The 52612-nt window shown below is 59.1% G+C and carries 46 protein-coding genes, 2 tRNA genes and 1 pseudogene; 35 read left to right on the top strand and 14 right to left on the bottom strand.

The annotated features are described in order from the left end of the window. The 6 genes and pseudogenes from L9059_RS25420 to L9059_RS25395 all read left to right on the top strand — a co-directional run. Positions 1-265 (top strand): annotated as a pseudogene (locus tag L9059_RS25420) (type VI secretion system tip protein VgrG); the annotation flags it as partial. A 164-nt stretch (positions 266-429) separates the two neighbouring features. After that, positions 430-996 carry a DUF4123 domain-containing protein gene (locus L9059_RS25415; protein WP_247293609.1) on the top strand — a complete coding sequence of 189 codons (567 nt, stop codon included), beginning with the start codon at positions 430-432 and terminating at the stop codon, positions 994-996. After that, positions 993-2267, top strand: a complete 1275-nt coding sequence (locus L9059_RS25410; protein WP_247293608.1) for a toxin VasX — start codon at positions 993-995, stop codon at positions 2265-2267. The genes L9059_RS25415 and L9059_RS25410 overlap by 4 nt, the downstream gene beginning before the upstream one ends. Then, positions 2149-3675, top strand: a complete 1527-nt coding sequence (locus tag L9059_RS25405) for a hypothetical protein (RefSeq protein ID WP_247293607.1) — start codon at positions 2149-2151, stop codon at positions 3673-3675. Before L9059_RS25410 ends, L9059_RS25405 begins: the two co-directional genes overlap by 119 nt. After that, the gene (locus L9059_RS25400; protein ID WP_247293606.1) at positions 3672-4610 is read left to right on the top strand and encodes a hypothetical protein; all 939 of its coding nucleotides are present in this window, start codon (positions 3672-3674) and stop codon (positions 4608-4610) included. The genes L9059_RS25405 and L9059_RS25400 overlap by 4 nt, the downstream gene beginning before the upstream one ends. 86 nt (positions 4611-4696) lie before the next feature. Next, a complete protein-coding gene (locus L9059_RS25395) occupies positions 4697-5140 on the top strand; it encodes a hypothetical protein (RefSeq protein WP_247293605.1) in 444 nt (147 codons plus the stop codon). Between the two features lie 128 nt (positions 5141-5268). Here L9059_RS25395 and L9059_RS25390 read toward each other — a convergent pair whose 3' ends face one another. The 3 genes from L9059_RS25390 to L9059_RS25380 are packed head-to-tail and all read right to left on the bottom strand — an operon-like array spanning position 5269 to position 7130. Then, the gene (locus L9059_RS25390) at positions 5269-5760 is read right to left on the bottom strand and encodes a toll/interleukin-1 receptor domain-containing protein (protein ID WP_247293604.1); all 492 of its coding nucleotides are present in this window, start codon (positions 5758-5760) and stop codon (positions 5269-5271) included. Further along, positions 5760-6719: a caspase family protein gene (locus tag L9059_RS25385; protein WP_247293603.1), complete on the bottom strand. Its 960-nt coding sequence runs from the start codon at positions 6717-6719 to the stop codon at positions 5760-5762. The genes L9059_RS25390 and L9059_RS25385 overlap by 1 nt, the downstream gene beginning before the upstream one ends. Before the next feature lie 3 nt (positions 6720-6722). Beyond that, positions 6723-7130: a TIR domain-containing protein gene (locus L9059_RS25380; RefSeq protein ID WP_247293602.1), complete on the bottom strand. Its 408-nt coding sequence runs from the start codon at positions 7128-7130 to the stop codon at positions 6723-6725. 267 nt (positions 7131-7397) lie between these two features. On the opposite strand from L9059_RS25380, the gene L9059_RS25375 reads away from it, so the two are divergent. Together L9059_RS25375 and L9059_RS25370 are read left to right on the top strand one after the other, a co-directional pair. Then, complete coding sequence (locus tag L9059_RS25375) at positions 7398-7682, top strand: hypothetical protein (RefSeq protein WP_247293601.1); 285 nt, start codon at positions 7398-7400, stop codon at positions 7680-7682. 77 nt (positions 7683-7759) lie between these two features. Next, positions 7760-8566, top strand: a complete 807-nt coding sequence (locus tag L9059_RS25370; protein ID WP_247293599.1) for a sterol desaturase family protein — start codon at positions 7760-7762, stop codon at positions 8564-8566. 167 nt (positions 8567-8733) lie between these two features. Here L9059_RS25370 and rsgA read toward each other — a convergent pair whose 3' ends face one another. Next, positions 8734-9765, bottom strand: a complete 1032-nt coding sequence (gene rsgA / locus L9059_RS25365; RefSeq protein WP_045061846.1) for a small ribosomal subunit biogenesis GTPase RsgA — start codon at positions 9763-9765, stop codon at positions 8734-8736. A gap of 107 nt (positions 9766-9872) precedes the next feature. Here rsgA and orn point away from each other — a divergent pair, with 107 nt between their 5' ends. Together orn and L9059_RS25355 are read left to right on the top strand one after the other, a co-directional pair. Beyond that, entirely contained in the window at positions 9873-10415 is a 543-nt protein-coding gene (gene orn / locus L9059_RS25360; protein WP_045061845.1) for an oligoribonuclease, read from the top strand. Between the two features lie 179 nt (positions 10416-10594). Next, positions 10595-11206 (top strand): trimeric intracellular cation channel family protein, encoded by a 612-nt coding sequence (locus L9059_RS25355; RefSeq protein ID WP_045061844.1) that lies wholly within the window; start codon positions 10595-10597, stop codon positions 11204-11206. A 143-nt stretch (positions 11207-11349) separates the two neighbouring features. On the opposite strand, the gene queG is transcribed toward L9059_RS25355, so the two are convergent. Further along, a complete protein-coding gene (gene queG, locus L9059_RS25350; RefSeq protein ID WP_247293597.1) occupies positions 11350-12414 on the bottom strand; it encodes a tRNA epoxyqueuosine(34) reductase QueG in 1065 nt (354 codons plus the stop codon). 63 nt (positions 12415-12477) lie between these two features. Here queG and L9059_RS25345 point away from each other — a divergent pair, with 63 nt between their 5' ends. From L9059_RS25345 to L9059_RS25290, 12 genes are all read left to right on the top strand, one after another. Further along, the gene (locus tag L9059_RS25345; RefSeq protein WP_247293595.1) at positions 12478-13977 is read left to right on the top strand and encodes an NAD(P)H-hydrate dehydratase; all 1500 of its coding nucleotides are present in this window, start codon (positions 12478-12480) and stop codon (positions 13975-13977) included. Beyond that, positions 13965-14435, top strand: coding sequence for a tRNA (adenosine(37)-N6)-threonylcarbamoyltransferase complex ATPase subunit type 1 TsaE (tsaE, locus tag L9059_RS25340; protein ID WP_247293593.1), 471 nt, complete (start codon positions 13965-13967; stop codon positions 14433-14435). The genes L9059_RS25345 and tsaE overlap by 13 nt, the downstream gene beginning before the upstream one ends. Beyond that, complete coding sequence (locus L9059_RS25335) at positions 14436-15863, top strand: N-acetylmuramoyl-L-alanine amidase (RefSeq protein ID WP_282615604.1); 1428 nt, start codon at positions 14436-14438, stop codon at positions 15861-15863. It abuts the gene before it with no gap. After that, the gene (gene mutL / locus L9059_RS25330; RefSeq protein ID WP_247293591.1) at positions 15860-17767 is read left to right on the top strand and encodes a DNA mismatch repair endonuclease MutL; all 1908 of its coding nucleotides are present in this window, start codon (positions 15860-15862) and stop codon (positions 17765-17767) included. Before L9059_RS25335 ends, mutL begins: the two co-directional genes overlap by 4 nt. Beyond that, positions 17767-18738: a tRNA (adenosine(37)-N6)-dimethylallyltransferase MiaA gene (gene miaA / locus L9059_RS25325; RefSeq protein WP_247293589.1), complete on the top strand. Its 972-nt coding sequence runs from the start codon at positions 17767-17769 to the stop codon at positions 18736-18738. Before mutL ends, miaA begins: the two co-directional genes overlap by 1 nt. A 94-nt stretch (positions 18739-18832) precedes the next feature. Continuing rightward, a complete protein-coding gene (gene hfq, locus L9059_RS25320; RefSeq protein WP_007902656.1) occupies positions 18833-19093 on the top strand; it encodes an RNA chaperone Hfq in 261 nt (86 codons plus the stop codon). Positions 19094-19105: 12 nt separating this feature from the next. Beyond that, positions 19106-20407, top strand: a complete 1302-nt coding sequence (gene hflX, locus L9059_RS25315; protein WP_247293587.1) for a ribosome rescue GTPase HflX — start codon at positions 19106-19108, stop codon at positions 20405-20407. Positions 20408-20503: 96 nt separating this feature from the next. After that, complete coding sequence (gene hflK / locus L9059_RS25310; RefSeq protein ID WP_247293585.1) at positions 20504-21676, top strand: FtsH protease activity modulator HflK; 1173 nt, start codon at positions 20504-20506, stop codon at positions 21674-21676. Then, positions 21676-22545, top strand: a complete 870-nt coding sequence (gene hflC / locus L9059_RS25305) for a protease modulator HflC (protein WP_247293583.1) — start codon at positions 21676-21678, stop codon at positions 22543-22545. The genes hflK and hflC overlap by 1 nt, the downstream gene beginning before the upstream one ends. Positions 22546-22858: 313 nt before the next feature. Continuing rightward, a complete protein-coding gene (locus L9059_RS25300; RefSeq protein ID WP_247293581.1) occupies positions 22859-24046 on the top strand; it encodes an ATP phosphoribosyltransferase regulatory subunit in 1188 nt (395 codons plus the stop codon). Positions 24047-24100: 54 nt separating this feature from the next. Beyond that, positions 24101-25390, top strand: coding sequence for an adenylosuccinate synthase (locus L9059_RS25295; RefSeq protein ID WP_045061833.1), 1290 nt, complete (start codon positions 24101-24103; stop codon positions 25388-25390). Positions 25391-25539: 149 nt separating this feature from the next. Beyond that, a complete protein-coding gene (locus L9059_RS25290) occupies positions 25540-27474 on the top strand; it encodes a methyl-accepting chemotaxis protein (protein WP_247293579.1) in 1935 nt (644 codons plus the stop codon). Between the two features lie 123 nt (positions 27475-27597). Here the strand turns inward: L9059_RS25290 and L9059_RS25285 are convergent, their stop codons facing one another. The 5 genes from L9059_RS25285 to L9059_RS25265 form a co-directional block, all read right to left on the bottom strand. After that, positions 27598-29163 carry an ABC transporter permease gene (locus tag L9059_RS25285; RefSeq protein WP_247293577.1) on the bottom strand — a complete coding sequence of 522 codons (1566 nt, stop codon included), beginning with the start codon at positions 29161-29163 and terminating at the stop codon, positions 27598-27600. Beyond that, positions 29163-30173 carry an iron ABC transporter substrate-binding protein gene (locus L9059_RS25280; RefSeq protein WP_247293576.1) on the bottom strand — a complete coding sequence of 337 codons (1011 nt, stop codon included), beginning with the start codon at positions 30171-30173 and terminating at the stop codon, positions 29163-29165. Before L9059_RS25280 ends, L9059_RS25285 begins: the two co-directional genes overlap by 1 nt. Then, positions 30170-30529, bottom strand: a complete 360-nt coding sequence (locus L9059_RS25275) for a hypothetical protein (protein WP_247293574.1) — start codon at positions 30527-30529, stop codon at positions 30170-30172. Before L9059_RS25275 ends, L9059_RS25280 begins: the two co-directional genes overlap by 4 nt. After that, a tRNA-Leu gene (locus L9059_RS25270) sits at positions 30500-30586 on the bottom strand. The genes L9059_RS25275 and L9059_RS25270 overlap by 30 nt, the downstream gene beginning before the upstream one ends. Before the next feature lie 166 nt (positions 30587-30752). Then, a tRNA-Leu gene (locus L9059_RS25265) sits at positions 30753-30839 on the bottom strand. Positions 30840-31063: 224 nt separating this feature from the next. Between L9059_RS25265 and rnr the strand changes: the two genes are divergently transcribed. From rnr to L9059_RS25210, 11 genes are all read left to right on the top strand, one after another. Then, entirely contained in the window at positions 31064-33694 is a 2631-nt protein-coding gene (gene rnr / locus L9059_RS25260; protein ID WP_247293572.1) for a ribonuclease R, read from the top strand. Continuing rightward, positions 33691-34458: a 23S rRNA (guanosine(2251)-2'-O)-methyltransferase RlmB gene (rlmB, locus tag L9059_RS25255; protein ID WP_247293570.1), complete on the top strand. Its 768-nt coding sequence runs from the start codon at positions 33691-33693 to the stop codon at positions 34456-34458. Before rnr ends, rlmB begins: the two co-directional genes overlap by 4 nt. Before the next feature lie 314 nt (positions 34459-34772). Beyond that, positions 34773-35195 (top strand): 30S ribosomal protein S6, encoded by a 423-nt coding sequence (rpsF, locus tag L9059_RS25250; RefSeq protein WP_003217491.1) that lies wholly within the window; start codon positions 34773-34775, stop codon positions 35193-35195. 28 nt (positions 35196-35223) lie between these two features. Next, a complete protein-coding gene (gene rpsR, locus L9059_RS25245) occupies positions 35224-35454 on the top strand; it encodes a 30S ribosomal protein S18 (protein ID WP_002551829.1) in 231 nt (76 codons plus the stop codon). Positions 35455-35490: 36 nt separating this feature from the next. Then, positions 35491-36384, top strand: coding sequence for a YybS family protein (locus tag L9059_RS25240; protein WP_247293568.1), 894 nt, complete (start codon positions 35491-35493; stop codon positions 36382-36384). Positions 36385-36403: 19 nt separating this feature from the next. Further along, positions 36404-36850 (top strand): 50S ribosomal protein L9, encoded by a 447-nt coding sequence (gene rplI / locus L9059_RS25235; protein WP_008035347.1) that lies wholly within the window; start codon positions 36404-36406, stop codon positions 36848-36850. A 133-nt stretch (positions 36851-36983) separates the two neighbouring features. Beyond that, positions 36984-38378 (top strand): replicative DNA helicase, encoded by a 1395-nt coding sequence (dnaB, locus tag L9059_RS25230; RefSeq protein ID WP_123599736.1) that lies wholly within the window; start codon positions 36984-36986, stop codon positions 38376-38378. 285 nt (positions 38379-38663) lie between these two features. Continuing rightward, the gene (locus tag L9059_RS25225) at positions 38664-40967 is read left to right on the top strand and encodes a YgiQ family radical SAM protein (RefSeq protein ID WP_247293565.1); all 2304 of its coding nucleotides are present in this window, start codon (positions 38664-38666) and stop codon (positions 40965-40967) included. 361 nt (positions 40968-41328) lie between these two features. Then, a complete protein-coding gene (locus L9059_RS25220) occupies positions 41329-44604 on the top strand; it encodes a transglutaminase family protein (RefSeq protein WP_247293563.1) in 3276 nt (1091 codons plus the stop codon). An 88-nt stretch (positions 44605-44692) separates the two neighbouring features. Next, on the top strand, positions 44693-47179 hold the full coding sequence (locus L9059_RS25215; protein ID WP_247293561.1) for a circularly permuted type 2 ATP-grasp protein: 2487 nt from the start codon (positions 44693-44695) through the stop codon (positions 47177-47179). Beyond that, entirely contained in the window at positions 47179-48069 is an 891-nt protein-coding gene (locus L9059_RS25210; protein WP_247293559.1) for a transglutaminase family protein, read from the top strand. The genes L9059_RS25215 and L9059_RS25210 overlap by 1 nt, the downstream gene beginning before the upstream one ends. Before the next feature lie 90 nt (positions 48070-48159). On the opposite strand, the gene L9059_RS25205 is transcribed toward L9059_RS25210, so the two are convergent. Both L9059_RS25205 and L9059_RS25200 read right to left on the bottom strand, forming a co-directional pair. Continuing rightward, positions 48160-48348 (bottom strand): hypothetical protein, encoded by a 189-nt coding sequence (locus tag L9059_RS25205; protein ID WP_045061821.1) that lies wholly within the window; start codon positions 48346-48348, stop codon positions 48160-48162. A 68-nt stretch (positions 48349-48416) separates the two neighbouring features. Continuing rightward, the gene (locus tag L9059_RS25200) at positions 48417-49004 is read right to left on the bottom strand and encodes a cytokinin riboside 5'-monophosphate phosphoribohydrolase (protein WP_247293557.1); all 588 of its coding nucleotides are present in this window, start codon (positions 49002-49004) and stop codon (positions 48417-48419) included. Between the two features lie 343 nt (positions 49005-49347). Between L9059_RS25200 and azu the strand changes: the two genes are divergently transcribed. Continuing rightward, complete coding sequence (azu, locus tag L9059_RS25195) at positions 49348-49794, top strand: azurin (protein ID WP_247293555.1); 447 nt, start codon at positions 49348-49350, stop codon at positions 49792-49794. Between the two features lie 125 nt (positions 49795-49919). On the opposite strand, the gene nadE is transcribed toward azu, so the two are convergent. Then, a complete protein-coding gene (nadE, locus tag L9059_RS25190; RefSeq protein ID WP_247293553.1) occupies positions 49920-50747 on the bottom strand; it encodes an ammonia-dependent NAD(+) synthetase in 828 nt (275 codons plus the stop codon). A 4-nt stretch (positions 50748-50751) separates the two neighbouring features. Continuing rightward, entirely contained in the window at positions 50752-51978 is a 1227-nt protein-coding gene (gene pncB, locus L9059_RS25185) for a nicotinate phosphoribosyltransferase (RefSeq protein WP_247293552.1), read from the bottom strand. A gap of 366 nt (positions 51979-52344) precedes the next feature. On the opposite strand from pncB, the gene L9059_RS25180 reads away from it, so the two are divergent. Continuing rightward, positions 52345-52612, top strand: a 268-nt coding sequence (locus L9059_RS25180; protein WP_247288250.1) for a transposase, incomplete at its 3' end; no start/stop codon positions are given.

Raw genomic sequence — 52612 nt, 5'->3', positions numbered from 1 at the left:
CACCACCCAAGGCGTGCGCAACACCGTGGTCGGCGGCAACGAGCTGATGTCCATTGCTGGTAACAGCAGCACGACGGCAGGCGGCACGTTGGTGATTCAGGCCGGTTCGCAGGCCCACGTCACCGCCCCCAACGTGGTGATCGGTGGGGGGATGAGCTTGACGCTCAAGGCGGGTGGTCACCACATCGTGATCAACGCAGGTGGGGTTTTCAGCAGCGTGGCCATCGTGGAGGGCGGCTCACCGCTAGCGGGCCTGCCCGGGTAGGCGGCACTGTCAGTAGTTACCCAAGCAGCCGAGGCAGTGGTTATCGACACCCTTCCCATGGAAGCCCTGCTCAAACAGAACATCGTTTTTCGTGAGGCCGATTCCGGCATTTGTCCGATATGCGATGCCGGCCAGGAACATCAGTTAACAGAGGGGGCTGAAGCATGATCCCTATCACCCCGAACAAAGGCCTGCTTCTGCTTGACGGTGCTCAGTATGAGGACGCTATCGATTGGCTTCACCAGCACTACAGCGCAGACGCCCCTCAATCGCTTTTCAAGGGGACCGCCTACGAGCCGATTGGCGCTGCGGGGCCATTTCTACTCAATGCCTCACTGGGTAGCACAGCCTACGCCGCATGGTGGGGGGGCTCTGACTTGCAACACGGTGTTTGGCTGGCGTCTCCACTGAGTGCCCAACAATGGCTACCGATCCTGCAACGTCGGTTGCGCATATTTGATGAATGCGAGCGAGAGCTGTGGTTGCGCCTGGCGGATGGCTCGGTTCTGCGACGTGCCTGGTTGGCCGAAGCGCAATGGCCAGCAGGCTTTTGGTTTGGTGTGGAAAGCGTCTGGCTACGGCATGGCAACGCGCCAGTGCGCGCTTGGGAAAACGAAGCGCCGGAATTCGACTCAGCACCGGCCAATAAAGGTCTGGCCGCGCAAATCACCCTGCCTGAGCCGCTTCTGCATGCACTGAGCCTTCCAGCCAACCCGGAGAAGAAACCATGAGTATCCAGAATAAAATCCGCGTTGGAACCTGCCCGCTGTTCGCCGCCGTTTTGCCCCTGCGATACGCCCTCGGCCCAACCGCGGCTGTCGATACAGAGGCCCACGACTTGCCGACGTTGAGCGGCTCGTTTACCGAGTTGGGGCCTCGTCATCCTGACTTGACCGAGCATGCGCTCAATTACACCTCGCGTTTGTTGCGCGACGGTTGGCTTTACGTCTGGGAGAGCAGCCCACCCAAGCTGGTGGAGTATCAGGTCGAAAAAGCTCAGCTCACCCAAACCCCGCGTGCGGGCAGGGTAATCGACACTCGGGGTAAACCCCATCTGGTGTTAAGAGCTGGCGCCCCGGCCGGATTGGTCTGGTCGCCCGTTCGCTGGAGTGAGGCGCAATACCAGTCCGCCAGAAAAGACCCCGCCGTGCGTCAGCGCATCATGCGCAGTTTTGTTCCGGGTGTTGCGCCGTTCAGCGGCAAGGTCGACACCGTCGCCAGGCAGATTGGCGAATACACCGAGGCAACGAACTATGGCTGGAGCACGGAACCCGAGACGGAGCACGCACCCGACTGGTTGAAATTGCAGCGTCAGATGAAGGCCTGCGAGCAACAAACCTTCGCGGTCATTGATGACCCATGGGGCGTGCTGCTTGACCTTGCCGCGCTGATGCGTGTGCGTAAAGAAGCGTTCGACAGTTACCAGGAACATCACGCTGAAGAGTGGGCGATGGCCAGCGTCATCAAGTCACTGAGCGAAGGCGACCGCCAACTCAGTGCACAACTTCCGTCCATTACCCGCTATGACGAACTCCAGCGGGCGTGGAAAGATCAAGAGATGCAGAATGAGCGTTATACCGCTGACACGCGGCATCTGGCCCAGCTCTGGGTAGCGTGGTTCAACACCCTGCAAGTGCCTGGCCCGTCGAGCATGGACACCGCTTGCGGCCATTTCGATATCACTCAGTCGATGACGCGTCAGGCGCTGGAATTGCATTTCGCCGAAGCCTGCCTGGGGCCGGCCAGCACCAGTGTCGGGGCCGAGGCCATTACCCTCAGTCTGGAGGGCGATAAGGCCGGTAAGCCATGGTTGCTTTGGGTATTGCTTGGCTTGCCGTCACGGTTGAGTGTTGGCGAAATAAAATACCTTGTGGACTTCAGTGATGTGGCCCGAGATAACCAGGCTGGGCGCCAGCAAACTCGCCAGAGCCTTTGGTTATGCCGATGCGTTGAACAAAACCGCCGACAAACTGAAGCAACACAAGCCGGCCTCAAGCATTGAGGCCCTATTTCTGTCCATTTCCCCGGTGGCCGGGTTGCAATTGCATCAGGGTGAAAAGGGCGCTGGAGCGGCGGGGCGTTTGTACATGGCGGCAGCGCTGGCCCGCAGCGACCAGCGCATCCAGACCTCGGGCGTCACATCGCGTCAGCTGGGTGAGTGGTACAGCGATTTGATGGGGACTCGGCAGTCAGTGCCCGCGCATTTGAGTGTTACACCGCTGGCCAGCGGAGTGGCTGACGGTATCCCGTTTATGCATTTGGTGCCGGCCAGCACACAGCTGCCACCGTTGCCGGTGAATCTGGCGGCGAGTGTTGAATTGAGCAGTGTATTTGATCTGAAAAGTGCGCTGAGCAAGGCGCCGATCAAGTCGATTGTGACGTTGGTGGCGGGGGTGAATTTTGTTTGGGCTATGGATCAATTGGTAGAAAGCAAAACGACTAAAAAATGGATTGGTGGTTTTGGGGCGTTGATTGGTGTTGGGGCAGCAGGTGCGGCCGTAGTTCAGCGAGTAGCTGAGATTGATTGGGTTTCGGCTGTTCGCCGGAGCGGAAGCGCGTCCATTTCTTCAGGTCTGCTTTTAGCCAGAGCGTTAGGCCGAGCAGCCAATGCAGCACTGGCGCAAAGTGCTTTCCTTGCCTTCGACGTCGTACTTTATGGGATAGACGCCTTCGAGGCGTACCAAGCGGGTGACTTCGACACTATGTCTGCCAACTTGGCAGTAGTGGCTGCTTCGCTGGCCAGTATCAAAATCCAGGTCGAGGCTTTTCGCGCATTGCGAATCGCTCGGGCTGCAGTATTAGCTGGAGATGCAGCGACGATTGCCCAGGGGCTAAATGCAGTGCCGCACCTTGGAGTAAAGCTGCTGGGGCTGACGGTCGTGATTGTCGGCGGGGTCATTGCCCGCCTCTACACGGCCGACTCCCGGCTGGAAAAGTGGGTGAAAAAAAGCCACTTTGGTATCCGTCCGGACGAGACTTGGTCCAACAGCTATGCCATGTCCATGGATAACCTATACCCCATCTTGTTCCCCATCAGTTTTGATGCCCGCCGGCTGGCGGAAATGCACCCTTACCAAGGCCAAGTCACCTCCACCTATCTGATGCTGAATCTTCCCGGAGAAAATATGCCGTTGACAGATGCCATGATTCACTTCAAAGGGCAGGAGGTCTGGGGCGATACACTCGGCTACCATCCTGAGCAGACAGAAAAAGTCGAGTGGACGGGCAAAGACTTTGCGCCACATAGCGGCACTCGTATTCCTCTACGAGGCGGCATCACCCCTTACCGTCGTGTTTACCATGAGAATGGTGTGCGGGACCTGCAGCGTATCGAAGGCGAATTAATCTATTCCCCACAAGAAGGACTGACGCTGCCGGCGGTCAACATCATGGAGCGAGCTTGGATATGAATACGCCAGAGCAATCGCACTTCAGTGTTGCATCCGCGGCAATTCTTGAAGCGAACAAATCCACCGGTGAACAGCCGATGGAGTTGTTCATTACCGATGAACACACCGAACATTACTTGGCGTTGCAAGCAGGTGGGGACTCGGATCGGGGGCAATTTACAGGTCTCGGCGGGTGGATTGGATTGGGTGGGCTAGGCATGGCTTTTTTGTTAATGATTAATGAGAAGTGGGAAAGCGTTTCTACGGGTCTGATCATGTCGGCAGCTTTTTTTCTTGTTCCTTTTCTATGGGAAACCCTTCGTCCTTTACCTCTGCCTATTCTGTTTAACCGCCGCACTCGCGAAGTGTACTTCGATCATGATGGCGATCTTTACCATGCCCCGTGGGATGGTATTTCAGCTGTAGCCAGTGAGTTCCAGCTAGTTGGCACCCAAATCGGTGGCATGCAAAACGCTTCACTGGAAATTCGTATGTGGAAATTTGAAGAGCCGGAAACGGCGCTGATGGTCAGCCTCGGTCCGCCCTTTGGCAAATCACTGGCGATGCAAAAAGGCTTTTGGGAGTACATCCGTTCTTATATGAACAATGGTCCTTATTTCGACGAGCACGGTAGTCACAGTGAGTCGGATTCATTCGTAAAGAGCCAACTGGCGGTACGCCCCAAAATGAGCGACAGCTTCAAGCACACTCTGGCGCAGTTAAAACAGGCGAAAAAGGAAGCGGGTGGCAAGAATTACCTAGGCGCTAGCGATGTCGCAAAACTGATATTCGAACCCATGCTGTACCCGCAGGATCGGATCCAGGAGCTCACCTACAGCCTCGCCAAACGCCGCTCCCGCAACCTGTGGCCAAAAGTCGTGACTGAACGCCTGAAAGCCAGCGGTCCCACGACAAGGCTTGTTGATCTCGAATGCATGCGCAAAGCCAGTGTTTGAGTACCGATGGCTGGTGCGTGTACTAGGGCCGCACAATATTTTCTAAACTAAAATCGCTTTAACCTAATGGGGCGCAAGGAGTAGTAATGAAAGCTGTATGGAATGCAAAAGTTGGATTTGGGCTTATGTCTTGGGCTGTTGCAAGTTACGCCGTGACTACGGCGATGTTTATGCTTATATTTTTTCCAATTCTTCCGTTAGTAAGCTATCTAGCCGGTTGGCCATTTGGTTTGTCAATTTTAATCAGCGTAATGTTTTTCGTTATCTGCAATTTCGCAAAACGCGACCACAAAGTTAGCATTTCAATCGTCCCGGAAGGACTTGGTTTTTGTGATGAGGCTGCTGGCTATGAACGTCAAGACCTCATTCGATACGAAGATATCCAGTCAATTCGAGTTCGGCGAAATCCGTTTTTCAGGTCGCTTGTGATAAACCTGAAAGAAAGAAACCAACGGTTCTCTTTGAGTAACGTGCTTTTGCCTGACAATTTTCTTGCCGGTATACACGCTCACATTGATGTTAAGAGCTGAGGATGGAACCTGCTCCTACTTCAGCGTTGACCTGTGACGCCCTGGAGGCGCTGGGCTGAGAGCTGGAAAAAGCATTTCCCTGAAGACCAAAAAGCCGCGATTATCGCGGCCTTTTTGTAACGCAGGGCTCAGGTCCCGCGGCGGATCCTGCTTTTGAGATCAGCGTGGAAGCGGTCGGCGTTAATTTTTCTGTAGTTGCTGATGGAGGCGTTGCCCGTAATCGACTCCAGCGAAGCGGAGCGTTTGAGCATCACTTCGGTTTTGTAAGCCTCGATGAAAAAGTCGACGTCTTTGGCGCTGGTCAGTTTCGGCCACTTGTCCAGGTACAGCGGCAACTCCGTGGGCCCAGTCTTGAAAGAGCAGATACGCCGATTGCTGATCGTCGCTTCGCCGATTTCGAACGGCACCCACCAGGATTGTGCCGTTCTCTCGGAAACAATCGCCATGAGGTGCGTGGATTCGCTGATATTGCGCGTAATGACCTCGGTGATGTCCTCGGTGGTCTGGGATTCGGGGTCGAGCACATCCAGATAGGTTTTGATGCCTGCCTGGATCAAGCGGGTGTTGATGGTCATCGCATGGACGCGATCCACGTGGCGGTAGCTGATAAATACGGGCATCAGAAGTGTCCCTTGAGGGCGAGTTCGCGGTAATAGGCACCGAGCGCTGTCAGGCGGCAGCCGCTGGAGTGGAGGGCGGCGTAGTACATGTGTTCGGCGTCAACCGGCTCGACCAGGCTGTGGCGATTGCACTTCTGCAGTTGGGCGAAGACTTCGCCATGGGCCGGATTAAAATTGGATTCGGTAGGTTCGTAGCTCGGGTCCAGGGCAAAGACGGACTCGGCCTCGGCGAACCAGTCGGGCAGCTTGCGCAGGATTTCCTTGGGGATCAGCGGCGAGACTTCGCGCAGTGAAATGAACTGCGAAACATTGGTCTTGAACACCGGGCGCTGCTCCCAGGCGTCGAGCGCATTGTCGACGAAAGAATACAGGCTGCCGGGGGTGATTTTCCCCAGGATGTTGGCCGCGCCGCCGTGCAAGGCCTGGAGCAGCAAGCCAGTGAACACGCCATGATTGGCGCCCTCCATGGCCGGCTCTTCTTTCTTGCAGGCAGTGAGAATGGTCATGCCCTCGCCAACCATGCTGGTTTCGCTGCGCAAGGCGCGCACTTCCCCGGCGGAGCCTGCCTGACAGCAGTCGAGGATCAGCACCTTGTTCTTGATCTTGGTGGCTTTGGATGCCCAGTTGAGGATATCGCTGATGCGGATCCCGTCCTTGCCGGTCTTGTAGTCCTGGGGCAGTAGCATGCCTTCATCGGCATCCTGGTCGTAGGCACCGTGGCCAGCGAAGTACAGCAGGGCTACATTGCAATCGCCTGAAAACAATTCGCGAATCTGATTTTCGATCTTCTCGCGGCTCAGACAGTCCTCGGCAGAGGTCAGGACGACGTTCTTGAAGTTCGGATCGCCATTGGCATTGGTCTTGAGCACCGATGCCATGGCCATTGCATCGTTGTTGCAGCCGTTCAACGAGGACACATAGTGGTAATTGTTGATGCCGATAAACAGGCCTTTGCGCATGATTCAGTCCGCCGTGTGAGTGCGGATGGCACTGATGATACTGAGCGTGTTCCACGCGCACTCCGCATGCGCCGCCTGGCGGACCACTGTGGAAATGCGCTCGGCGCCGAACGGCTTGATCGCAATGATGACCTTGCCCATGCGCTTGGCGATGGCGATCTCCTTGTTGATCCACTTGCTATAAGTGGAATACATGCCAGCCATGATCAGCACGGCCGAGCAGGGCCGGATTTTGTTTTCGATGGCCGCTTCCAGCTGCTGGTCGTTCAGGGCGCCGATGATCGGGTTGTGCGGTGGCACCGAGAAATTCTTGAAGGTGAAAGTCGGGTGCGCGGAGAGCATTTCCACCAGGCGATCGTGTTTGTCGGCGTAGTTCCACGAGTGGCTGATGAACAGGTGGTAGGTTTGCATGAAGTATCCCTCAGAGTGCAGAGGGCTTGAATGTAGGCAACAGCTGCGCGGTAACAAGGTCTGTGCGGATAAAGAGAAATGTCCTACAAGAGGCGTGCAGAAGACCTACAGAAATGCCTGACTTTTGAAGGAAGAATTTCTCCTTCGTGTAAGAAATATCCTTTTAATCCTGCCAGTCTTGTTACGCGCAACTAAATGCATACAGTTGAGCCCTCTAAGCGCCGACGGCCGCGCTCAACCAGTTTCTCAATCCATCAAAGGTACACAATGGAAAAAATCAAAGATTACATCCGGCGACATGGTCATGCGCCGTTCAAGCTGGGAGAGGGGCGGGTGAGTGGTTACATATGTGCGGCGCTCGGACTTCTTAGTCTCATGGCAGTATTTTGCTTTCTGTTTCCTGAGTGGTTGACCACAGCCCATCTGCGCAATGTCTATAACGAAAAATTTGCCCGCACAACGCTGCTGTTGGGTTTAGTGCTGTCATTCGCTCTCGGTACCCTTAATATTCTGCTCAACAAGCGCAAGCGACTTGGGGTTTCGGAGTATTAGCGTCAGGTCTCGCTGTATCATTAGGCGGCACTAACGTACACATCAATCCGATTGGTGAAACACCTTACTCCCTGGGTTTGGACTGGTTCATCCTGGCTTTGTTGATTTCCGCCCTGATTTTTATTCCTCTGGAGAAGCTGTATTCAAAAGATCCGCAGCAAAATATCCTTCGTCCTCATTGGCGGACGGACCTGTCTTACTTTTTTGTCAGCCATATGCTCGTGCAGTTCATCCTTATTTTTATCACCGCTTCCTCAAGCTTTTTGATCGGCTGGGCGGCATCGACGGATCTTCAAAGCAGCATACAAACACTGCCTGTTGCCATACAGTTCCTATTGGCAGTATTCGTGGCAGATCTCGGTCAATATTGGCTACACCGCTTTTACCATGTGGTGCCTTGGCTTTGGCGCTTTCACGCGGTCCACCATTCAAGCACCCACATGGATTGGCTCGCCGGATCACGAATTCACTTTGTCGAGATTCTGCTCACCCGCACTGCAGTGCTGGTGCCTCTGATACTCTTGGGCTTTTCACCTCATGCGTTGAATGCTTATGTGATCCTGGTAGGCATTCAAGCCGTATTGGCTCACGCAAATATACGCATCAACGGTGGCTGGCTAAATTATTTAGTCGTTCTCCCTCGTTATCACCATTGGCATCACGCTCGACACAAAGATTACATGTATAAGAATTACGCCATTCATCTGCCGATTGTAGACATGCTATTTGGCACCTTCAAACTCCCGCCCAAGGAGTGGCCAACTCGTTACGGCATATTCGGCAAAGAACTCCCGTCGGGAATCCTGAGTCAGCACTTATATCCATTTAAAAAGAACGATGTGAACCATCAGGCGACGACTAAGAGCGGCCCGCTGGATAAATAGTGTGGCGCTCGAGAACCACAAAGACGGCATATCCTCCTGTCGCGTCGCGGAGCAGAACCGTCGAGCCGATCATTTTCGTGACGTCACGAAAATGATCGGGAACGGCGAAACTTAACCAAAAAAAACCGCGGGATAAGCGCGGTTTTTTTGTTTCCGGGTAAAGCGGCTTAGTAGGTGCTTTCCGGCAGGCTGGCGATGATCGAGCGGTAGCTGTTCATCCGTTGCTGCTGCACGCGGCCATCTTCCAGGGCCTTGAGCAGGGCACAACCCGGTTCGCGGTCGTGTTTGCAGTCGCGGAAGCGGCAGGTGCCGATCAGGTCGTTGAACTCGATGAAGCCCGCTTCGACATCGGCACGGCTGACGTGGCCCAGGCCGAACTCACGGATGCCCGGGGAGTCGATCAGCTCACCGCCACCGGGGAAGTGGAACAGGCGCGCGGTGGTGGTGGTGTGGGTGCCCTGGCCGGAGAGCTCGGACAGCGGGCCGACACGGGTGTCGACTTCCGGTAGCAAGCTGTTGACCAGCGAGGACTTGCCAACGCCAGACTGGCCGACGAACACGCTGATGCGCCCGTCCAGTTGTTGCTGGAGCTGCTCCATGCCATTGCCGTGGTGCGCCGAGACTTCCAGCACCGGATAACCCAGGGTGCGGTAGACCGCCAGCAGGGCATTCAGCGCCGGGGCGTTCTGCTCGTCGATAAGGTCGAATTTGTTGAGCAGCAGCAGCGGACGGATGCCCGCATGCTCGGCGGCGACCAGGTAACGATCGATCAGGTTGGCGTGGGGCTCGGGCAGCGGGGCGAAGACAATCACGATCATGTCGACGTTGGCCGCCACCGGCTTGAGCTGGCCACGGCTGTCGGGGCGACAGAGCTCAGTGTTGCGCGGCAGCTGCGCGACGATCACGCCGATGCCCTGGTTGCCGGCACGCCAGACCACCCGGTCGCCGGTTACCAGCGCAGGCAGGTTGGCTCGCAAGTGGCAGCGGAAGACCTGGCCGGCCAAATCGCCATCGAGCGCCTCGACTTCGACCTGCACACCGAAGTGCGCGATCACCAGGCCGGTCTGTTCCGGGCCCAGGTCGCCACCTTCGAGCGCCTCGACAGCCGACGACTCGCGTTTGGCGGCGCGGGCAGCGCGCTCGCCCTGAATCTTTTCGATGCGCCAGTTTTGACGACGATTGAGTTGGCGTTTGGCCATGGGTGTTCCGTATCAAGAATGCAGCGATTAGGTAAAACGGCCGCGAGTTTAGCACGCCCGGTCACGTCTCTAAGCTAAACTGCGCTGCATTGCCTAGGAGCCGACACATGCAAAACCCGCAGAATTTGATCTGGATCGACCTGGAAATGACTGGTCTGAACCCTGATACCGACGTCATCATCGAGATGGCGACCATTGTCACCGACAGTGATTTGAACACCTTGGCCGAAGGTCCGGTGATCGCCATCCACCACAGCGATGAGATTCTCGCCGGCATGGACGAGTGGAATACTCGTCAACATGGCGGCTCCGGCCTGACTCAACGGGTTCGCGACAGCCGTATCAGCATGGCTGAGGCCGAGGCCGAGACCATCGCATTTCTGGAGAAATGGGTGCCCAAAGGCAAGTCGCCGATCTGTGGGAACAGCATCTGTCAGGACCGTCGCTTCCTCTATACGCACATGAAATCCCTGGAAAGCTATTTCCACTACCGCAACCTCGACGTGTCGACGCTCAAGGAACTGGCCGCGCGCTGGGCGCCCGAGGTGCGTGACAGCTTCCAGAAGGGCAGCACCCATCTGGCCCTGGATGACATCCGCGAATCCATCGCCGAGCTGCAGCATTATCGCAAGCACTTCATCAAGTTCTGATTGCGGACTACGTCCCCTGTGTAGGAGCTGCCGCAGGCTGCGATCTTTTGACTTTGTTTTTTTAAGATCAAGAGATCGCAGCCTGTGGCAGCTCCTATAGGGGATTGCGCCGCACTTGCCCTCTTTTGGTGCCTCGGCGAAGTGAGTAGACTGCGCGCCTTTCTGCAAGGACCGCCGCCATGTTGCTGATGCTCTACCTGATTGCCATCACCGCCGAAGCCATGACTGGCGCCCTGTCTGCCGGGCGTCGTGGCATGGATTGGTTTGGCGTGGTGCTGATCGCCTGCGTCACGGCCCTGGGTGGCGGATCGGTGCGCGATGTGCTGCTGGGGCATTACCCGCTGACCTGGGTCAAACACCCGGAATACCTGGTGCTGACCTCGTTCGCAGCCATGTTCACCATCTTCGCGGCTCGCTGGATGCGGCACTTGCGCTCATTGTTTCTGGTACTGGACGCGGTGGGGCTGGTGGCGTTCACCCTGATCGGCTGCATGACCGCCCTGGAAATGGGCCATGGCATGCTGGTGGCTTCGGTCAGTGGAGTGATCACCGGCGTATTCGGTGGCATCCTGCGGGACATCTTCTGCAACGATATACCGCTGATCTTCCGCCGCGAGCTGTACGCCAGCGTCTCGTTCGCTGCGGCCTGGTGCTACATGCTGTGCATTTATCTGCAAATGCCCGGCGAGCAGGCCATCCTGGTGACATTGTTTGGCGGGTTCCTGCTGCGCTTGCTGGCGATTCGATTCCACTGGGAAATGCCGAAGTTCGTCTATAACGACGAAGCCTGATGCGGCCCCTGTCTGCGGGGCACCGGTTATCGTTAACTGAAACGCCCCTGTAGGAGCGAGCTCGCTCGCGAAAAACCTGAGGGCGCCGCTGGGTGTCAGATTCCCAGCGTTATCGTTGACGACCATCGCGAGCGAGCTCGTTCCTACAGTAGGCCGTGTTGCTTGAGGGCCCATTCGACATGTTCGCGCACCAGCTCCGACGGATACTCGCGCCGAGCCTTCAACGCCTCCAGTACCGGAATACTCGACGGTGCATTCCCCAGCCCCACCGCCAGATTGCGCAGCCAACGCTCATAACCCGCCCGGCGTAGCGGCGAGCCTTCAGTGCTGCCGAGAAATTTTTCTTCATCCCACATGAACAGCTCGGCCAGTTCAGCGTTGTCCAGATTGTGCCGCGGCTTGAAATCGCTTTCGCCCGATGGACGGGCAAAACGGTTCCATGGACAGACCATCTGGCAGTCGTCGCAGCCGAACACCCGATTGCCGATCAGCGGCCGGAGTTCTTCGGGAATCGCGCTTTTGAGTTCGATGGTCAGGTAGGAAATGCAGCGGCGGGCATCCAGCACATAGGGACCCACGAAGGCATTGGTAGGGCAGATGTCCAGGCAAGCAGTGCAGCGGCCGCAATGCTCGGTGGCGTGGGGCGGGTCTTCCGGCAGCGGCAGGTCGACGAACAGCTCGCTGAGAAAGAAGTAGCTGCCGGCTTTGCGGTTCAACACCAGGGTGTTCTTGCCAATCCAGCCCAGGCCGGCCTTTTCGGCGATCGCTTTCTCCAGCACCGGAGCGCTGTCGACGAAAGCGCGATAGCCGAAGGGGCCAATGACCGCCTGAATTTTTTCTGCCAGTTGTTGCACACGTTTACGGATCAATTTGTGGTAATCGCGGCCCAGCGCATAACGCGAGACGTAAGCTTTTTCAGGTTGCGCCAGGCGCTTGGCCATTTCGGTGTCTCCCGGCAAGTAGTCCATGCGCAGGGAAACCACTCGAAGGGTGCCGGGTACCAGTTGTTCCGGGTGTGAGCGTTTGCTGCCGTGGGCGCCCATGTATTCCATTTCGCCGTGGTAGCCCGCTGCCAGCCAGCGCTCCAGGTGCTGCCCATGCTCGGCCAGGTCGAGGCCGCTGATGCCGACTTGCTGAAAGCCCAGCTCGCGGCCCCAGTCCTTGATGGATTGGGCCAGGGCGGGGAGGTCTGTAGTAATAGCAGGCATGAGGCGAGAGAAACCGGAGCTGAGGTGCGTATAATTCTGCCAGACATCGGAGCCCGAAGACGCATGCCGCACACTAAAGATAATTTACCCGACGCGCTGTACAGCGCCGCGCAAGTCCGAGGGCTTGATGCGGACCTGATTGCAGCAGGCACGCCAGGCTTCGAATTGATGCAGCGCGCGGCGCGGGCGACCTGGCGCGCGCTGGTGCGCCAATGGCCGGCAGCGAACGAACTGAGCGTGCTGGCCGGGCAGGGTAACAATGCCGGTGACGGCTATCTGGTCGCCGCGCTGGCCCGTCGCGCAGGGTGGTCGGTGCGGATATTGGCCGTTGCTGATCCCCAGCGCCTGCAGGGTGATGCGGCGCGGGCTTATGCAGAAGCCGCTGCCGAAAAGATAGTCATCGAAGCCTGGGGGGCGCATTCGTGCTTGCGCGGCATTGTTCTGGACGCCTTGCTGGGCACCGGGCTGAGGGGCGAAGTGCGTGAGCCCTATGCCAGTGCTATCGCCGCCATTAATGCCAGCGACCTGCCAGTGGCCGCGGTGGATATTCCTTCAGGCCTGTGTGCCGATACCGGTCGCGTCCTCGGCAGTGCCGTGCGTGCTGACCTGACGGTCACATTCATTGGCTTGAAACTGGGGTTGTTCACCGGCGACGCGGCGGATCAAGTGGGCGCGTTGATATTCAACGATCTGCAGGCGGACCCGCAGTTGCTGGAGCGGGCGACGGTCACTGCTCGCTGCCTGGGCGCTGGGAATTTGCCCCGCCTGGCACCCAGGGCGCCTGCGTCACATAAAGGTAAATTTGGCCACGTGTTGCTTATCGGCGGTGATCGGGGCTTCGGCGGCGCTATTCTCCTGAGTGCGCAAAGCGCGCTGCGCAGTGGCGCGGGCATGGTCTCCGTGGCGACCCGTACCGAACATGTGCCCGCCGCCCTGGCCAGAATTCCCGAAGCCATGGTACTGGGGACTTCCTCGGCGAATCAGTTGATGGGGCTGCTGGAAAAGGTTTCGGTGCTGGTCGTCGGTCCCGGCTTGGGACGGGAAGCCTGGGGGCGGAGCCTGTTATCGGCCGCCGCCAATGCAGCGCTGCCGCAAGTCTGGGACGCCGATGCGCTGAACCTGCTGGCCGAAGCGCATGTCAGTTTGCCTAAGGGCTGCATTATTACTCCGCATCCGGGGGAGGCCGCGCGTTTGCTGGGCATGTCCACGGACGAGGTTCAGGCGGACCGCCCTGCTGCAGCCCATGCGTTGAGCAAAAAATATACAGCGGTCGTCGTTCTTAAAGGCGCTGGCAGCTTGATCGCCAGCCCCGACGGGCGTCTGGCGTTGTGTCATCAGGGCCATCCGGCGATGGCCACCGCCGGCTTGGGCGATGTGCTGGCAGGATTGGTCGGTGCGTTGCTGGCCCAAGGCATGGGCGCGTATGACGCAGCCTGCCTGGGGGTGTGGCTGCATGCCAATGCTGGCGCGCAGGAAGGTAAATCGGGCCGTGGGCTGGCGGCCAGTGATCTGATCCCGGCCATTCGTCAGTTGTTGGAGGAGCAAGCACCGTGTCTGAAGTAACCCTGTACCTGGCTGATGAAGAGGCAATGACCGCATTTGGCGAGCGCATTGCACGAACCACTGGAGGACATGGTCTGATTTTTCTCGAAGGCGATCTGGGGGCGGGCAAGACCACGCTGTCACGGGGCATCATTCGGGGACTGGGGCATGTCGGCGCGGTAAAAAGTCCGACATTCACTTTGGTAGAGCCTTACGAGATTGGCGAGGTCCGGGCTTTCCATTTTGACCTCTACAGGCTGGTCGATCCGGAAGAGTTGGAGTACCTCGGCATTCGGGACTATTTCGAAGATGACGCTTTGTGTCTTATTGAATGGCCCGAAAAGGGTGCAGGCTTTTTGCCAAAGCCCGACCTGACCATTACCATTAGCCCGCAACCCAGCGGGCGTTCGCTGAAAATTTTGTCCCGGGGCTCGCGTGGCGAGTCCTGGTGTGCCGCTTTGGCATTGGAATCCAATTAAATGATGGGGTCAGGTATGCGCTTTCGCGCGATGGTAGCTGCCGTAGGATTGTTGCTTTTGGCGGTAACCGTCAACGCTGTGGCCGATTCGAAGGTCAACAGCGTTCGCTTGTGGCGAGCGCCGGATAACACACGGCTGGTTTTTGACCTGTCAGGGCCTGTGCAGCACAGTGTCTTCACGCTGACAGCGCCGGATCGACTGGTCATTGATATCAATGGCGCATCGCTTGGTGCGCCGTTGAATGTCAACTCGGCGAACACGCCAATCACCGCCATGCGTTCGGCCCAGCGTACGCCGACCGACCTGCGGGTGGTCATCGACCTGAAGAAAGCCGTCACCCCGAAGAGCTTTACCTTGGCGCCGAACGCCCAATATGGCAATCGCCTGGTGGTCGACCTGTACGATGACGCCGCCGATGCCGCGCCTATTCCCGTGCCGACCAACGTCGCCAAGGTGGCCCCGGTGCCGGTCACGCCAATCGATCCGCCGGTCAAGTTGCCGCCGGCCCCAGCTGGCAAACGCGACATCATCGTGGTCATCGATGCCGGTCACGGTGGCGAAGACCCTGGCGCCTCGGGCTCCCGTGGCCAACGTGAAAAAGACGTCGTGTTGGCCATTGCCCGGGAGTTGCAGCGTCAGGTCAATGGCATGAAGGGCTTCCGCGCCGAACTGACCCGCACCGGCGACTATTTCATCCCGCTGCGCGGCCGAACCGAAATTGCCCGCAAGAAGGGTGCCGACCTGTTTGTCTCGATTCATGCCGACGCGGCCCCATCGGCGGCTGCATTCGGCGCTTCTGTATTTGCCCTGTCTGATCGTGGCGCTACTTCCGAGACGGCCCGTTGGCTGGCCGATAGTGAAAACCGTTCCGACCTGATCGGGGGAGCCGGCAACGTCAGCCTCGACGACAAGGACCGCATGCTCGCCGGTGTACTGCTCGATCTGTCGATGACCGCGTCCCTGACCTCCAGCCTGAACGTGGGCCAGAAAGTCCTGAGCAACATTGGTCGCGTCACTCCGCTGCACAAGCAACGGGTGGAGCAGGCCGGGTTCATGGTGCTCAAATCCCCTGATATCCCTTCGATCCTGGTGGAAACCGGGTTCATCTCCAATGCCAAGGAAGCCTCGAAACTCGCTGCGGCCAGCCATCAGCAGGCGTTGGCCCGCTCCATCAGCAGCGGCGTGCGCCAGTTCTTCCAGCAGAATCCACCGCCGGGCTCCTACATCGCCTGGCTGCGTGATTCCGGCGGGATCGTCCAGGGGCCACGTGATCACCGGGTCAACCCAGGCGAGACTCTGGCGATGATTGCCGTGCGTTACCAGGTGTCCCCGGCCACCTTGCGCAGCACGAACAATTTGAAAAGTGACGATCTCAAGGCCGGGCAACACCTGACGATTCCTGGCACCGAACTGGCGGCCAAGGAATGAGTCAGGTGGTCGGCAACGATGCTCGTATCGAGCTGCTCAGCCCGCGTCTGGCGAACCAGATTGCCGCTGGCGAGGTAGTTGAGCGCCCAGCTTCGGTGATCAAGGAATTGCTGGAGAACAGCCTGGACTCCGGGGCCAGGCGCATTGACGTTGATGTCGAGTTGGGCGGTATCAAGCTGCTGCGGGTGCGTGATGATGGCCGCGGGATATCGGCGGATGACTTGCCGCTCGCCCTGGCCCGCCACGCCACCAGCAAGATTCGTAATCTGGAAGACCTCGAGCAGGTCATGAGCCTCGGGTTCCGTGGCGAGGCCCTGGCGTCGATCAGTTCCGTGGCGCGCCTGACCCTGACCTCACGCACCCGCGAGGCCGAGCAGGCCTGGCAGGTCGAGACCGAAGGTCGGGACATGGCGCCCCGGGTGCAGCCTGCGGCGCATCCGGTGGGGACCTCGGTAGAAGTTCGCGACCTATTTTTCAACACCCCGGCGCGACGCAAGTTTCTCAAGACCGAAAAAACCGAATTCGATCATCTGCAGGAAGTGATCAAGCGCCTGGCGCTGGCGCGCTTCGACGTGGCATTCCACCTGCGCCACAACGGCAAGACCATCCTCAGCCTGCACGAGGCGCATGATGACGCCGCTCGCGCGCGGCGCGTGGCGGCCATTTGTGGCGCAGGCTTCCTCGAGCAGGCCCTGCCGATCGAAATCGAGCGCAACGGCTTGCATCTGTGGGGTTGGGTGGGTTTGCCGACCTTCAATCGCAGCCAGGCCGACCTGCAGTATTTCTTCGTGAACGGCCGTGCAGTGCGCGACAAACTGGTCGCTCACGCCGTGCGTCAGGCTTATCGCGACGTACTATTCAATGGCCGGCACCCGACCTTCGTGCTGTTTTTCGAGGTCGACCCTGCCGGCGTTGACGTCAACGTGCACCCGACAAAGCACGAAGTGCGTTTTCGCGACGGGCGCATGGTTCACGACTTCCTCTATGGCACGCTGCACCGCGCCCTGGGCGACGTGCGCCCGGATGACCATCTGGCAGCGCCGGTGGCAACCGCCATCGTTCGACCGAGCGGTATCGACGCCGGTGAATTCGGTCCGCAAGGCGAAATGCGCCTGGCAGCCAATGCGCTGCTGGAGCAGCCTCAGGCGCAACCGACGTTCAATACCGCAGGCTCCGGCGCTGGAGCCGGTTATCAATACCAATACACGCCGCGCCCTCAGTCCGGCGTGCCTGCGGCTGAAGCCCAGGCAGCGTATCGTGAATTTTTTGCGCCGCTGCCAGAAGCCAATGCCGTTGCGCTTCCGGCCGGGCAGGACGACATCCCGCCGCTGGGTTATGCGTTGGCGCAGCTTAAAGGCATCTACATTCTGTCCGAAAACGCCCAGGGCCTGGTGCTGGTGGACATGCACGCCGCGCACGAGCGGATCATGTACGAACGCCTGAAAGTCGCCATGGCCAGCGAAGGCCTGAGTGGGCAGCCGCTGCTGGTTCCAGAATCTTTGGCGGTAAGTGAGCGCGAAGGCGACTGTGCTGAAGAAAACATCGCCTGGTTCCAGCGCCTGGGCTTTGAATTGCAGCGCCTTGGCCCGGAAACCCTGGCTATCCGGCAAATACCGGCCTTGCTTAAGCAGGCCGAGGCCAATCGGTTGGTCAGCGATGTCTTGGCGGACCTGATGGAGTACGGCACCAGTGACCGCATCCAGGCTCATTTGAATGAATTGCTCGGGACCATGGCCTGCCACGGCGCCATCCGTGCCAATCGGCGCCTGGCGCTGCCGGAAATGAACGGTCTGCTGCGTGACATGGAAAACACCGAGCGCAGCGGTCAATGCAACCATGGCCGACCGACCTGGACCCAGTTGGGCCTGGACGATCTGGACAAACTGTTCTTGCGCGGTCGTTGATGAGCCAGCTCCCTCCTGCGATTTTCCTCATGGGGCCGACCGCCGCCGGCAAGACCGACCTGGCCATCGAACTCAGCAAAGTCCTGCCGTGCGAACTGATCAGCGTTGATTCGGCGTTGGTCTACCGCGGCATGGACATCGGCACTGCGAAGCCTTCCAGGGAATTACTGGCAGAATACCCGCATCGTCTGATCGATATTCTTGATCCGGCCCAGAGCTATTCAGCTGCAGATTTCCGCCGTGACGCTCTGGAGGCCATGGCTGAGATCACCGCTCGCGGAAAAATCCCGCTGCTGGTGGGCGGCACGATGCTCTATTACAAGGCTTTGGTGGAAGGCCTGGCCGATATGCCAGCGGCTGATGCCGACGTTCGCGCACAGATCGAGGAAGAGGCTGCGCGACTGGGTTGGCAAGCCCTGCACGACCAGTTGGCGATCATCGACCCGGAGTCTGCAGCGCGTATTCATCCGAACGACCCCCAGCGCCTTAGTCGAGCATTGGAAGTTTACCGGGTGAGCGGTCACAGCATGACTGCACTACGCTTGCAACAATCTGCGCAAAGTACTGAAGCAGCCGCTTCGGGCCAGCAACAATTACCCTATACTGTCGCGAACTTGGCCATTGCTCCGGCGAATCGCCAAGTACTGCATGAGCGAATTAAACAAAGATTCACATTAATGTTGGAACAGGGATTCATTGACGAGGTCGTAGCCCTGCGTAAGAGAAGTGACCTGCATGCCGGGTTGCCGTCTATACGTGCAGTTGGCTACCGACAAGTCTGGGACTACCTGGATGGCAAGCTGACGCAAGCCGAGATGCAGGAGCGTGGCGTCATCGCCACGCGCCAGTTGGCGAAGCGCCAGTTCACCTGGTTGCGCAGTTGGGCTGATTTACACTGGCTGGACAGCCTGGATTGCGACAATCTGCCGCGCGCCTTGAAATACCTGGGGACCATCTCCATATTGAGCTGAGTCCTTGCAATTGCCGTCTATCCTTGGGGGTGTGACGGCCACAAGCCATCTGTTTACCTATTTTTTATTTTGAATCCTTAAAGGAGTGCGGCACATGTCAAAAGGGCATTCGCTACAAGACCCTTACCTTAATACTTTACGTAAAGAGAAAGTGGGGGTTTCCATCTACCTGGTCAACGGGATCAAACTGCAAGGCACGATCGAGTCTTTCGACCAGTTCGTCATCCTGCTGAAGAACACCGTGAGCCAGATGGTTTACAAACACGCTATCTCGACAGTGGTGCCGGTTCGTCCAATTCGTCTGCCTAGTGCAACCGAATCCGAAGCGGGTGACGCTGAGCCAGGTAACGCCTGATAGGAGTCTCCTTTGTTCTTTGAGCGCCACGGTGGTGGTGAGCGAGTGATCCTCGTTCACTTGGATGGACAGGACCCTGAGGCGCGAGAAGATCCGCAGGAGTTTCAGGAATTGGCTAATTCGGCCGGCGCCGAGACCGTTGCGTTTTTTAACGTGCCGCGTCATCGGCCAACCGCCAAATTTCTGATTGGCAGCGGCAAGGTCGAGGAACTCCGCGACCTGGTCCATGCCGAAAAGGCAGACCTGGTGATCTTCAATCACATCCTCACGCCGAGTCAGGAGCGTAACCTCGAACGTGTTTTCGAGTGCCGCGTGATCGATCGCACCGGTCTGATTCTCGATATCTTCGCCCAGCGCGCTCGTACCCATGAAGGCAAGCTCCAGGTAGAACTGGCCCAGCTTGACCACATGAGCACCCGGCTGGTTCGTGGCTGGACCCACCTTGAGCGTCAAGGTGGCGGTATTGGCATGCGTGGCCCAGGTGAAACCCAGCTGGAAACCGACCGCCGTTTGCTGCGAGTTCGCTTGCGGCAGATCAAAGGCCGGTTGGAAAAAGTGCGCAGCCAGCGCGAACAGTCGCGACGTGGCCGTACGCGTGCGGATATCCCTACCGTGTCCCTGGTGGGGTACACCAACGCCGGCAAATCCACGCTCTTCAATAACGTGACGAAATCCGATGTGTACGCGGCTGACCAGTTGTTCGCCACCCTGGATCCGACCTTGCGCCGTCTGGAATTAGACGACCTGGGGCCGATTGTCCTGGCCGACACTGTGGGTTTCATTCGCCACTTGCCGCACAAGCTGGTCGAGGCATTTCGGTCTACCCTCGAAGAGTCGAGCAACTCCGACCTGCTGTTGCACGTGATCGATGCGGCCGAACCGGATCGCATGTTGCAGATCGAACAGGTTATGGTGGTGCTGGGCGAGATTGGTGCCCAGGACTTGCCGATCCTCGAGGTCTATAACAAACTCGATCTGCTTGAGGGCGTTGAGCCACAAATCCAGCGTGACGAAAACGGCAAGCCTCAACGGGTCTGGCTGTCGGCGCGTGATGGCAGTGGCCTGGAATTGCTTGAGCAAGCCATCGCCGAGTTGCTGGGCAGTGAGTTGTTTGTGGGTACCTTGCGCTTACCGCAACGATTCGCTCGACTGCGAGCGCAGTTTTTCGAGCTCGGTGCGGTGCAGAAAGAAGAATATGACGAAGAAGGGGTCAGCTTGCTGGCCGTTCGATTGCCGCTCTCGGAGCTTAATCGGCTGGTCAGCCGTGAAGGCGTTGTACCGACAGAGTTTATCGAGCAACACACTTTGCAATAAAAGCCTTAGAAAGCGGTTGTGCCGCAGTCGCAGGCATTCTGTAGCATTGGTCGGCGCGCCGTGGGTGCGTCTTTGCTTTATCAGATGGAGAGCGCTATGGCTTGGAATGAGCCGGGTGGCAACTCGAATAATCAGGATCCTTGGGGTGGCAAGCGCCGCAATAACGGCGACCGCAAGGGACCACCGGATCTCGACGAGGCCTTCCGAAAGCTGCAGGAAAGCCTGAACGGGTTGTTCGGTGGTGGTAAGAAACGTGGTGATGATGGCGGCGGTTCGGGCAAGAGTGGCGGCTTCGGCGGCATTCTTGGCATCGTGCTCGTCGTGCTGGCGGCTGTGTGGCTGTACAGCGCGGTCTATGTCGTCGACGAGCAGGAGCAAGCCGTGGTGCTGCGCTTCGGCAAGTACTATGAAACAGTTGGTCCGGGCCTGAACATCTACTTCCCGCCGATCGATCGCAAGTACCTGGAAAACGTCACGCGTGAGCGAGCCTACACCAAGCAGGGTCAAATGCTGACTGAAGACGAGAACATCGTCGAAGTGCCACTGACCGTGCAGTACAGGATCAGCAACCTGCAGGACTTTGTGCTGAGCGTCGATCAGCCGGAAATCAGCCTGCAGCACGCGACTGAAAGCGCCTTGCGCCATGTAGTGGGCTCCACCGCCATGGACCAGGTACTAACCGAAGGTCGTGAGTTGATGGCCAGCGAAATCAAGGAGCGCCTGCAACGCTTCATGGATACCTATCGCACCGGTATTACCATCACCCAGGTCAACGTGCAGAGCGCAGCGGCACCGCGTGAAGTACAGGAAGCCTTCGATGATGTGATCCGTGCCCGTGAAGACGAGCAGCGTTCGCGCAACCAGGCTGAAACATATGCCAACGGCGTCGTGCCGGAAGCCCGTGGTCAGGCCCAGCGCATCCTTGAAGATGCCAATGGCTACCGTGACGAAACCGTCTCGCGCGCCAAGGGTGAGGCCGATCGCTTTACCAAACTGGTCAGCGAGTATCGCAAGGCACCTGAAGTTACCCGCGAGCGTCTGTACCTGGACACCATGCAGGAAGTCTTCAGCAATACCAGCAAGGTCCTCGTGACCGGTAACAAGAATGGCCAGAGCAATCTGCTGTACTTGCCGCTGGACAAGATGATTGACAGTGGTCGTAGCGCCAACGCTCCGATGACTGGCGCAGCAGCCACGAGTAATGAAGCGAATGCGCGTGCAGCAGCTGATCTGCAGCAACAGCAGACACGTACCAGGGAGAGTCGCTGATGAGCAATAAATCGCTGATCGCCCTTATTGTCGTGGTCGTCGTGGGGATCGCTGCCTGGAACTGCTTCTACATCGTGGCTCAGACCGAGCGTGCGGTGATGCTGCAGTTCGGTCGCGTGGTCCAGGCTGACGTTCAGCCGGGCCTGCATGTGAAGGTGCCTTACGTTAACCAGGTGCGCAAATTCGACGCCCGCCTGCTGACACTTGATGCACCCACGCAACGCTTCCTGACGCTGGAAAAGAAAGCCGTCATGGTCGATGCCTACGCCAAGTGGCGCGTGAAAGATGCTGAGCGCTTCTACACGGCAACATCCGGCCTCAAGCAGATCGCTAACGAACGTCTTTCCCGTCGTCTGGAATCTGGTCTGCGTGACCAGTTCGGTAAGCGCACGTTGCACGAGGTTGTCTCGGGCGAGCGTGATGCGTTGATGTCTGACATCACCGCTTCGCTGAACAAGATGGCCGAGAAAGAGTTGGGCATCGAAGTCGTCGATGTTCGGGTCAAGGCCATCGACCTGCCGAAGGAAGTCAACCGCAGCGTATTCGAGCGCATGAGTTCGGAGCGTGAGCGTGAAGCTCGCGAGCACCGCGCCAAGGGTAACGAGCTGGCCGAAGGCATCCGTGCCGACGCCGATCGTCAGCGTCGAGTGCTGCTGGCTGAAGCCTATCGTGAATCTGAAGAGGTTCGCGGTGACGGCGACGCCCAGGCGGCGGCGATCTACTCCAAGGCCTACGGTCAGGACCAGGAGTTCTACGGTTTCTATCGTAGTCTGCGAGCCTACCGTGAAAGCTTCGCGAGCAAATCCGACGTCATGGTCCTCGACCCAAGCAGCGACTTCTTCCGTTACCTGGAAAAAGCCAAACCTTGATACGGCGTGACCTGAATCATCCCCCGCCTGGCGGCTAAAGCCTCGGGCGGGGTGATCCTTTAGGAAAACGTGTGTATGATGCGGCAGCCGGGAAATTCCCGGCTTTTTTGCGTCTGCACGTTTGATTGTTTTTTATGCAGGCACCCGAGTTGAACGACTCGACAGATTTTTCGAGGGAAATGGCAGGCGAAGCCGATTGCAGGCTTTTCGCCCTGCTGCTCATGCGCGCTGGTTTGCGTAGGGGCCTGTCATTTTCTGCTTCACTCAAGGCTCGCCCAACGGCTGGCCGGCCGGATCATAGGGGAATGGCGTAATGGCAACGGTAGACCGCTGGCTGCTGCCAGATGGCATCGAAGAAGTACTGCCACCGGAGGCAGCGCGCATTGAAGTAGCGCGCCGCCAGGTGTTGGATCTGTTCCAGAGCTGGGGTTACGAGTTTGTCGTGACTCCCCATATCGAGTACCTGGAGTCCCTGCTGACCGGCGCGGGCCAGGACCTCGACTTGCGTACTTTCAAGGTCATCGACCCGCAGTCGGGCCGCCAGATGGGCTTCCGTGCCGACATCACGCCGCAGGTGGCGCGCATTGACGCGCACACCCTGCGGCGCGCAGGCCCGAGCCGCCTTTGCTATGCCGGCAGCGTCCTGCATGCACAGCCGCGCGCCTTGTCGTCCTCGCGCAGCCCGATTCAACTGGGCGCCGAGCTGTACGGCGACGGCAGCCCGAGCAGCGACGTGGAAGTCATCAGCCTGATGCTGGCCATGCTGCAACTGGCCGATGTGCCGGACGTGCACATGGATCTCGGGCATGTCGGCATCTACCGTGGCCTGGCGCGCGCCGCCGGTTTGTCCGGTGAAGTCGAGCAGCAGTTGTTCGATGCGCTGCAACGCAAGGCCATCGACGAGGTCATTACCTTGACCGAGGGCTTGCCTGCCGATTTGTCGGGCATGCTGCGGGCGTTGGTCGACCTGTGCGGCGGTCGTGAAGTGCTGGAAGCTGCCCGTGAGCGCTTGGCCAATGCGCCGGCGCCAGTACTGGCGGCGCTGGACGACTTGCTGGCAATTGCCGAGCGGCTGTCCGTTCGCTTCCCGCAATTACCGCTGTATTTCGACCTGGGCGAATTGCGCGGTTACCACTACCACACCGGTGTGGTGTTCGCGGTGTTCGTTCCGGGCGTTGGCCAGTCCATCGCCCAAGGCGGTCGTTACGACGACATCGGCGCCGACTTCGGTCGCGCCCGTCCGGCTACCGGCTTCTCCACCGATTTGAAAACCCTGGTGACCCTGGGGCGTGCTGAGATCGAGCTACCGTCTGGCGGTATCTGGATGCCTGACAGTACGGATGCGGCACTCTGGCAGCAGGTTTGCCAGTTGCGCAGCGAGGGTCAGCGTGTCGTTCAGGCGCTGCCTGGGCAACCTTTGGCCGCCGCCCGTGAAGCGGACTGCGACCGGCAATTGATTCAGCAGAACGGGCTGTGGCAAGTATCGCCACTGGCTTCTTGAGTTTTCCTGTCGGCCCGTGGCCGGCACCAAGTTTGCGCGAAGAGGACAAGTGTTATGGGTAAGAATGTCGTAGTCCTGGGCACCCAATGGGGTGATGAGGGCAAAGGCAAGATCGTTGATCTGCTGACCGAACATGCTGCCGCCGTAGTGCGCTACCAAGGTGGCCACAACGCAGGCCACACCCTGGTGATCGACGGCGAGAAAACCGTCTTGCACCTGATCCCGTCGGGCGTGCTGCGCGAAGGCGTGCAGTGCCTGATCGGCAACGGCGTGGTGGTTGCACCGGACGCCCTGCTGCGTGAGATCACCAAGCTGGAAGAGAAGGGTGTACCAGTGCGTGAGCGCCTGCGTATCAGCCCGTCCTGCCCGCTGATCCTGTCCTTCCACGTTGCGCTGGACCAGGCCCGTGAAAAGGCCCGTGGCGAGCTGAAGATCGGTACTACCGGTCGCGGCATCGGCCCGGCGTACGAAGACAAGGTCGCACGTCGTGGCCTGCGTGTGGGCGACCTGCTCAACATGCCGCGCTTTGAAGACAAGCTGCGTGAACTGGTGGATTACCACAACTTCATGCTGGTGGGTTACTACAAAGAGCCCGCCATCGAATTCGACAAGACCCTGGCCGAGTGCAAGGAATACGCTGAGCTGCTCAAGCCGCTGATGCTGGATGTGACCGCCGAGCTGCACGACCTGCGTCGCGCTGGCAAAGACATCATGTTCGAAGGCGCCCAAGGCTCGCTGCTCGACATCGACCACGGTACCTACCCGTACGTGACCAGCTCCAACACCACCGCTGGTGGCGTTGCGACCGGTTCGGGTGTGGGTCCCATGTTCCTGGACTACATCCTGGGCATCACCAAGGCCTACACCACGCGTGTCGGTTCGGGTCCTTTCCCGACTGAGCTGTTCGACGAAGTCGGTGCGCACCTGGCCAAACAAGGCCACGAGTTCGGCGCGACTACCGGCCGTGCCCGTCGTTGTGGCTGGTTCGACGCCGTTATCCTGCGTCGTGCTATCGATGTGAACAGCATCTCGGGCATCTGCCTGACCAAGCTGGACGTGCTCGACGGCCTGCAAACCATCAATATCTGCGTCGGCTACCAGGATGCAGAAGGCAAGGACGTTGCTCCGACTGACGCTGACAGCTACGTGGGCCTGGTGCCTGTGTATGAAGAAGTGCCGGGCTGGACCGAATCGACCGTGGGTGCCAAGACCCTGGAAGAGCTGCCAGCTAACGCCCGTGCCTACATCAAGCGTGTTGAAGAGCTGATCGGCGCGCCGATCGACATTATTTCGACGGGCCCGGATCGCAACGAAACCATCGTTCTGCGTCACCCGTTCGCTTAATAAGCTGTTGATGTAAAAGACAAAGGCCCCTCGATTGGGGCCTTTTTCGTTTCTGCCTGCCGGGCGGCATGACCTTTGCTGTGATCTTCATTAAGTGCATCTTTTGTGGGGTGCCATCAATTTAATGGCGTCAAGCAGAGGGATTCCTAGTGTCGGCCGTTCTCTCATTGTTACAAAGCCGTTTGTTGCGGCCCGTGTTCGTTACCCTCGGTATCGCCCTATTGGTGCAAGTGCTGGTGGCCGTCGCCCTGACAAGGAGCACGGTGACTGCACTGGAAGCTGATTTGGCTGTGCGCCTGGGCGCCGACAGTCAGAAGTTGTCCGGCGAGCTTGAGCAAGCCGGGCGGGAAGTCACGTCGAGTCTCGACAGCCTTTCTACCAGCACGCGCCAGCGCCTCACGGCGGGCTTGTCCTCGAAACTGGAAGATGAGCAGGCGCAACTGCGCGCGACCCTGGAGAAGGGTCTCAAGGATTCCGCCAACGACATGGCTCAGCTGCTGGCCTCGGTGGCACCTCGTGCTGTGTGGGACAGCGACGTCCCCACGCTCTCCGAATTTGCCCGTCGGGCCCAGCGCAATCCCAATGTGTTGTTCGTGGTGTATGACGACGCCACCGGGCAGCACCTCACGCGTTATCTGAACCGCGAGAACCCGATCAACAAGGCGCTGCTGGCAAAAGGCCAAGGCGAGCGGGCGCTGGACAAGGTGCTGGACGCGGCGAAGAACGATCCTTCGGTCTACTACCTCGAAGCCTCCATCAGTCCGAACGGGGTGGAAATTGGCAAAGTGCTGATGGGCGTCTCGACCGCTTCGGTCGAAACTGACCTGGCGGCGCTCGACAGGCGTTTCTCGGCGTTGATTGCCAGCAGTGATCAACTGGTCGACGACAGCCTCAAGGGCGCCGCCGCTGACAGCGCGACAGCAATGCGTGCGCGCCTGCAGTCGGCACAATCGACTGCGTCGGACATGAAGGCCAACACCGCCGCCACGGTGCAGGAAGCGGCAGGTACTTTGCGCTGGCGCATCGGCATGGGCCTGGCTGTGGTCGGCTTTGGGGTGCTGCTGTTACTGGCGGTGGTGCTTGGTCGTCGCGTGGTCAATCGCCTGAAGTTGCTGATTGCCGCCATGGACGATCTCGCAGCGGGCGAGGGTGACCTGACCAAGCGCGTGCAAATCAACAGCAAGGACGAGATCGGCGACATGGCCTCGGCAGTCAACCGCTTCGTCGACAAGTTGCAACCCATCGTGCGCGAAGCTGGGGATGTGGCGCAGCGCACCGGGGTGGAAATCGGCGCAATGACCTTGCGCAATGCCGGGGCTGATGCCGCAGCAGGAATGCAGCGCGATGAAGTGGCCGAGAGCCTGCGGGCGCTTTCGCAAATGGCCGATGAGGCGCAGTCGGAAAGTCATGCGATGCAGGCGGCCTTGCAGCAGGTGGTGGACATTCGCTCGGCCACCGATGAGAACACCCGGACCTCGGCCAAAGTCGGCAGTCTGATAGAAGCGCTGGCCGGGCAGGTCGATACTGGGTCTAAGGTTATCGAGCGCCTGGCGCAGCAGAGCGAGCAGATTGAGGTGGTTTTGACGGTGATCCACGGAATCGCCGAGCAAACCAACCTGCTGGCGCTCAATGCGGCCATCGAGGCGGCCCGTGCCGGGGAAACCGGTCGCGGCTTTGCGGTGGTGGCAGATGAAGTGCGGGCGTTGGCCAGCAAGACCCAGAGCTCAACCGGTGACATTCAGGCGCATATCGTCGCCCTGCAGCAAGGCGCACGCGAGGCCGTGGCTGCCATTGGCCAGGCCGGGCGCCAGGCCAATGAAGGCTTGCTGGTATTGCGCGACAGTGCGCGGTTGCAGCAGTCGGTGCAGGCGTCGGTCGAGCAGGTGCATGCGGCCATTGGCCTGGCAACGCAGGCGGCGGCGCATCAGGCACAAGGCGCGCAGGCGGTGCGGGGGCGGGTTGAAACCATTCATGCCCAGGCCGAGAAGGCCGCCCAGGCGGTGGTGGAGACCACTGCTAGCGGTAAGGTGCTGGATGGGCTGGCGGCGCAGTTGAAGGCGAGCCTGGGGCAGTTCAGGGCTTAGATTTTGTATTGGCAAGTCTGACGCTATCGCGGGCAAGCCTGCTCCCACAGTGATTTCTGTTGAGCACAGATTGTGTGTTCACCGAAGATCATTGTGGGAGCGTGCTTGCCCGCGATGGCGGTCTTAGCGGCTCAGATACATCCGGGTAGTTAACAAATACACCGGCAACCCCGACACCAGAATCAACAATGCCGCATAAGGCGCCGCCGCCGCAAACTCCACATTCGCGGTATGCGCCCACACTTCGGTCGCCAGGGTATTAAGCCCGGTCGGGCTCAGCAGCAACGTCGCCGTCAGCTCCTTCATCGCATCCAGGAACACCAGCGCAAACGCCGCCCCCAGCGCCGGGAAAATGATCGGTAGCGTCACCCGGCAAAACGCGCTGAAGGACGACGCGCCCAAGGTGCGGGCCGCCTCTTCCAGCTGTGGCGCAGCCTTGTTCAGTGCCGTACGAATCGGCGCCTGGGCAAGTGGTAGAAACAGCAGTGCGTAAGCGATCAGCAGCAATGCCGAAGTCTGATATAGCACGGGCACATAGTGCAGGGCGAAATACACCAGCGTCAGTGCGATTACCAGGCCTGGCAACGCATGCAGCAGGTACGGCAACCGCTCGGCCCAGATCGCCAGTTGCCCTTTGTGGCGCACCACCAGCAATCCCACCGGCACTGCCAGCACCAGGCACAGCGCAGCGCCGCCCAGCGACAGCGCAAGTGACGACAGCAGTGCCTCGCTGATCGTCGCTACGGGGAACGCCGCCGACGAACCTACCGCCAGCCAGTACGCCAGCATTCCCAGTGGAATGCCGCTGCCGATGATTGCCAGTGTCAGGCAGTAGGCTTGTCCCGCGACAGCCCATGGCCCCAGGCGAACCTGTCCGGCTTGACGCGCCGCACCCTGGCCGGTGCGCACGTGTCGACCCTTGCCGCGTACTTTCAATTCCAGCCATAGCAGCATCAGACACAACGCCAACAGCACCGCCGAGAGCATCGCCGCGTTGGCGTTGCTGAATTCAAGCTCAAACTGCTGGTAGATCGCCGTCGTGAAGGTCTGCAGGCCGATGATCGACAGCGCCCCGAACTCCACCAGCATGTGTAGGGCAATCAACAAGGAGCCTGCAAGCAATGAAGGCCACAGCAGCGGCAGCGTGACCCGGAAAAAAACCCCCCAGCGATTCTGGCCAAGGGTCCGGGCGGACTCTTCCAGGGAGGGGTCCAGGTTGCGCAAGGTGGCTGCGACGGGCAGGAAGATCAGCGGGTATTTGGACAGGGTCATCACCAGGATCGCCCCGCCCAAGCCTTCGAAGCTTGCGCTCAACGACACCCAGGTGAAACTGCTGACAAACGCTGGCACCGCGAATGGCAGGCACAGGATAACCCCCCACAGGCGCCGTCCGGGCAAGTTGCTGCGTTCCAGCAGCCACGCCAGCGACAGGCCGATCACCCCGCAGGCGACCGTCACGCCGAGCATCAGCGCCAGGGTGTTGCGCAACAGGCCAAACACATACGGCCGCCACAGCAAATGCAACGCCTCGGCCCAGCCGGCCTGCCAGGTTTTGAGGCCGACGTACACTAACGGTAAAAGGCTGAGGACAACCAGCAGCAACACGGGCAGCAACAACCAGATAGATGGCCGCTTACGCCTTGGCACATAACCCCCGCGCGTGGCGGGGGCGGATAACGATGCGCTCATCAGTTCAAGCCAACGTCACGTTCCAGGTCCAGTGCTTCTTCGGCATTGCCGAGGTCGGCGGGGGTCACGTTAGGCGCTTCAAGTTCGCTGAACGGCTTGAGGCCGCGGTCCGATTGCATGCCTTTGTGCAGCGGGTACTCGGCGGTGGTCTGGGTGATCACGCGCTGGCCTTCTTCGCTGGCCATGTAGGCGAGCAATTGCTGGGCTTCCTTGGGGTGCTTGCTGGATTTGAGCACGGCAGCGCTGGACACGGTGATCAGCCCGCCGACGTCGCCGCCCTTGAAGTAATACAGTTTTGAGTCGAGCTGGCCTTTTTCGCGTTGTAACGCAAACCAGTAGTAGTTGTTCACCAGCACGGTTGCGACTTCGCCGTTTTCGACAGCTTTGAGGGCGACCATGTTGTTGCTGTAAGTCTTGCCGAACGCGCGCAGACCGGTCAGCCATTCTTCGGCTGCGTCCATGCCGTGCAACTTGATGATGGCGACCGCTTGTTCCTGGAACGCGCCGCTGGTGGGCACGAAGCCGACTTTGCCTTGCCATTTCGGGTCGGAAAACTCCATGACCGACTTCGGCAGGTCTTTTTCGTCGATCAGCTTGGGGTTGTAGGCGACTACGCGAACCCGGGCGGTGATGCCGATCCAGGTGCCGTCTGCGCCGACATAGTCCTTGGGCAGCAGGGCCAGCGTAGCCGCATCGGTCGGTGCTAGCACGCCTTGTTCGCCGAGTTTGTTCAGTGGAGGCGATTCTTCGGTGTAGATCACGTCGGCAGGGGAGCGCTCACCCTCTTCGACGACCTGGCTGGCGAGTTGGTTGCTGCTGCCTTTGCGCACGTTGACGTGAATGCCGGTCTTGGCTTCGAAGGCTTTGGCGACGGCGTCACCGACTTCCTTGTGTTGACCGTTATAGAGCGTCAGGGAGACCGGATCAGCAGCCTGGGTGAGGGGAGTGGCGATTGCCAGGCCGAGCAGGGTGATGGTCAGGCCGCGGCGCAGGGTATTTTGAAGCATCATTCGCAGGGTTCCTCACTGTCGCATTGCAAAAACTTGAAACAATGATAAACGATATTGTTTCTCATGTGCGCTTTGCGGGTGGGAATGCCTGTGCAGGAAAAGGGCGGGATGGAGCGATAGTCGAGATATAAGGAGCTGCCGAAGGCTGTGATCTTTTGATCTTCAGCGACTTCAGCTCCGTCAACAATCAAGATCAAAAGATCGCAGCCTCTGGCAGCTTCTAGAGGGGAAATTGATGCCGAATACAGATTTGTGGAAGCCAGAAACGCAAAAACCCGCTTTCGCGGGTTTTTGTGAAATCCAAGGCCGAAACCTTGAATTTGAATTGGTGCCCAGAAGAAGACTCGAACTTCCACGACCTTGCGGTCACCAGCACCTGAAGCTGGCGTGTCTACCAATTTCACCATCTGGGCATAATCTTCAGCGTTGCCGCTGTTGATGTGGCGCACTATACGGAGAGCTTTTTGATCTGTAAACCCCTGATTTAAATTTAATAAATCAAAGGCTTATAATGCAAAAAACCCGCTTTCGCGGGTTTTTGTGCGAGCCTTGAAATTGAACTAATCTCAAGCTCGAAATTGGTGCCCAGAAGAAGACTCGAACTTCCACGACCTTGCGGTCACCAGCACCTGAAGCTGGCGTGTCTACCAATTTCACCATCTGGGCAGTATCGACAACGTCTGCGTCGTCGATGGCGCGCACTATACGGAGCGTCTTTTTAACTGTAAACCCCTGGTATCAAAAAAACCTGGAAAATGTTACCAGCGGCATTTAAATCAGCGTTGAGGTGTCGATAAAGGGCTTTAGGTGGGCTGTCGCAGCCTGAAATTTCCCGTTTCATTACGCCTATGCCAAACTAACCCGCATATAGACAAGGTGAAAACTCTCTAATGGCCGATTGGCAGTCCCTCGATCCCGAGGCCGCTCGTGAAGCGGAAAAATATGAAAACCCTATTCCTAGCCGCGAACTGATCCTTCAGCATCTTGCTGATCGGGGTTCGCCAGCTAACCGCGAGCAACTGGTCGAAGAGTTTGGTCTGACCACAGAAGACCAGATCGAAGCCCTGCGACGCCGCCTGCGCGCCATGGAGCGCGACGCTCAACTCATCTACACCCGTCGTGGCACTTATGCGCCGGTGGACAAGCTCGACTTGATCCTCGGACGCATCAGCGGTCACCGGGACGGCTTCGGCTTCCTGGTGCCGGACGATGGCAGTGACGACCTGTTCATGAGCCCGGCGCAAATGCGCCTGGTGTTCGACGGTGATCGTGCCCTGGCCCGTGTTTCCGGCCTGGACCGTCGCGGTCGCCGTGAAGGCATGATCGTCGAAGTGGTGTCCCGTGCCCACGAGACCATCGTCGGTCGTTACTTCGAAGAGGGCGGTATCGGCTTCGTCGTCGCGGACAACCCGAAGATCCAGCAGGAAGTGCTGGTCACGCCGGGTCGTAACGCCAACGCCAAGATCGGTCAGTTCGTTGAGGTGAAGATCACTCACTGGCCGACCCCGCGCTTCCAGCCGCAAGGCGACGTGGTCGAGGTCGTGGGCAACTACATGGCGCCGGGCATGGAAATCGACGTCGCCCTGCGCGCGTACGATATCCCGCACGTCTGGCCTGAGGCGGTGTTGAAAGAAGCCGCCAAGCTCAAGCCTGAAGTCGAAGAGAAAGACAAAGAGAAGCGCATCGATCTGCGCCATCTGCCGTTCGTCACCATTGACGGTGAAGACGCGCGCGACTTCGATGATGCCGTTTACTGTGAAGCCAAGCCGGGCAAGCTGCGCCTGTTCTCCGGCGGCTGGAAGTTGTACGTGGCGATTGCCGACGTCTCCAGCTACGTGAAAATCGGCTCGGCCCTGGATAACGAATCCCAGGTGCGTGGCAACTCGGTGTACTTCCCTGAGCGCGTGATTCCGATGCTGCCGGAGCAGTTGTCCAACGGCCTGTGTTCGCTGAACCCGCACGTCGATCGCCTGGCCATGGTTTGCGAGATGACCATCTCCAAATCCGGTGAGATGACCGACTACTGCTTCTACGAGGCCGTGATCCATTCCCACGCCCGCCTGACCTACAACAAGGTCAGCGCGATGCTGGAGACGCCGAAACTCACCGAGGCGCGTCAGCTTCGCGGCGAGTACAACGATGTCCTGCCGCACCTCAAGCAGCTTTACGCGCTGTACAAAGTGCTGCTGGGCGCGCGTCACGTGCGTGGTGCGATCGATTTCGAAACCCAGGAAACCCGGATCATCTTCGGCACCGAGCGCAAGATTGCCGAAATTCGTCCGACCGTTCGTAACGATGCGCACAAGCTGATCGAGGAATGCATGCTGGCGGCCAACGTGGCCACCGCGGAATTCCTGAAGAAGCACGAAATTCCTGCTCTGTATCGCGTGCACAACGGTCCGCCACCGGAGCGTTTGGAAAAACTGCGCGCCTTCCTTGGCGAGCTCGGCCTGTCCCTGCACAAAGGCAAGGACGGCCCGTCGCCGAAGGATTACCAGGCATTGCTGGCGAGCATCAAGGATCGTCCGGATTTCCACCTGATCCAGACCGTCATGCTGCGTTCGTTGAGCCAAGCGGTTTATAGCGCTGATAACCAGGGCCACTTCGGCCTGAATTACGAAGCCTATACCCACTTCACCTCGCCGATCCGCCGTTACCCGGACTTGCTCACGCACCGGGCGATCCGCAGCGTCATCCATTCGAAACAGGACACCCCGCACGTTCGCCGTGCCGGTGCGATGACCATTCCGAAAGCGCGCATCTATCCGTACGACGAAGCGGCCCTCGAGCAGCTTGGCGAGCAGTGCTCGATGAGCGAGCGCCGTGCCGACGAAGCGACCCGCGATGTGGTGAACTGGCTCAAGTGCGAGTTCATGAAGGATCGCGTGGGTGAATCGTTCCCGGGTGTGATCACCGCCGTGACCGGTTTCGGCCTGTTCGTCGAGCTGACCGATATCTACGTCGAAGGCCTGGTGCACGTCACCGCGCTGCCGGGCGATTACTACCACTTCGATCCTGTGCACCACCGCCTCGCCGGTGAGCGTACCGGTCGCAGCTTCCGCCTTGGCGACACCGTTGAAGTGCGCGTGATGCGCGTTGACCTCGACGAGCGCAAGATCGACTTCGAGATGGCTGAAAAAACCATCAGCGCGCCAATCGGCCGCAAGAAGCGCGGGACTGAAAAAACCGAGCCTGCCAGCAAGTCCGCAGCTAAAACAGCTGCCGAGCCGGCTACAGCCAAAGCCGGTCGTCGCCCTGCGAAGGAGAAGGCTGTCGAAGCCTATCGTCCGAGCGATGCGGCGGCGAAAAACGCCGAGCTGCGCAAAAGCCGTGAATTGAAGCAGGCATTGCTGTCTGAAGCGAAAAGCGGCGGTAAAGCGGCGTCTGGGGGAAAGACCGGGCGGTCGGCGCCTGACAAGGCTCCCGGCAGCAAGCCGAGCAAACACCGTAAAGGCCCGCCCAAAGCGGGCTCGGCCCCAGCTAAAAGCGGCGGGGCGCGTAAACCTAAGGCCAAGTCATGAGTCAGTTGGAAAAAATCTACGGCTTGCATGCCGTAGAAGCGTTGCTTCGCCATCACCCGAAACGCGTCAAGCAGATCTGGTTGGCGGAAGGTCGCAGCGACCCTCGGGTGCAAACCCTGATCGAACTCGCTGCCGAGAATCGCGTGGCGGTCGGCAATGCCGAGCGTCGCGAGCTTGATGCCTGGGTTGAAGGCGTGCACCAGGGCGTGGTGGCGGACGTGAGTCCGAGCCAGGTCTGGGGTGAGGCGATGCTCGACGAGCTTCTCGATCGCACCGACGGCGCACCGCTGCTGCTGGTGCTCGACGGCGTGACCGACCCGCACAACCTTGGCGCCTGCCTGCGTTCTGCCGATGCGGCCGGCGCGCTGGCGGTGATTGTGCCGAAGGACAAGTCAGCCACGTTGACCCCGACGGTGCGTAAGGTCGCCTGTGGTGCGGCGGAAGTCATTCCGTTGGTTGCCGTGACCAACCTCGCGCGCACGCTTGAAAAGCTCAAGCAGCGCGGTTTGTGGGTTGTCGGCACGGCTGGCGAGGCTGAACAAAGTCTGTATCAGCACGACATGACCGGCCCGACCATCCTGATCATGGGGGCAGAAGGCAGCGGCATGCGTCGCTTGACCCGCGACCTGTGCGACTACCTGGTGCATCTGCCGATGGCCGGCAGCGTCAGCAGCCTTAACGTATCAGTGGCGACGGGCGTCTGTCTGTTCGAAGCCCAGCGTCAGCGCAGCGTAAAAGCTGCCGGAACCGGCAAAAAGTCCTGAATCAGTTGTAATCCCTGTGGGAGCGAGCTTGCTCGCGATTGCGGAGTAACATTCAGCATCAGTGTTGAATGTCATGCCCTCATCGTGAGCAAGCTCGCTCCCGCAGTGGTTTGTGGTGGGGCAAAAAATAGTGGGTGAACGAACTGTTCAAATAATCACCAATTACCTTGCACCTCTTCCGCCCCTTCTCTACAATTGCGCCCCTTGCTGTGACGGCAGGCACGCATGTGTCTATCGCAAGCAAGTCCATAAGTGTCATTCACTCCTTGTCTGACCGCTTTTGAGCGGCAGGCTACAACCCGTAAGGAGCATTCATGCGTCATTACGAAATCATCTTTTTGGTCCACCCGGATCAAAGCGAGCAAGTCGGCGGCATGGTAGAGCGTTACACCAAGCTGATCGAAGAAGACGGCGGCAAAATCCACCGTCTGGAAGATTGGGGCCGTCGTCAACTGGCCTACGCAATCAACAATGTTCACAAGGCTCACTACGTGATGCTGAACGTTGAATGCACTGGCAAGGCCCTGGCCGAGCTGGAAGACAACTTCCGCTACAACGATGCAGTGATCCGTAACCTGGTCATCCGTCGCGAAGAAGCCGTTACCGGCCAATCCGAGATGCTCAAGGCTGAAGAAAACCGCAGTGAGCGCCGTGAGCGTCGCGACCGTCCTGAGCACGAAGGCGCTGAAAGCGCTGATAGTGATGACAGCGACAACAGCGATAACGCTGACGAGTAATCCACGGACCTTTTGAGGAGCCTATTACATGGCACGTTTCTTCCGTCGTCGTAAATTCTGCCGCTTCACCGCTGAAGACGTGAAAGAGATCGATTACAAAGATCTCAACACTCTGAAAGCCTATGTATCCGAGACCGGCAAAATTGTTCCAAGCCGTATCACCGGTACCAAAGCTCGTTATCAGCGTCAGCTGGCCACCGCTATCAAGCGCGCCCGCTTCCTGGCCCTGCTGGCCTACACCGACAGCCACGGCCGCTGAGACCGGGCAGTCGACTCGTAGCAAAGGATTGAATGCATGCGTGCCATAGCTGAGTTCATCATGCGCGGCCGTATGCAGGCCACTCTCGTAGTGGCTGGATGCGCGGCATTGCCGTTGTTGTATTGGTTGGGTGCTGCCGCAGGATGCTTCGTGCTCCTGCGGCGCGGATTGAAGGACGCGACGAGCGTTCTTGCTCTGGGACTGCTGCCGGCCTTGGTCTGGTGGCTTTATGCCGATGACCCACGCTCACTTCTGGTGCTGCTGGGGTCTTGGAGCCTTGCGTTGGTTTTGCGCGCAAGCGAGTCCTGGAGCCGCGTGCTGCTGGTCAGCATAGCGATGGGAGTGGTGTTTTCGGTGGTGCTGGGGATGGTTTTTGGTCCCCAGATAGAGATGCTGGCGCAGGCCTTGATAAAGGTCATGCCGTCGCTACTCGGCGATGTCTACCAGAAGTTGTCGGTAGACGAGCAAGCGCATTTTGCGTCCCTGATTGCACCGGTCCTGACTGGCCTGATTGCGGCCTTGTTGCAAATCGTCAGTGTGCTGAGCCTGATTGTCGGGCGCTACTGGCAGGCGTTGTTGTACAACCCGGGTGGTTTTGGTCGCGAATTTCGCGCCATCCGATTCCCGCTTCTACCAGCGATGTTGCTGCTGGCGTGCATGCTTCTGGGGCCGAACATCGGTCCACAGATGGCCATGTTGACGCCGTTGTGCAGCGTACCGCTGGTGTTCGCCGGACTGTCCCTGATTCATGGGCTGGTGGCGCAGAAGCGATTGGCCAGGTTCTGGCTGGTGGGGTTGTACGTCACGCTGTTGCTGTTCATGCAGCTGATCTATCCGTTGCTGGTGGTCTTGGCCATCGTCGACAGCCTGATTGATTTTCGCGGTCGTCTGGCGCCGAAAGACGCCGATAACGCGAACGGTGAAGGTTAAAAGTTAAGAGGATTTTCACATGCAACTGATCCTTCTGGAAAAAGTCACCAACCTGGGCAACCTGGGTGACAAAGTGAACGTTAAGGCTGGTTACGGTCGTAACTACCTGCTGCCTTACGGCAAAGCTACCGCTGCGACCCCAGCCAACCTGGCTGCGTTCGAAGAGCGTCGTGCTGAGCTGGAAAAAGCCGCAGCAGACCGTAAAACTTCGGCTGAAAGCCGTGCCGCCCAACTGGCTGAGCTGGAAGTGACTATCACTGCCACCGCTGGTGACGAAGGCAAGCTGTTCGGTTCGATCGGCACCCACGACATCGCTGATGCACTGACCGCCTCTGGCGTTGAAGTTGCAAAAAGCGAAGTTCGTCTGCCGAACGGCACCATCCGCAACGTAGGCGAATTCGACGTAGCCGTGCACCTGCACGCCGAAGTTGAAGCCACCGTACGCGTTGTCGTGGTAGCAGCTTAAGCAGCACTTGTCGGCTGGCACCCTCGGGTGCTTGCCGGTAACATCGGGCACGATCCTGTTTACAGGTCGTGCCCTTTGTCTTTCTGCGGTTCCTGTTTTTCACACCCTGCTTTTCTAATATAACCAAGTGGCCATGAACGATATCTCCGCTCCTGAGCAATACGATCTGCAAACCGCTTCCCTGAAGGTGCCACCGCATTCCATCGAGGCCGAACAGGCTGTGCTCGGTGGTTTGATGCTGGACAACAACGCTTGGGAACGCGTGCTCGATCAAGTGTCGGACGGTGATTTCTATCGACATGACCACCGTCTGATCTTCCGTGCGATCGCCAAACTGGCGGACATGAACTCGCCAATCGACGTCGTGACCCTGGCCGAGCAATTGGACAAGGAGGGTCAGACTTCGCAAGTTGGCGGCCTTGGCTACCTCGGTGAATTGGCAAAAAACACGCCGTCCGTCGCTAACATCAAGGCTTATGCCCAGATCGTCCGGGCTCGGGCGACCTTGCGTCAGCTGATCGGCATTGCTTCTGAAATTGCCGACAGTGCCTTCAACCCGGAAGGCCGCACGGCAGAAGAGATTCTCGACGAAGCCGAACGGCAGATCTTTCAGATCGCCGAGGCCCGGCCAAAAACCGGCGGCCCGGTGAGCGTGAATGACCTGCTGACCAAGGCCATCGACCGCATCGACACCTTGTTCAACACCGACAACGCCATTACCGGCCTGTCCACCGGTTATACCGACCTCGACGGGATGACCAGCGGCCTGCAACCGTCAGACCTGATCATCGTCGCCGGCCGTCCGTCCATGGGTAAAACCACCTTTGCGATGAACCTGGTGGAAAACGCCGTGCTGCGCAGTGACAAATGCGTGCTGGTGTACTCGCTGGAGATGCCAGGTGAATCGCTGATCATGCGTATGTTGTCGTCCCTGGGTCGCATCGACCAGACCAAGGTCCGGGCCGGTCGCCTGGACGATGACGATTGGCCACGCCTGACTTCGGCGGTCAACCTGCTCAACGATCGCAAGCTGTTCATTGACGATACGGCGGGTATCAGCCCCTCGGAGATGCGCGCACGGACCCGGCGCCTGGTGCGTGAGCACGGCGATGTCGCCTTGATCATGATCGACTACCTGCAATTGATGCAGATTCCGGGTTCCGGGGGCGACAACCGGACCAACGAGATTTCCGAAATCTCCCGTTCCTTGAAAGCCTTGGCCAAGGAATTCAACTGCCCGGTGGTGGCGCTGTCGCAGCTCAACCGCTCCCTGGAGCAACGTCCGAACAAACGCCCGATCAACTCCGACCTCCGGGAATCCGGAGCGATCGAGCAGGATGCTGACGTGATCATGTTTGTGTATCGGGACGAGGTGTATCACCCGGAGACCGAGCATAAAGGCATCGCCGAGATCATCATCGGCAAGCAGCGAAACGGCCCGATCGGCACGTCGCGACTGGCGTTCATCGGTAAATACACCCGCTTCGAAAACCTCGCGCCGGGCAGCTACAACTTCGACGACGAATAACGCCCAGGCAGGACGCTTGCCTGTGGCGAGGGAGCTTGCTCCCGCTCAGCTGCGCAGCAGTCGCAAAGCTGAGGAATGCGGTCCGTCTGGAAAAATTCGGTCGAAGGTTTTGGGGCCGCTTCGCTGCCCAGCGGGAGCAAGCTCCCTCGCCACAAGGGTTGCGCCTGGCCTCTGGATCTTTGCGCGAAACAGGCGCCGCAATTTCCGACCATAGTCGTCGGAATTGGTTAATTTTTGTGCTATATTCCGCGCCCGCGATTTTTCATCTCAACACCGGTCATCGTCATGCAAACAGCCAAGCCTTTATTTGACTATCCCAAGTACTGGGCCGAATGTTTCGGTCCAGCGCCATTCCTGCCGATGAGCAGGGAGGAGATGGATCAGCTTGGCTGGGATTCATGCGACATCATCATCGTCACCGGTGATGCCTACGTTGACCATCCGTCGTTCGGCATGGCAATCATCGGCCGGCTGCTGGAGTCCCAGGGCTTCCGCGTCGGGATCATTGCCCAGCCAAACTGGCAGTCCAAAGACGACTTCATGAAGCTCGGTGAGCCGAACCTGTTCTTCGGCGTCGCGGCCGGCAATATGGACTCGATGATCAACCGCTACACCGCCGACAAGAAAATTCGTTCTGATGACGCCTACACCCCTGGTGGCCTGGCTGGCAAGCGTCCGGACCGCGCGAGCCTGGTCTATAGCCAGCGCTGCAAGGAAGCCTACAAGAACGTGCCGATCGTGCTCGGTGGCATCGAAGCTTCCTTGCGCCGCATCGCCCACTACGATTACTGGCAGGACCGGGTACGCAACTCGATCCTGATCGACGCCTGCGCCGACATCCTGCTGTACGGCAACGCCGAGCGTGCGATCGTCGAAGTCGCCCAGCGCCTGTCCTACGGTCACAAGATCGAAGACATCACCGACGTGCGCGGCACCGCGTTCATCCGTCGCGACACGCCGAAAGACTGGTACGAAGTCGACTCCACGCGCATCGACCGTCCGGGCAAAATCGACAAGATCATCAACCCGTACGTGAACACCCAAGACACCCAGGCCTGTGCGATTGAACAGGAAAAGGGACCGATCGAGGACCCGAGCGAAGCCAAGGTCGTACAGATCCTCGCCAGCCCGCGTATGACTCGCGATAAAACCGTGATTCGTCTGCCATCGGTTGAAAAAGTTCGTGGCGACGCGGTTCTGTACGCGCACGCCAACCGCGTGCTGCACCTGGAAACCAACCCGGGTAACGCCCGTGCCCTGGTACAAAAGCATGGCGAAGTCGACGTCTGGTTCAACCCGCCGCCGATTCCGATGACTACCGAAGAAATGGACTACGTGTTCGGCATGCCCTATGCGCGCATTCCGCACCCGGTGTATGGCAAGGAAAAAATCCCTGCCTACGACATGATCCGCTTCTCGGTGAACATCATGCGCGGCTGCTTTGGTGGCTGCACCTTCTGCTCGATCACCGAGCATGAAGGCCGGATCATTCAGAACCGTTCCGAAGAGTCGATCATTCGCGAAATCGAAGAAATCCGCGACAAAGTGCCAGGTTTCACCGGTGTCATTTCCGACCTCGGCGGCCCGACCGCGAACATGTACCGCATCGCCTGCAAAACCCCGGAAATCGAATCTGCGTGCCGCAAGCCGTCGTGCGTGTTCCCGGGCATTTGCCCGAACCTGAACACCGATCACTCGTCGCTGATCCAGCTGTATCGCAGCGCCCGCGCGCTGCCGGGTGTGAAAAAGATTCTGATCGCTTCCGGCCTGCGCTACGACCTCGCGGTCGAGTCGCCGGAATACGTCAAAGAGTTGGTGACTCACCACGTCGGTGGTTACCTGAAGATCGCCCCGGAACACACCGAGGAAGGTCCGCTCAACCAGATGATGAAGCCGGGCATTGGCAGCTATGACAAGTTCAAGCGCATGTTCGAGAAGTACTCCAAGGAAGCCGGGAAAGAGCAGTACCTGATTCCGTACTTCATCGCCGCCCACCCGGGCACCACCGACGAAGACATGATGAACCTGGCCTTGTGGCTCAAAGGCAACGGCTTCCGGGCCGACCAGGTGCAGGCGTTCTACCCGTCGCCGATGGCTACCGCCACCGCGATGTATCACTCGGGCAAGAACCCGCTGCGTAAGGTCACTTACAAAAGTGACGCTGTGACCATCGTCAAGAGCGAAGAGCAGCGTCGCCTGCACAAGGCGTTCTTGCGTTACCACGACCCGAAAGGCTGGCCGATGCTGCGTGAAGCGCTGACCCGCATGGGCCGCGTCGACCTGATCGGCCCGGGCAAGAACCAGTTGATCCCATTGCATCAACCGGCAACCGACAGCTACCAGAGCGCCCGTCGCAAGAACTCGACACCGGCTGGCAGCCATAAAGTGGCAGGCGAGAAGACCACCAAGATCCTGACTCAACACACCGGTCTGCCACCGCGTGCCAGCGATGGCGCCAACCCGTGGGACAAACGTGAACAGGCCAAGGCGGCGGCGTTTGCCCGCAATCAACAGGCCGCCAAGGACCGCAAGGACGCGGCCAAAGGCAAAGGGCCCAAGCCTACGCGTAAGCCGGTTGTGCCGCGCTAAACGCTCAAAGCAGTTAACAGAACGCCAACCTTCGGGTTGGCGTTTTGCATAGCAGGGGTGGCGAGTTTCATTTGTGGCGAGGGAGCTTGCTCCCGCTCGGCGGCGAAGCCGTCGCTGATGCTGACTCCTGGCCATATCTGACACCGACATAGGGCCGCTTCGCGCCCCATCGGGAGCAAGCTCCCTCGCCACAGAAGTCGGGTGGTGCCACATATCCGTGCAAACGATGCAAACCAATTTCCCGCATCGCCCGATTTTGGTGCTGTACTGCCCTAAGCAAATCTGTGAAAGCGCCGGCGCTGCTGGATGGCATAAGTCTTGCGCGCTTTCGAATACGCTTAGGGCTCGCAGGAGGCACGCCGTGTCGATACATGTCGCATTGCATCACGTCACGCATTACCGCTACGACCGCGCCGTGGAGCTCGGTCCGCAGATCGTTCGCCTGCGCCCGGCGGCCCACAGTCGCACACGGATTTTGTCCTATGCGCTGAAAGTCTCGCCCGAGCAGCACTTCATCAACTGGCAGCAGGATCCCCAGGGCAATTACCTGGCGCGGTTGGTGTTCCCGGAAAAAACCGAAGAGCTGCGAATCGAAGTCGATCTGCTGGCGGAAATGGCCGTATTCAATCCCTTCGATTTTTTCCTCGAGCCCTATGCCGAGAAAATTCCATTCAACTACGCTGCCGACGAGCGTAAAGAACTGGCGCCGTACCTGGAAACCTTGCCGCTGACGCCGAAGTTCAAGGCGTACCTGGATGGCATCGACCGCACGCCGCTGCCCAGCGTGGATTTCCTGGTGGCGCTCAACCAGCGCCTGAGCGAAGACATCGGCTATCTGATCCGCATGGAGCCCGGCGTTCAAACCCCCGAGCACACCCTCGAACATGCCTCCGGCTCCTGCCGCGATTCGGCGTGGTTGCTGGTGCAATTGCTGCGCAACCTTGGGCTGGCGGCACGGTTTGTCTCTGGCTACCTGATTCAATTGACAGCCGATGTGAAAAGCCTCGACGGCCCTTCGGGCACGGAGGTGGACTTCACCGACCTGCACGCCTGGTGCGAGGTCTACTTGCCCGGTGCGGGCTGGATCGGCCTGGACGCGACGTCAGGGCTGTTTGCCGGTGAAGGACATATTCCGTTGGCCTGTAGTCCGGATCCGGGCTCTGCGGCACCGATCAGTGGCTTGGTGGAACCATGCGAGTGCGAATTTGCCCATGAAATGTCCGTGGAGCGGATTTGGGAAGCGCCGCGGGTTACAAAGCCCTACACCGAAGACCAGTGGCTGGCGATCCAGGCGTTGGGCCGGCAGATCGATGCCGACCTGCTGGAAGGCGACGTGCGCCTGACCATGGGCGGCGAACCGACGTTCGTGTCCATCGATGACCCGGACGGTGCCGAGTGGAACACCGCCGCACTGGGGCCGGACAAACGTCGGCTGTCCGCCGAGCTGTTCCAGCGCATGCGCAAACACTACGCGCCCAACGGTCTGGTGCACTTTGGTCAAGGCAAGTGGTACCCCGGCGAGCAGCTCCCACGCTGGTCGCTGAACTGCTACTGGCGCCGGGACGGTGTGCCGATCTGGCACAACAGCGCACTGATTGCCGATGAGCAGGAAGACTACGGTGCCGATGGTGAGCTTGCCGGGCGTTTTCTGGCAAGTGTCGCCGAACGCTTGAAAATTGCGACACGTTTCGTGTTTCCAGCCTACGAAGACAATTTCTATTACCTCTGGCGTGAAGGCGCGTTGCCGCAGAATGTCAGCGCTGAAGATTCTCGTCTGGAGGAGCCGTTGGAGCGGGCGCGACTGCGCAAAGTCTTCAGTCAGGGGCTGGACAAAGTCATTGGCCAGGTCCTGCCACTGGCGCGCACCGCCAAGGGCGACCAATGGCAAAGCGGTCGTTGGTACTTGCGCGAGGAGCACTGCCGATTGGTGCCCGGGGATTCGCCGCTGGGTTATCGCTTACCGCTGGGGTCGCAGCCTTGGGTGAAGGCCGCAGAGTATCCGTTCATTCATCCCAATGATCCGAACCAGGATTTCCCGATACTGCCCGACACCATGGCGTTGAACAGTCCCGGCACGCCGGCCGAGGTGATTGAACGCGAACCGAAAGTCGACGAATCCGCCGACTGGCTGACTCGCACCGCGTTCTGCGCCGAAGCGCGTGAAGGCCGGTTGTACCTGTTTATGCCGCCGCTGGAGCGGGTTGAGGATTACCTGGAGCTGGTCACCGCCATCGAGGCCACGGCCCAGGAACTGCATTGCCCGGTGTTGCTGGAAGGCTATGAACCGCCAAGCGATCCGCGCCTGAGCAACTTCCGCATCACCCCGGACCCGGGCGTGATCGAGGTCAACGTGCAACCATCCGCAACGTGGGATGAATTGGTGGAGCGCACGGAATTTCTCTATGAAGAAGCACGCCAGACCCGACTGACCACTGAAAAATTCATGATCGACGGGCGGCATACCGGCACTGGCGGCGGTAACCATTTCGTCCTGGGTGGCGCGACTCCGGCTGACTCACCATTCCTACGGCGTCCGGATCTGCTGCGCAGTCTGATCAGTTACTGGCATAACCACCCGTCCTTGTCCTACCTGTTTTCCGGATTGTTCATCGGCCCGACATCCCAGGCACCACGGGTGGACGAAGCGCGTAACGACGCGTTGTACGAGTTGGAAATCGCCTTTTCCCAGATGCCGAAGCCGGGGGAAGAGTGCGCGCCGTGGCTGGTGGATCGATTGCTGCGCAACCTGTTGATTGATGTCACCGGCAACACCCACCGCGCCGAGTTCTGCATCGACAAGCTCTACTCGCCGGACGGCGCTACCGGGCGTCTGGGTTTGCTGGAATTGCGCGCCTTTGAAATGCCGCCCCATGCGCGCATGAGCCTGGCTCAGCAGTTGTTGCTGCGAGCACTCGTGGCGCGGTTCTGGCGCGAGCCTTATGCGCCACCAAAACTGGCGCGCTGGGGCACCGAGCTGCACGATCGCTTCCTGTTGCCCCATTTCATCGAGCAGGATTTCGCCGATGTCATTGTCGATCTCAACGCTGCCGGTTATCCGGTTCGGGCCGAGTGGTTTGCCGCGCATCTGGAGTTCCGTTTTCCCAAGGTCGGTGATTACGCCGTCAGTGGTATCGAACTCGAAGTGCGCCAAGCGCTGGAGCCTTGGCATGTCCTGGGCGAGGAGGGCGCGGTCGGCGGTACCGTGCGTTATGTGGATTCGTCCCTGGAGCGCTTGCAGGTCAAGCTTACCGGCATGACGCCGCAGCGTTATCTGTTGACCTGCAACGGCATCCCGGTGCCACTGCAACCCACCGGCCGGGTCGGCGAGTTCGTCGCGGGTGTTCGATTCCGTGCCTGGCAACCGTCCAACTGCCTGCAACCGACCATCCCCGTTCACGCGCCGCTGGTGTTCGATGTGCTCGACACCTGGATGGAGCGCTCGTTGGGTGGTTGTCAGTACCACGTCGCCCACCCGGGCGGGCGCAACTACGACAGCCTGCCGGTGAATGCCAACGAGGCGGAGAGCCGGCGGATGGCTCGATTCTTCCGAATCGGACACACGCCAGGGAAACTTCCTATACCCAACGTGACGATTAACGACGAGCTGCCGATGACGCTCGATTTGCGACGTTTCTAAGCCTTACGCGACGCTCGGATTTTTCGTATATCCGAGCGTCATGAGCCTGCGTTAGTCTGACCGTTCTTTGCTGTCTGCCGAGCTTTCCATGCCTGATCTGCTTGACCGCTACCCGCTGACGGCGGGTACTTATCACGAACTGCTCGACGACAGCGGCGCCGTTCGCCCGCACTGGCGTCGTCTGTTCGACCAATTGCAACGCAGCACCCCGACGCAACTGGTGCAGCGCCAGGCGTTGCTGACTCGGCAAATCCAGGAAAACGGCGTGACTTACAACGTCTACGCCGACCCCAAGGGCGCTGATCGTCCCTGGGAACTGGACTTGTTACCCCATGTAATTGCCGCCGATGAGTGGCAGCAATTGTCCACCGGGATTGCTCAGCGGGCTCGGCTGCTCAACGCGGTGCTGGCGGATTTGTATGGTCCGCAGCGTTTGATCGCCGAAGGTCTGTTACCTGCCGAACTGGTATTTGGACACAACAACTTTCTCTGGCCGTGTCAGGGCATTGCTCCACCTGACGGGGCTTTTCTGCATCTGTATGCCGTAGATCTGGCGCGCACGCCCGACGGTCGCTGGTGGGTGACAGCGGACCGGACCCAGGCTCCGTCGGGTGCCGGCTATGCGCTGGAGAACCGCACCATCGTGTCCCGGGCTTTCCCCGAGTTGTACCGCGACTTGAAGGTGCAGCACCTGGCCGGTTTTTTTCGCACCTTGCAGGAAACCCTGGACCGCCAGGCACCGAGCGACGATGAAGCGCCGCTGGTGGTGCTGTTGACGCCAGGTCGGTTCAACGAAAGCTATTTTGAACATTTGTACCTCGCGCGTCAGCTCGGTTATCCCCTGGTGGAGGGCGGCGACCTGACGGTTCGCGACGCCACCGTCTACCTGAAAACCCTGAGCGGTCTGCGCCGGGTGCACGCGATTATGCGTCGCCTCGACGATGACTTCTGCGATCCGCTGGAGCTGCGTACCGACTCGGCCCTCGGTGTGCCGGGTTTGCTGGATGCCGTGCGTCAGGGACGAGTGTTGGTGGCCAACGCCCTCGGCAGCGGTGTACTGGAATCGCCGGGACTGCTGGGCTTCCTTCCGAGGATCAACCAATTCCTGTTCGGTGAAGAGCTGATCCTGCCGTCCATCGCCACCTGGTGGTGTGGTGAGGCGCCGGTGCTCGCGCAAGCACTGGAGAAATTGCCGGAATTGCTGATCAAACCGGCGTTTCCGTCCCAGAGCTTTGCGCCGGTGTTTGGTCGTGATTTGAGTGAAAAACAGCGTCGGGCGCTGGCCGAGCGCATGCAGGCCAGGCCTTATGCTTATGTCGCGCAAGAACTGGCGCAACTGTCCCAGGCGCCTATCTGGCAGGCCGAGGATGGTCAATTGCAACCGCGAGCCATTGGCATGCGCGTATATGCCGTGGCGAGTCGCGACGGCTATCGGGTGTTGCCTGGCGGTTTGACCCGTGTGGCGGCGCAGGCCGATGCTGAAGTGGTGTCGATGCAACGCGGTGGCGCGAGCAAAGACACTTGGGTGTTGGGGGATCGTCCACCGAGCGGTGAGCAATGGAAAACCCAGCGCACGATTGGTGTCCACGATCTGGTGCGACGGGATCCGTATCTGCCATCGCGAGTGGTCGAGAACCTGTTCTGGTTCGGCCGTTACTGCGAACGCTGTGACGACAGTGCGCGGCTGCTGCGGGTCATGCTGGCACGCTATGTCGACGGTGATGATCCGCAAGCGCTGGAGGCGGCGGTCGATCTCGGTGAGCGCCTGAATCTATTACCCGATGAAGGCGAACTATCGGAACGCTTGCTGGCTGCATTGCTTGGCGATGACTGGCCGTTCAGCCTGCGTTCCAACCTGCAACGTCTGCAGTGGGCGGCCTCGCAAGTGCGCGGCAAACTCTCCCGGGAAAACTGGCAGGCGCTGGTGGAGTTGCAGCGCGAAGCCATGGAACTGGAAACCGAAGAGCCGGATTTTGGGGAGTTGCTGGATTTCCTCAACCGTCTGGTAATGTCCTTGGCGGCGCTCTCCGGTTTTGCCTTGGACGACATGACTCGGGACGAAGGCTGGCGGTTTTTGATGATCGGCCGGCGGATCGAGCGCTTGCAGTTTCTCAGTGGCAGCCTCGCTGCATTTCTGCGCGGTTCCGGGGCTTTCGATCAGGCCGGGCTGGAATGGTTGCTGGAACTGGGCAATAGCAGCATTACCTACCGCTCGCGGTACCTGGCGGTGGCGCAATTGATCCCGGTGCTTGATCTATTGCTGCTGGATGAGCAGAACCCTCATGCGGTGTTGTTCCAGTTGAAACTGGTGACTCGCACATTGAAGCGCTTGAACGACGATTTCGGTGCTCCGCGAGAAGCTTGCCTGACTCAGTTGGTGGAGCGTTTGATGCATTTCGATCTGGGCTGCCTGGAAAATTCGCTGTTCGGTGAAGCCAGCGTCCACGCGGCCATCGAAGGCTTGGCCGATTTGCTGCAAGAGATCGCCGATGCCAGCGGCCAGGTTTCGGATCGCCTGGCCTTGCGCCATTTTGCCCATGTCGATGATGTCAGCCAGCGCACGGTGTCCGTCTGATGAATGCCCGTTACCAGATTTTCCACGACACTCATTATCACTACGACAGTCCGGTGTCTCTGGCGCAGCAATTGGCGCATTTGTGGCCGCGAGCCTGCACCTGGCAGCGCTGCACGGCGCTGGGGTTGTTGATCAGTCCTGAGCCCACGACCCGCCGCGACGAACTGGACGTGTTCGGCAATCCGCTGACCCGCCTGGCATTCGAACGGCCCCACGATGAGTTGCTGGTGAACGCCGAACTTACTGTCGAAGTACTGGCCCGGCCAACCCTGGATTTCAATCAATCCCCGGCCTGGGAAGACACTCGCAATACACTGACCTATAGCAGTCAGCCGCTCTCACCCGAGTTGCTGGAGGCTTGTCGCTATCGATTCGAATCGCCATACGTGCATTTGAAGCGCAATTTCGTCGAGTTTTCCGAAAGCTGCTTTCCGCCCGGGCGTGCGTTGTTGCTGGGTGTCCAGGCGTTGATGGAGAAGATTTTCAGCGAGTTCACTTTTGATGCCGAAGCGACCCAAGTGGCCACACCGTTGGTGGAAGTGCTGGAGCGGCGGCGCGGCGTTTGCCAGGACTTCGCCCATCTGATGCTCGCGTGCGTACGCTCCCGAGGTTTGGCGGCGCGCTATACCAGCGGATACCTGCTGACTCAGCCACCACCCGGCCAGCCACGACTGATCGGCGCCGACGCCTCGCATGCCTGGGTGTCGGTGTTTTGCCCGGTACTGGGTTGGGTCGATTTTGATCCGACCAACAATGTGCAGCCGGCACTGGAGCACATCACCCTGGCCTGGGGCCGTGATTTCTCGGATGTGTCGCCGTTGCGTGGGGTGATTCTGGGGGGCGGTAATCACGACCCGGAAGTCCGTGTCACCGTGATGCCGCTGGATTGACAAAGACCCTTGTAGGAGGGTCAGCAGCGCTGCTGCCAACCCTGGACACAGATCCGGTGGGCCTGATCAGATCATCCGGCCCTGAGGGTCTCAGGCGTCAGGCGCCTGATCTTTCGGTGCTGCGGTTTCGTCTGTGGCCACTTCACCTTCGGCATCCGGGTTCAGTGCTGCTGCTTCTTCTTCAGCTGTAGCTTTCTTGCGCTGAAGCTTTTCCTCTTTCTTCTGCTCCTTGGCCAAGTCTCTCTGACGTTTGGCGAAGGAATAATTAGGTTTAGCCATGGGCGATCCTCTGGGGTCGAAGGTGAGGTTGAGCGGCGCATATTCTGCCCTGTATCGGTGCCGAGCCGTTAGCTGGGTTTTTGCTCGGCCCATTTTGGCGTGACCACCGGTTGCCAGGCATCCAGTGCGTCGAGCAGGGTTTGCGGCGATTCGCTCGTTTGCAGCATGTCACGGTGCGCTTCGCGAACGAAGCCTTCGCCGACGATATGATCAAGAAAATCGGTCAATTTGCTGTAGAAACCGTTCACTTCGAGCAGGCCGAGTGGTTTTGCGTGATATCCGAGCTGACCCCAGGTCCAGACTTCGAACAGTTCTTCCAGGGTGCCGAGGCCGCCGGGCAATGCGATAAACGCATCGCTCAGTTCGGCCATCCGCGCCTTGCGCGCATGCATGCCATCAACCACTTCCAGGCGGGTCAGGCCACTGTGGCCGATTTCCTTGTCCTTGAGACTTTGCGGAATGATGCCAATGACTTCCCCGCCGGCTGCCAGGGCGGCATCCGCGACGATGCCCATCAAACCGACCGCACCACCGCCGTAGACCAGGGTCAGCTTGCGTTCGGCCAAGGCGCGCCCAAGGGCGGCAGCCGCTTCACGATACGCCGGGTGGGTGCCAGTGCTGGCACCGCAGAAAACACAAACGGATGTTAATGACATGCTTTGCTCCACGGTCACGATGACCACAGGGTAAAGCCTCGGCGTTAGCGATCCAAGGGTTAAAGGTCGCGGGCAGGTGTTTCGTAACTGCCGCTGGCACCACAGGCATAAGCGGCAAGCAGGCTGCACAACAGGCTATTGAGGGTCATGACGCAGGCTCCAGGTAAATGACGATGAGCCGATGATAGGGCCGGGCCAGACTTCTGGCTGGTAGATTATTTCGATCGGTGTCATAGCCCGAAAGTTGTATACAATATTTGATTCAGGTCATAGGAACTTGCGCGGTTTTCAGGCAGTCTTCTGTCCGTTCGCACTTTTGTTAACCCTGCCTTGGAGATTCACCATGTTTGCCAAACTAGTTGCGGTATCCCTGCTGACACTGGCCAGCAGCCAACTGATGGCTGCCGAGTGCAAGACCACCATCGACTCCACCGACCAGATGTCCTTCAACACTAAGGCCATTGAAATCGACAAGAGCTGCAAAACTTTTACCGTCGAGCTGACCCACTCCGGCAGCTTGCCGAAGAACGTCATGGGCCATAACTGGGTGCTGAGCAAAGAGGCTGACATGCAGCCGATCGCCACCGACGGCCTGGCTGCCGGTATCGACAAGAACTACCTGAAAGAAGGTGATGCGCGCATTATCGCTCACACCAACATCATCGGTGCCAAGGAAACCGACTCGGTGACTTTCGATGTGTCGAAGCTTGATGCTGCCGAAAAGTACGGCTTCTTCTGCTCGTTCCCGGGCCATATCTCGATGATGAAAGGCACGGTTACGCTGAAATAAGCGAATCGGGCTCATAAAAAAAGCGTCCTGCGAGGGACGCTTTTTTTGTGCCTGACGTTTGACCAAATCATCGGTCATCGCTAGCAGGCTAGCTAGCGATGACGTCGGTCCAGGCGCCGCCTTACTTATGGCGCAAACGGCATCACTCGCTTGTGATGGGTCTTTTTGTAAGTGTCGCAAATAATCTTGAACGCTTCCTCACGCACCGGCTCACCGTGCAGGAACGCGTCGATCTCGGTGTAGGTCACGCCATGGGACGCTTCGTCCGGTTTACCCGGCGACAGGTCTTCCAGGTCCGCAGTCGGGACTTTTTCCACCAGCGATTCCGGTGCGCCGAAACTACGGGCAATGGCCCGGACCTGGTTTTTCACCAGACCGCTCAACGGGGCCAGGTCGCAAGCACCGTCACCGAACTTGGTGAAGAACCCCATCACCGCTTCTGCCGCGTGGTCGGTGCCGATCACCAGGCCATGGGCCGCGCCGGCGATGGTGTACTGGGCGACCATGCGCATGCGCGCCTTGGTGTTGCCCAGCACAAAGTCGACCGACACCGCATGTTTGCCTTCGAAGGCTGCGACTTCGCTGGCCAGCGCCTTCACTGCCGGGCCAATGTTAACGGTGTGGCGCTCATCCGGGTCGATGAAATCCACCGAAGCCTGGGCGTCGTGTTCGTCGAACTGGGTTTCGTAGGGCAGGCGCACGGCAATGAACTTGTAGCTGTCGTCACCGCTGCGGGCGCGCAGTTCGCGCATGGCACGCTGGGCCAGCAGGCCTGCAGCGAGGGAATCGACACCGCCGCTGATCCCCAATACCAGGGACTTGAGCCCGGAGTTGACCAGGCAATCCTGAATGAACGTGATCCGTCGCACGACTTCGGCCTCAAGGGCGGCATCGTTGGCGAATGGCGGTTGAACCTTGAGCTGCTCAGCAATCTCACGCTGTACGGCTTGCATGAATTCACTCCTTGCTTGATGTGCTGGATGGGGCGGCAGGAACTTTGAAAACGTGTCGCAAATAGGCGACGAAGTTTGGGTCTTTGCAGTGGGTCTTGCCGGGCTCATCGGAAATCTTCGCCACGGGCTGACCGTTACAGGCGGCCATTTTAAGCACGATGCTCATCGGTTCAACCCCTGGAATATCACAGGTCAGGTTGGTCCCGATGCCAAAGCTGACATTGATCCGTCCGCGCAGCGCCCGGAATATTTCCAGGGACTTGGGCAGCGTCAGGCTGTCAGAGAACACCAGGGTCTTGCTCATCGGGTCGATGCCCAGCTTGTGATAGTGGGCGATGGCTTTTTCCGCCCAGATGATCGGATCCCCGGAGTCATGGCGCAGGCCATCAAAGAGTTTGGCGAAATAAAGGTCGAAATCATTGAGGAAGGCGTCGGTGGTGATGCAGTCGGTCAGTGCAATGCCGAGCAGGCCGCGATACTCGCGGACCCAGCAATCCAGGGCGGCAATCTGACTGTCAATCAGGCGCGGCCCCAGTTGCTGGTGGGCCATGATCCATTCGTGGGCCATGGTGCCCAAGGGCTTCATGTCCAGCTCCCGGGACAGGTGGACGTTGCTGGTGCCGACAAAGCGCCCAGGGAAGTCGTGCTTGAGCACGTTCACCACTTCTTCCTGCACCCGGTAGGAAAACCGGCGTCGAGTGCCGAAATCGGCTACCTGCAGCTCGGACAACTCATCGGTGCCAGCATTGGCCGTCAGCCAGTCGAACTTGCGATACAGCTGCTCGCGCGCCTGCTCCAGAACGACTTCCCGGTAGCGATAGCGGTTGCGCACTTCGCTGACGATGGACAGCAGGGGCACTTCGAACAGAATCACATGCAGCCATGGCCCGCGCAGACGGATGAACAGCTCACCGTTCTCGATACCGGTGTGCACGTAGCGCAGGTTGAAACGAAACAAGCCGAGGAATCGCAGGAAATCTGGCTTCATGAAGCTGATGCGCTCCATGAAACCCAGCTGATCGGCGGTCAGGCTCAGCTCGGCGAGGCGCTCGATCTGGAACCGAATTTCGGCCAGGTACGGACGCAGATCCTCGCTGTTGCGGCAACGAAACTCCCATTCCACTTCCACATTCGGGTAGTTGTGCAGCACCGCCTGCATCATCGTCAGTTTGTAGAAGTCGGTGTCGAGCAGGTTCTGCACGATGCGATCGGCAAATACGCTGTCGCTCATTGGTATCGCTCCATGCTGAACAGGTCGCAAAGTGCGACTGAGCAAGTCAAGTTTCAAGGTCTTCAGCACGAATCAGGTGCATGCCAACGATTGGTTTAAGAGGGACATAATGCCAGCCAGCCAGCTGGGGCGGGCGACATTTTTCTTTCTTGTGTGCTGGGCAAGTGCTCGCCTGCAAAGCCACGTCAACGCCCGGATTACTGTTGCTTGGGCAGTTGCCTACCTATCAGTTCTGTTAGTAGGCAAGTGTCGGTTGCTCGTTTAAGCTTCCTAAGCTCTCAAAGGTTGAGTCCTAAGGAAACTCTGAAAAAGACTTCCAAGTCTGGTGAAGTACGCCAGTCCCACGAACTGAACGGTTGAGCCCCGATGAAGCAAATGTCTTTCGCTGATGCCGAGTATGCCGGCAAACGTAAGCAGACCCGCCGTGAGCGTTTCCTGATTGAGATGGATCAGGTCGTGCCCTGGAAAGGCCTGATTGCGTTGATCGAGCCGCGTTATCCGAAGGGTGAAGGCGGTCGTCCGGCGTATCCGTTGATGGCCATGCTGCGGGTTCATCTGATGCAAAACTGGTTCGGCTACAGCGACCCGGCGATGGAAGAGTCCCTCTACGAAACCACGATTCTGCGCCAGTTTT

Source organism: Pseudomonas violetae, assembly GCF_023072615.1.
Classification (GTDB): Bacteria; Pseudomonadota; Gammaproteobacteria; order Pseudomonadales; family Pseudomonadaceae; genus Aquipseudomonas; species Aquipseudomonas violetae.
This window is presented reverse-complemented; position numbering and strand designations above follow the sequence as displayed.

Bases quoted from the DNA above. Each gene is read 5' to 3' on its own strand.
- L9059_RS25415 (WP_247293609.1), top strand. From the start codon at position 430: ATGATCCCTATCACCCCGAACAAAGGCCTGCTTCTGCTTGACGGTGCT.
- L9059_RS25410 (WP_247293608.1), top strand. From the start codon at position 993: ATGAGTATCCAGAATAAAATCCGCGTTGGAACCTGCCCGCTGTTCGCC.
- L9059_RS25405 (WP_247293607.1), top strand. From the start codon at position 2,149: ATGTGGCCCGAGATAACCAGGCTGGGCGCCAGCAAACTCGCCAGAGCC.
- L9059_RS25400 (WP_247293606.1), top strand. From the start codon at position 3,672: ATGAATACGCCAGAGCAATCGCACTTCAGTGTTGCATCCGCGGCAATT.
- L9059_RS25395 (WP_247293605.1), top strand. From the start codon at position 4,697: ATGAAAGCTGTATGGAATGCAAAAGTTGGATTTGGGCTTATGTCTTGG.
- L9059_RS25390 (WP_247293604.1), bottom strand. From the start codon at position 5,760: ATGCCCGTATTTATCAGCTACCGCCACGTGGATCGCGTCCATGCGATG.
- L9059_RS25385 (WP_247293603.1), bottom strand. From the start codon at position 6,719: ATGCGCAAAGGCCTGTTTATCGGCATCAACAATTACCACTATGTGTCC.
- L9059_RS25380 (WP_247293602.1), bottom strand. From the start codon at position 7,130: ATGCAAACCTACCACCTGTTCATCAGCCACTCGTGGAACTACGCCGAC.
- L9059_RS25375 (WP_247293601.1), top strand. From the start codon at position 7,398: ATGGAAAAAATCAAAGATTACATCCGGCGACATGGTCATGCGCCGTTC.
- rsgA (WP_045061846.1), bottom strand. From the start codon at position 9,765: ATGGCCAAACGCCAACTCAATCGTCGTCAAAACTGGCGCATCGAAAAG.
- orn (WP_045061845.1), top strand. From the start codon at position 9,873: ATGCAAAACCCGCAGAATTTGATCTGGATCGACCTGGAAATGACTGGT.
- L9059_RS25355 (WP_045061844.1), top strand. From the start codon at position 10,595: ATGTTGCTGATGCTCTACCTGATTGCCATCACCGCCGAAGCCATGACT.
- queG (WP_247293597.1), bottom strand. From the start codon at position 12,414: ATGCCTGCTATTACTACAGACCTCCCCGCCCTGGCCCAATCCATCAAG.
- L9059_RS25345 (WP_247293595.1), top strand. From the start codon at position 12,478: ATGCCGCACACTAAAGATAATTTACCCGACGCGCTGTACAGCGCCGCG.
- L9059_RS25335 (WP_282615604.1), top strand. From the start codon at position 14,436: ATGATGGGGTCAGGTATGCGCTTTCGCGCGATGGTAGCTGCCGTAGGA.
- mutL (WP_247293591.1), top strand. From the start codon at position 15,860: ATGAGTCAGGTGGTCGGCAACGATGCTCGTATCGAGCTGCTCAGCCCG.
- miaA (WP_247293589.1), top strand. From the start codon at position 17,767: ATGAGCCAGCTCCCTCCTGCGATTTTCCTCATGGGGCCGACCGCCGCC.
- hfq (WP_007902656.1), top strand. From the start codon at position 18,833: ATGTCAAAAGGGCATTCGCTACAAGACCCTTACCTTAATACTTTACGT.
- hflK (WP_247293585.1), top strand. From the start codon at position 20,504: ATGGCTTGGAATGAGCCGGGTGGCAACTCGAATAATCAGGATCCTTGG.
- hflC (WP_247293583.1), top strand. From the start codon at position 21,676: ATGAGCAATAAATCGCTGATCGCCCTTATTGTCGTGGTCGTCGTGGGG.
- L9059_RS25300 (WP_247293581.1), top strand. From the start codon at position 22,859: ATGGCAACGGTAGACCGCTGGCTGCTGCCAGATGGCATCGAAGAAGTA.
- L9059_RS25295 (WP_045061833.1), top strand. From the start codon at position 24,101: ATGGGTAAGAATGTCGTAGTCCTGGGCACCCAATGGGGTGATGAGGGC.
- L9059_RS25285 (WP_247293577.1), bottom strand. From the start codon at position 29,163: ATGAGCGCATCGTTATCCGCCCCCGCCACGCGCGGGGGTTATGTGCCA.
- L9059_RS25280 (WP_247293576.1), bottom strand. From the start codon at position 30,173: ATGATGCTTCAAAATACCCTGCGCCGCGGCCTGACCATCACCCTGCTC.
- rnr (WP_247293572.1), top strand. From the start codon at position 31,064: ATGGCCGATTGGCAGTCCCTCGATCCCGAGGCCGCTCGTGAAGCGGAA.
- rlmB (WP_247293570.1), top strand. From the start codon at position 33,691: ATGAGTCAGTTGGAAAAAATCTACGGCTTGCATGCCGTAGAAGCGTTG.
- rpsF (WP_003217491.1), top strand. From the start codon at position 34,773: ATGCGTCATTACGAAATCATCTTTTTGGTCCACCCGGATCAAAGCGAG.
- rpsR (WP_002551829.1), top strand. From the start codon at position 35,224: ATGGCACGTTTCTTCCGTCGTCGTAAATTCTGCCGCTTCACCGCTGAA.
- L9059_RS25240 (WP_247293568.1), top strand. From the start codon at position 35,491: ATGCGTGCCATAGCTGAGTTCATCATGCGCGGCCGTATGCAGGCCACT.
- rplI (WP_008035347.1), top strand. From the start codon at position 36,404: ATGCAACTGATCCTTCTGGAAAAAGTCACCAACCTGGGCAACCTGGGT.
- dnaB (WP_123599736.1), top strand. From the start codon at position 36,984: ATGAACGATATCTCCGCTCCTGAGCAATACGATCTGCAAACCGCTTCC.
- L9059_RS25225 (WP_247293565.1), top strand. From the start codon at position 38,664: ATGCAAACAGCCAAGCCTTTATTTGACTATCCCAAGTACTGGGCCGAA.
- L9059_RS25215 (WP_247293561.1), top strand. From the start codon at position 44,693: ATGCCTGATCTGCTTGACCGCTACCCGCTGACGGCGGGTACTTATCAC.
- L9059_RS25210 (WP_247293559.1), top strand. From the start codon at position 47,179: ATGAATGCCCGTTACCAGATTTTCCACGACACTCATTATCACTACGAC.
- L9059_RS25205 (WP_045061821.1), bottom strand. From the start codon at position 48,348: ATGGCTAAACCTAATTATTCCTTCGCCAAACGTCAGAGAGACTTGGCC.
- L9059_RS25200 (WP_247293557.1), bottom strand. From the start codon at position 49,004: ATGTCATTAACATCCGTTTGTGTTTTCTGCGGTGCCAGCACTGGCACC.
- azu (WP_247293555.1), top strand. From the start codon at position 49,348: ATGTTTGCCAAACTAGTTGCGGTATCCCTGCTGACACTGGCCAGCAGC.
- nadE (WP_247293553.1), bottom strand. From the start codon at position 50,747: ATGCAAGCCGTACAGCGTGAGATTGCTGAGCAGCTCAAGGTTCAACCG.
- pncB (WP_247293552.1), bottom strand. From the start codon at position 51,978: ATGAGCGACAGCGTATTTGCCGATCGCATCGTGCAGAACCTGCTCGAC.